The organism is Streptomyces sp. NBC_00076 (assembly GCF_045041235.1).
GTDB lineage: Bacteria > Actinomycetota > Actinomycetes > Streptomycetales > Streptomycetaceae > Streptomyces.
Map to the genome: position 1 here is coordinate 5,086,566 of NZ_CP108242.1, position 54,760 is coordinate 5,141,325.

Here is a 54,760-nt window from a genome sequence, read left to right on the forward strand (position 1 = left end):
GTTCCTGGACGAGCCGACGACCGGGCTGGACGCCGAAGGGCGCCTGGAAACCTGGGAGTTGGTGCGCGAGCTGCGCGACGCCGGTACGACCGTGCTGCTGACCACGCACTACCTGGAGGAGGCCGAGGGTCTCGCCGACCGGCTGGCGATCCTTCACTCGGGTCGCATCGCTGCCGCCGGGACGCCGGCCGAGGTGACCGCCGCGCAGCCGTCCCGGATCTCCTTCGACCTGCCCGACGGGTACCTCCTGGGGGACCTGCCGCCGCTCGGCGAGCTGGGGGTGTGCGGGCACGAGATGGTGGGGAGCACCGTACGGCTGCGGACCCTGGAGCTTCAGCGGGCGGCCACCGGGCTGCTGGTGTGGGCCGCCGGGGCGGGTGTGGAGCTGCGGCGGCTCGATGTGCGGTCGGCCTCGCTGGAGGAGGCGTTCCTGGGGATCGCGCGGGAGGCGGCCGCTTCGGCCGAGGCTGGTTCGGATGATTCTGCGAACGTTTCCGAGAGTGTCGAGGAGTACGCGGTATGAGCAGTGCGACCGTCACCACTGCGACGGGGCGTGTGGCGGCCCTCGCACGGGCCGAGCTGACTCTGTTCGGACGCAGCAAGGGCATGATCTACGCGGCCCTGTTCGTGCCGGTGATGCTGCCGTTCACCGTCCGGTTGGTGGTCAAGGACATGGACCTCGCGGACACAGGCCTCAGCATCGGGCTGATCCTGCTGCCGGGAGCCGTCGGCTTCTCGTTGCTGTTCGCGGTGTACTCGGCGCTCATCGGCGTCTTCGTCGGGCGGCGCGAGGAACTCGTCCTCAAGCGGCTGCGCACCGGTGAGCTGCGGGACCGGGAGATCCTCGCCGGGGCCGCGCTGCCGTCCGTCAGCACCGGGTTGGTCCAGTCCCTGATCCTGGTGGCGGGCTGTGCCGCGCTGCTCGATCTAGGGGCTCCCGAGGCACCTCATCTCGTCGTCGTCGGCGTGCTGTTGGGCCTGGTGATGTGCGCGTCGTTGGCCGCCGTGACGGCGAGCTTCACCCGCACGGTGGAGAACGCGCAGGTCACCTCACTGCCGTTGATGATGATCTCGATGGCCGGTTCCGGGATCACCGTTCCGCTGGAGCTGATGCCCGACCGGGTGGCGACGGTGCTCGAACTGCTGCCGCTGACACCGGTGATCACACTCGTGCGCGGCGGGTGGAGCGGTGAGCTGTCGCTCTACGAGGCGCTGGGACCGGTGCTGATCGCCCTGGCCTGGACCGCGTTCGGCGTGTTTGCTGTACGACGGTGGTTCCGGTGGGAGCCGAGGCGCTGAGCCGGCGGTACGAGAACGCGTACGCGGAGAGGGACGGGGACAGGCGGATGCGGGGGCCGAGCGGCTGGTGGCGGCGCAAGAACACACCGGCGAAGGTGGAGACGTACACGCGGTGGTCGTTTCACTTCTTCGCGGTGATGGAGGGCGCCACGGCCGGGCTCACGGTCCTGAGCCAGGTGAACGGGTGGCTGGCGGCGACGCTGCTGGTGTTGGCAGGTGTGCATACCGTACTCGGCGGGATGACCGCCTCCCGGGCGCTGGACTGGACGCGAGGGCGTCGCGCGCAGCCCGTGCGGCTGCTGTGGCTGTTGTCCGCTGTCACCGCGGTGTTCGCGGTGACAGCGATCGGGATAGCGGGACGCGGGCCGGAGGGTGAGCACGTCGACAGCGCGGCCGGCGCGCTCCACAGCGTGATCCTGGCCTTCGGCGCCGGCTTCATCTCGCTCGGTGTCCGCAACCGGCGGCGCGTCTTCGCGATCGTCGGGGGCTTCTCGGCGGGCTCCGCCTTCATCGCGTTCCCCATGGGCCTGCCCGGTCCCGCCGCGTTCTTCATGGCGCTCATGGTGCTGTTGGGCGCTGGGGGACTGGCCTTCACCGCTGTCTTCTCCGTCTGGCTCCTCAACGCCGTCTACGAACTCGACGCGGCCCGCGAGACCCGGGCCCGGCTCGCCGTCGCCGAGGAGCGGCTGCGGTTCGGGCGGGATCTGCACGACGTGGTGGGACGCAACCTCGCCGTGATCGCGCTGAAGGGCGAGCTGGCCGTCCAGTTGGCGCGGCGCGGACGGGCCGAGGCGGTGGAGCAGATGATCGAGGTGCAGCGCATCGCGCGGGAGTCGCAGCGCGAGGTGCGGGATGTCGTACGGGGGTACCGCGAGGCCGACCTCGGGGTCGAACTCGCCGGTGCGCAGTGGGTGTTGACGGCAGCGGGGATCCGGTGCGAGGTGACCGGCGGGGAGGCATCCGCATTCCCGGCCGAGGTGCAGTCGGCGCTCGGGTGGGTGGTGCGGGAGGCCACGACCAACGTGCTGCGGCATGGGGATGCGGAGCGGTGCGTGGTGGTGGTGCGGGTGGTGGAGGAGTTGTCGGAGGGGTGCGTGGAGGAGTTGGTGGTGGAGGGGGGACCGGCTGAGGAGCGGGTGGGCGAGGAGCGGTCCGCTGACGGGCGAAGGGGCCGGCGGGCGGTGCTGACCGTGGAGAACGACAGGGCGCGGGCCTCCGAAGGAAGCGGTGGATCGGGGCTGGCGGGGTTGCGGGAGCGGCTGGCGGCGGTCGACGGGGCGTTGGAGGCCGGGTTCACCGAGACCGGGGGATTCCGGGTGGTGGCGGAGGTGCCGTTGACGAGGACGGTGGACATGGGCGACGCGGTGGCTGTGAGTGACTCGGCAGGTGTGAGTGACGCTGTGGCTGCGAGTGACAGGGCAGCCATGGGTGAGGTCACGAGATGACTGCTCCCGTACGGCTCCTGCTCGCCGACGACGAGCATCTGATCCGGGGCGCGCTCGCCGCGCTGCTGTCCCTGGAGGACGATCTGCTGGTCGTGGCCGAGGCGGCCTCCGGGCCGGAAGCGCTGGCGATGGCGTTGGCACACAAGGTCGACGTCGCCGTACTCGATCTGCAGATGCCGGGGGCGGACGGTGTGAAGGTCGCCACATCCCTGCGGAACGAGCTGCCCGACTGCCGGGTCCTGATCGTGACCAGTCACGGGCGGCCCGGGCATCTGAAGCGGGCCCTGGAGGCGGGGGTGCGCGGGTTCGTCCCGAAGACCGTCAGCGCGCAGCGCCTCGCGGAGATCATCCGCACGGTGCACGCGGGAAACCGCTACGTCGACCCCGAGTTGGCCGCCGACGCGATCTCCGCCGGGGACTCGCCGCTGACCGCCCGGGAGGCGGAGGTGCTGGAGCTCGCCGCCGACGGGGCGCCGGTCGCGGAGATCGCCGAGCGGGCCGCTCTGTCGCAGGGGACCGTGCGGAACTATCTGTCGTCGGCCGTCTCGAAGCTCGGAGCGGAGAACCGTCACACGGCTGTGCGGCTCGCACGCGAGCGAGGTTGGGTATAGTTGCTCTCGCGCCACGGCGCACTGCGGACGTAGCTCAGTTGGTAGAGCGCAACCTTGCCAAGGTTGAGGTCGCCAGTTCGAACCTGGTCGTCCGCTCGCTTTTCGAAGGCCCCGGTCACCGACCGGGGCCTTCGTCGTGTGCCGCGTGACGCCCGGGTGCAGAAAGGCCCCGGGTCTCGCCGGGGCCTTTCGTGTGCGGGCACGGTCAGCTCCAGGTCGTGCCCGTCAGACGCTCGTACGCCTCCACGTACTTGGCCCGTGTCGCCTCCACGATCTCCTCGGGCAGCGGCGGCGGGGGCAGCTCGCTCTTCCGGTCCCAGCCGGACTCCGGCGAGGTCAGCCAGTCACGGACGTACTGCTTGTCGTACGACGGCTGCGCGCGGCCCGGCTGCCACTGGTCGGCCGGCCAGAAGCGGGAGGAGTCCGGGGTGAGGATCTCGTCCGCGAGGACCAGGGTCTCTCCCTCAAAGCCGAACTCGAACTTGGTGTCCGCGAGGATGATCCCGCGGTCCTGGGCGATGTCCCGGCCCCGCGCGTAGACGGCGAGGGTGGCCTGGCGCAGCTGGGCGGCGGTCTCGGCGCCGACCTGGCGGGCGACCTCCTCGTAGGAGACGTTCTCGTCGTGCTCGCCGACCGCGGCCTTGGTGGCCGGGGTGAAGATCGGGGCGGGGAGTTCGCTGCCGTCGGACAGGCCCTCGGGGAGGGCGAGGCCGCAGACCGTGCGGGACTCGTTGTACTCGACCAGGCCCGAGCCGGTGAGGTAGCCGCGGGCCACGCACTCCACCGGGACCATCTGGAGCGACTTGCAGATCAAGGTGCGGCCGGCCCAGTCGGCAGGGGCGCCCGCGGGCAGGTCGGTGCTCAGGACATGGTTGGGGATCAGGTCGGCGATCTGATCGAACCACCACAGGGAGAGCTGGGTGAGGACGCGGCCCTTGTCGGGGATCTCGGTCGGCAGCACCCAGTCGAAGGCGGACAGGCGGTCGCTGGCGACCATCACGAGGTCGCCCGCCTCGTTCTGGTACAGCTCGCGCACCTTGCCGGTGTGCAGGTGTACCAGGCCCGGAACCTGGATCGGCTCGGGCTTTTCTACGAATCCGGACACGGTTCCTCCCCGTGGTTGAAGAAAAAGGTGCGCCCGTAGGACCCGAACCGGGTGGTGGAGGGCGCGGGCGGGCCCGACCGGGTCGATTCTCCCGTATGAGGGATCGGTTCCGGACAGGGGGACCGCTGGGCGGGCGGTCAGTCGTGTTTGCAGATGCGGTCGATGAGGTTCGCGGTGGCGCGCTGGACCCGGGTGTCGACGTGGCCCGGCCGGTCCAGTGAGGGAGCCCAGGCGAACGTCCCGGACGCGAAGACCAGCGCGCCGGAGGGGGCCCGGTAGAGGGAGGTCTCCTGGTGGCGGACCACGCCCTCACGATCCCTGTACGGGGAGTGGGCGAGCAGGATGCGCTCGTCGTGCTCGGGCAGCGGGGCGCGCGGGAAGTAGCGGTCGGCCTCGCCGGCGACCAGGCCCTCGATCTCGTCGCCCTCGTGCGCGCCGGTCGCCTCCCACAGCCAGTGGTCGGCGTTGCGGACGACCAGGGGGCTGGGTTCGGGTACGTGGCCGACGTACTGGATACCGACCAGGTGCTGCTCCGGGCGGTCGATCTCGCGCCACAGCACGGGTTTGCCCGGCCCTCGGCGTTTGCGGCAGGTGAGCAGGCGGTCCGGGACGCCGGACGGTGAGGGGCTCAACTCCACCTGCCAGTAGAGGGAGTTGGCGGAGAGGAAGACGAGGGAGGTGCCGTGGTCGCGGGCCCGCTCGACGGTGCGGCGCATGTTCGCCGACCAGTACTCGTCGTGGCCGGGGAAGACCAGGCCGCGGTAGCGGGTGGGGTCGATGTGCCCGGCGTGCAGGTCGCGGGCGTCGGCGTAGGCGAGGTCGTAGCCGTAGCGCTCGGCCCAGCGGATGAAGTCGTAGGCGTGGCCGACGTGCAGGGGGAGGCCGGCGCCCGCGTACGGGCGGTCGAAGGAGACCGTCGTCGCCGCGTCGGACTCCCCGAGCAGCCGTCCCTCCTCGTCCCAGGCGTGGTAGAGGCTGGCACCGGTGCGGCCGTCCTCCGGGTAGAGGTTGTACGCCTGCCAGGTCACGTCGGGCAGCAGGAGCAGCAGGTCCGCCGGGTGGTCGTGACGGACGGTGAAGGGGATGTGCGAGCGGTAGCCGTCGACGGTGGTGAGGACGGCGACATACGCTCCGACGCTCCAGTACGACGGGATCTGCAGGCGCCAGGACAGCCACCAGTGGTGGCAGGAGACCGTGCGGTCGGCCGTGAGAGGCGGCGGCTGGACGATGCCGGGCAGCCGGGGGCTGGTGGTGATCTTGGTGGCGCCGTCACCGCCGTAGTGGCCGATGCGGTAGATGTCGACGGCGAATTCCTGAGGCGGATCGACGGTGATGTGGAAGTCGACGGCCTCGCCGGGGGCGACCGCGCCGGTGGAGGTGAAGCCCTTGATCTGGCGGTGGACGTCGTCGGCGGAGCGGGGGCCTCCGGCACTTCGGGGGGCGGGGACGCGGCGGAGGCCGGTGCCGGCAGCGCGGGTCGCGGCTGGGGGCGGCTGCTGGGCCGGGTCGACGTACCAAGGGACGACCTGGCCGGAGTCGTCGAAATACGTCACGTTGCCGCGGAGCCAGGGGACGGGGCCCTGCCCGAAGGGATCCGTCACGGCGTGCGCGAGTGCTCCCGACTCCCAGCGGCGGATCTGCTCCGGTCGCGCTCCCGATCCCATCGTCGCTTCCCTCCCTCGTGCCCCCGTTGGTGTGTGCCGTGTCGTGCCTCGTCGTGGCGTGTTGCGTGAGGCGTGCGCGTCATGTGCGTGTCGTATGTCGCATGCCTTTGCCATGTGCGCGATCGGTCCCAGCACATCACATTACGCACGCACGCTGTCACTATTCGTTGCGAATTGACCGAAAGTGGAACAGGGGAATCCGATTACGAGGAGTCGCGGCGGGTGTGCGGTGGGGCACGTGTGCGGTGGGGCGGCGGTCAGGCGAGGCGGCGGTCAGGTCAGGCGTACTGGCTTCTCCGGGCGTATGCCTGACTCGACCAGCCAGGCGCGCAGCGGTGCCGGATCGCCTTCCTCGACGAGGCTGAGGACGCGGGAGGTCAGGTCGGTCGTCCGTTCGCCGTTGACCAGAAGCGACGGACCGTCCAGCCAGTCGAGGCCCGGTGACGCGCCGGCGTTGTCGATCGCGGCGCAGCAGACCATCGCGGTGACGTGGTCGGCGAGCAGCTCACGTCCGGTGCGGGGTGGCTGGAGGGGGAAGAGGGGCAGCATGTCGTCCCAGAGGGCGGTGTCGGGGCTGCCCTGCCCGGCGGCGGCCCAGTCGCCGTCCGCACGCGGAGCGGCAGACGCTTCCTCCCGGGCGACCTCGGCGCTGAGCCGAGCGGCGAGATCGGCACCGCGTTCGCTGCCGCGGGGGAGGTCGCGGGAGAGGGACTGGGAGGGGGCGTGCGGATCGTTCTGTCGGTGTGTGTCGGCGGGGTCGTCGTGCGGGGGCCGGACGGGCTCGACGGCGGGCTCGTGGTCGCTCCGGGGATCGTCGGGGACGGGGGTGCCATCGGGAAGGGGCTCGCCAGAGACGGCCGTGTCATCGGGAAGGCGTCTGCCTGAGACGGCGATGCCTTCGTCAGGTCTGGTGTCGTCGTCAGGTCTGGTGTGGTTCTCGGGGCTGGCGTCGTCCTCAGGGCTGGTGTCGCCCCCAGAGCTGGACTCTTCCCCAGGGCTGGTGTGGTTCTCGGGGCGGGTGTCCCCCTCGCCTTCGGTGTGGCCGTCCAGGGAGGTGGACCCGAGGGAGGCGATCGGGGTGCCGTCGGTGGGAGGGGTCGGCTCGGCCAGGTGGTTGATTATCCGGGCCAGGGTGGGGGCGGCGGGGGCGAGGGAGGCCGGGTCGGGGGAGCGGCGGACGCCGAGGGTGTCCAGGACGCGGTCCAGACGGGCAGCGTCCGTACGCCACTTGCGGTCGACGACCTCCTCCGGATACTCCTGCCAGTCCACCGGGGACCAGTCCGGGCCCGACTCGGGGGGACCTCCGTGGAAGAGGCGAGCGGCGAGGAGCGAGGCCGCCTCATCCACCGTGCCGGGCTCTTCCAGCAGGTCACAGGCAGGGCGCTCGCCCAGCCTGGAGGCGAATCCCTCGGCCAGGCGGTCTCGGCGGGACAGCTCGGTCAGTGCCGCGACGACACCCGCGTCCAGTCGGGAGGGCCAGCGGCCCATCCGCCAGGCGGGCAACGCGACCTTGGTCAGGAGCCGGTCCCAGCCCGCGTACGCGAGACCCACCTGTTCCTGGGCGACGATCCTCAGTCCGTAATCCACAGCCTGTGCACGCTCGGCCGCCGCGGCGGCGACACCACGCTCCATCTCGCCGGCATGACCGCGACAGCTGCGCAGCAGGAGCCGGACGACCCAGCCGACGCCCGCGAGCACCGTACGGGTGACCGGGTCCCGACGGGGTGCCGAGGTCACGGCCACCGCCGCGTCCAGGCCCCGCACGAAGCGGCGGGCCGCCGCTATGTCCGGGTGCGCCGAGGGGCCCGTACCGGCGACGACCGGGGCGAGGACCGCGCGCAGTTCCCCGACGCGCATCCACCACAGGAACGGGGAGCCGATGACCAGCACCGGAGCGGCCGCGGACCGGCGGGGAGATCCATGGGCACCCGCTATCTCGTCCTGGTCCTCCAGCGGAGGCGGGCCGTGGGCCGGGTGGGTCCGGTCCTCCAGCCAGCTGTCGCAGTCCGGGGTGAGCGCTATCGCGGAGGGAGCGGGCACGTCGAGCCGGTCGGCGAGGTCACGCACCATCCGGTACAGGTCGGGCGCCGTCCCCTCGGCGATCGGGACCGTCGGGCTGACGGCGGGGCGAGCGCGGGAGACGACCAGCGCGACGCCGGCGGCGGCGAACAGGACGAGGACGGCAGCCACCGTCATCGCCCAGCGGGCCCCGTCCCAGGCCGGGCCCACGAGATGGTCCGTGACACCGCCGGCCAGCAGCACCACGGCGACGGCCGCGGGCAGCAGCGCGACGGCCAGCGCCCGGCTGCGGATGCGCAGCACGGCGAGTGCCCGATGTCGCGCGGCCTGCGCGCCTAGCTCCACACCCATACCTGTCACGACCGGACCTCACCCCCTCCCAGCTGTCCTGTTTGCGTGGCTCTGCCAGCGTTGCTACTCCCCCACTGTGGCACCAGGCACTGACATCGCAATGCCGGTGGGCCAAGTGCCGGAACGCTTGCGCCGCACCCTAGTTGGGGCCCCGGCCCCCGTCAGCCGGATGGGGCATCGGTCGCTCGATGGAATGGCTTTGGGGAAAGGTAGGTGACAGAAAGCAAGGATCAGGCCCCGAATCCTGAGACGGATGCGGGGCCTGTCGGGTTTATCGGCGGCGGATTTTCGCGCCTGGTTTTTCAGGCGTCGGGGCCCGCACCGGCGGCAGCGTCGGAGGCCGCCTTCGCCGCGATGTCCGTACGGTGCTGGGAACCGTCGAGACGGACCCGCCCGACGGCCCGGTACGCGCGCTCACGGGCCTCGGAGAGGTCCTTGCCGGTCGCCGTCACGGACAGGACGCGACCGCCCGCGCTCAGGACGGCGTCACCGTCCTGGCGGGTTCCCGCGTGCAGGACGTACGCGTGCGGGGCGTCCTCGGCGGCCACCTCGGCCAGGCCGGTGATCGGGTCGCCGGTGCGCGGGGTGCCGGGGTAGTTGTGCGAGGCCACGACCACGGTGACCGCCGCGTCCTCGCTCCAGCGCAGGGGCTCCAGGTCGGCGAGGTTGCTGGTCGCGGCGGCCAGCAGGACACCGGCCAGCGGGGTCTTCAGACGCGCCAGCACGACCTGGGTCTCGGGGTCTCCGAAGCGGGCGTTGAACTCGATCACCCGGACACCACGGGAGGTGATGGCGAGACCGGCGTAGAGCAGGCCGGAGAAAGGGATGCCGCGGCGCCGCATCTCGTCGACGGTGGGCTGGAGGACGGTCTCCATGACCTCGTCGACCAGCTTCGGGTCCGCCCACGGCAGCGGGGAGTACGCGCCCATGCCGCCGGTGTTCGGGCCTTCGTCGCCGTCGAGCGCGCGCTTGAAGTCCTGGGCGGGCTGCAGCGGGAGGACCGTCGCGCCGTCGGTGATGGCGAAGAGGGAGACCTCGGGGCCGTCGAGGAACTCCTCGATGACCACGCGCTCGCACGAGTTCGCGTGCGCCTTGGCCGCCTCGACGTCACTGGTGACGACGACGCCCTTGCCTGCGGCGAGTCCGTCGTCCTTGACGACGTACGGAGCGCCGAAGGCGTCGAGAGCCGCGTCGACCTCTTCTGGACTCGTACAGACGTACGAGCGGGCGGTGGGTACCTCCGCCGCGGCCATGATCTCCTTGGCGAACGCCTTGGAGCCCTCGAGCTGCGCGGCCTCCTTGGAGGGGCCGAAGACCGGAATCCCGGCCGAGCTCACGGCGTCGGCGACCCCGGCGACGAGCGGCGCCTCCGGGCCTACGACCACCAGGTCGGCGCCGAGCTGCGTGGCCAGCGCGGAGACGGCGGCGCCGTCCAGAGCGTCGACCCGGTGCAGCTCGGCGACCTCGGCGATACCGGCGTTGCCGGGGGCGCAGTGCAGCGCGGTGACGTCGGGATCGAGGGACAAGGAGTGGCACAGGGCGTGTTCGCGGGCACCGCTACCGATGACGAGGACCTTCACGGGGGTCAGCCTAACGGGGTTTTTGTGCGGGGTTCCGAAGGGGTGGGGGTCGGAGGATGGTGGGTTCCTCCAAGGTGGGTGTGCCCGGTCACCCGCTGCTCGCTCTCGCTACTCGTTCGAGAACTCCTCCACCACCGTCGCTCCCAGTTCCCTGACGATGAGGTCGTAGCCGGAGAGGGCCGACTCGTCGAGGTCGGGATCGTCGTCCTCGGGGATGTCGTCCTCGATGGAGACCGGGTGTGGTGCTTCGCGGGCGGACTGCTGAGAGGCGGAAGCGCGGGCGGCCGTAGAGCCAGAGGCTCCCGAGGACGCGGACGACGATGAGGATGCGGACGAGGAGGGGGACGGGGAAGACGCGGGGGCGGCGGACGGCGGGGACTGCGAGGACGCCGGGCGCTGCGGGGTCGTACCGCCACCGCCTCCGCCGTAGCCACCGCCGCCCGAGCCGTAACCGGTGGACCCGCTGCTTCCGCCGCCGCTGAAGCCGGAGGGTCCGCCGGGCGCCGGGGGTGCCGAGCCGCCTGAGGGATCGACGATCGCCTCGATCTTCCACTGCACGCTGAACTGCTCGACCAGTGCTTGCCGCAGTACGTCCTCGCTGCCGCTGCCCGCGAAGTTGTCGCGGGCGCCGGCGTTGACGAAACCGAGCTGGAGGGTCGTGCCGTCGAAGCCGGTGACCTGCGCGTTCTGACTGAGCAGGATCCAGGTGAAGCGGCGGCGGTTCTTGACCGCCTCCAGGATGTTCGGCCAGAGCGTGCGGGGGTCGAGGCCGTCGGTCGGGGGCGCGTAACCGGCGGCGGCCGAGGCGGACGGTGCCGCGGCCGGAGTCGGGGAGGCCTGCGCAGGCGGGGGCGCGGATGTGGATGTGGACGCGGGTTGGTTCGGTGCGGCTGAGGGGCGGCCGCCGCCCGCGGGGGCCGCGGTGGGCCAGCCGCCGGGGCGTCGAGCGCCGCCCGCCGGGGCCGCGGTGGGCCAGGCACCCGGTGCGGGGGCCGCCGGGGCTGCGGCGCCGGGTGGCGTCGCGGGCGTGGGCGCCGCGTGGGACGGCTGGGGCTGCGGAGGGTCCACGGGGTGGGGGGACTGCCCGGGTGACTGAGGCTGTCCGGGCTGACCGCCGTCGGGAGGGCCGGATCCCGGGCCGGATGTCTGGCCGGCGGAGGGGCCCGGCACGGGAGAGGTCTCGGCCGGCGACGCGACGGGGGGCGCGACGGGGGGCGCGACGGGGGGCGCGGCGGGGACGTTCGGATCATTGGCCGAACCCGTACCAGGACCCGTGCCAGGTCCCGAACCCGCAGCGCGAACGGCGGCCCGAGCCGCGGCGGCCCCGCCCCCCGGTGGGACCTGCGAACCCGAAGAAGGCGAAGAACCCGACGGAGCCGACGCGCTCATCGGCACCGCAGCCCCCGCCGCTCCCCCGTGCGCCTCGGGCCCCGGCGTGTACCCCATGGCGGGGGCGGCGCCGCCCGCGGAGAAGTTCACGCCCCGTTCGATGCGGTCGAGGCGGGCCATGACCGAGCGCTCGTCGCCGTACGCGGCCGGCAGCAGCACGCGCGCGCAGATGAGCTCCAGCTGGAGGCGGGGCGAGTTGGCGCCGCGCATCTCGGTCAGCCCCTGGTTGACGAGGTCGGCGGCGCGGCTCAGCTCGGCGGCGCCGAAAGTACCGGCCTGGGCCTGCATCCGCTCGATGACGTCGGCGGGGGCGTCGATGAGCCCCTTCTCGGCGGCGTCCGGCACGGCGGCGAGGATCACCAGGTCCCGCAGCCGCTCCAGCAGGTCGGCGACGAACCTCCGGGGGTCGTTGCCGCCCTCGATGATGTGGTCGACGACCTCGAAGGCGGCGGCGCCGTCACCGGTGGCGAAGGCCTCGACGACGGAGTCGAGGAGCGAGCCGTCGGTGTACCCGAGCAGGGAGGTCGCCATGGCGTACGTCACGCCGTCCGCCCCCGCACCGGCCAGCAGCTGGTCCATGACGGACATCGAGTCACGCACGGAACCCCCGCCCGCGCGCACCACAAGCGGCAGCACGCCGTCCGCGACGGGGATGTCCTCGCGCCCGCAGACCTCTCCGAGGTACTCGCGCAGGGTCCCCGGGGGCACCAGCCGGAACGGGTAGTGGTGGGTCCGCGACCGGATGGTCCCGATGACCTTCTCGGGCTCGGTGGTGGCGAAGATGAACTTGAGGTGCTCCGGGGGCTCCTCGACGACCTTGAGCAGCGCGTTGAAACCGGCCGACGTGACCATGTGGGCCTCGTCGATGATGTAGATCTTGTAGCGGCTGCCGGCGGGCCCGAAGAAGGCCTTCTCCCGGAGCTCACGCGCGTCGTCCACACCACCGTGCGAAGCGGCGTCGATCTCGATGACGTCGATGGACCCCGGTCCGTTGCGCGCCAGGTCACGGCACGACTGGCACTCCCCGCAGGGCGTGGGTGTCGGCCCCTGCTCGCAGTTCAGGCAGCGCGCCAGGATCCGCGCGCTGGTCGTCTTTCCGCACCCGCGCGGACCGCTGAACAGGTACGCGTGATTGACCCGGTTGTTTCGCAGCGCCTGCTGCAGCGGGTCGGTTACATGCTCCTGCCCGATGACCTCGGCGAACGACTCCGGGCGATAGCGGCGGTACAGCGCAAGAGACGACACACATACGAGGTTATAGGCGCCCACTGACAACACGGACCGCCCAGATACCGCAAGCCCCGGGACACCACCGCAAGCCCGATCTTCCCGGATCTTCGTCGGGCCCACGGCCGCGCGACGTCCCCACCGCTTCCAAGAAACGGAAGACCCCCCACGCACCCGCCAGAGCCAACCTACCCTTGCTGCCTTCCGGCCCTGGGGGAGTTCAGTCAGATAGCGCCGCGTGAGGGGCTGGACCACAGCTTACCTGATCGCGGGGCAGCCGAACGAGTTCGCTAGCACCTCCCAACGTCATGTAATGTTCCCGGCGGAGGATTCGCCTAGAGGCCTAGGGCGCACGCTTGGAAAGCGTGTTGGGGGCAACCCCTCACGAGTTCGAATCTCGTATCCTCCGCCAGTGCCTCACCGGGCACGATGTCGAAGGGCCCCACCGTTCGCGGTGGGGCCCTTCGTCGTTGTCCGTCTCAGTTTCCGTCTCAGTTCGTCTTCGGAAGCTCCCAGAGCGCATCGCCGACTTGCTGCGCCACCTTGCGCAGCATGGTCCCCGTCACGTGCATGTACCGAGCGCGCATCCGGGCCGCTGTGACGCCTCACCAGGAGGTGCGTCGTCCCGCATGCTGGAGGGTGGCGGCGGTCAGTCAGGCGTTCCCGCGCCGATGACCACGGCGTCGGTCGTCGGGCTCACTGCTCGGCGGCCTCTCGGGCGATCTTCTCGAACTGGGCGCCCATGGCCTCGGACAGCGCGTGGGCGGCCGACAGCGGGCGCACCATCACCGTGAAGTCGTCGATCTTGCCGTCCTCGTCGAAGTGCAGGAAGTCGCAGCCCTGGAGCTTCTTTCCGGCGACGCTCGCGGTGAAGACGAACGCGTGGTCGCGGCCGTCGGGGTTCGCGATCTCCCGGACGTAGGTGAAGTTCTCGAAGACCTGTGTCACAGCGCGCAGGATCGCGGTGGTGATCGCCTTGCCCGGGTACGGCTTGAAGGCGACCGGGCTGGTGAAGACGACGTCGTTGGCCAGAAGGGCGGCCACGGCGTCCAGGTCACCGTTCTCGACGGCCTTGCGAAAGGGGTGCATGATCGACCTCGATACTCAACAAGTTGTATATGTGTAGAGGAGGGTAGAGGCGACTCCGGTGCTTGTCGAGGGTGCGGCGCTCCGGCAGTGCTCACCATTGAATGCTCGCTGGGCCGTACCTTGCTCCCATGGCATTGCGGAACGCGGTGATGGCCGCGCTGCTGGAGGGCGAGGCGTCCGGTTACGACCTCGCGAAAGGCTTCGACGCGACGGTCGCGAACTTCTGGGCGGCGACGCCTCAGCAGCTCTATCGGGAGCTGGATCGTATGGAGGCCGAGGGGCTGGTCACGGCCCGCCTCGTCGAGCAGCGGCGTCGTCCCAACAAACGGCTGTTTTCCCTGACGGAGGCTGGGCGGGAGGCTGTGCGCGCATACACGGCCGAGCCACCGGGTCGGCCCGCGGTCATCAGGGACGAACTGCTGGTCAAGGTGCAGTGCGCGGACGCCGGCGATGTCGAGGCGGTGCGCGCCGCCGTCGTCGAACGCATGGAATGGGCCACGGCCAAGCTGGCCCGCTACGAGAGAATCCGGCAACGACTGCTGGGCGGCCGCTCGGAGGAGGCGTACTTCGCCGAGGCCGAGCGTATCGGCCCGTACCTCACTCTGCTGCGCGGGATGTCGTTCGAGCGGGAGAACCTCCAGTGGGGCGACATGGCGTTGCGCAGGCTCGACCAGCGCGCCAAGATTAACACTCAAAAAAGTGAGTAGAGTGATGGCTCTTCCGGTGATCGCGAGAAGGAGCCAGCCGCTCATGTCAGGCACTGAGACCCGCTACCTGCGCTTCGTGGCCCTGGGCGACAGTCACACCGAAGGGGTGGGCGACGGCGACGATCTGACGGGCCTGCGCGGGTGGGCCGACCGGCTCGCCGAGCACCTGGCTCGGCACAGCCCGCAGCTCCGGTACGCCAATCTCGCAGTACGGGGCCGTCTGGCCGGGCAGGTCCACGCGGAGCAGTTGCCTACGGCGCTTGCGCTGCGGCCGGACTTCGCGACGGTCGTGGCCGGAGTCAACGACATGCTGCGCCCCCGCTTCGATCCGGATGAGGTGGCCGCGCATCTGGAGGCGATGTTCGCCGCGCTCACCGGCCAGGGGGCGCGCGTGGCGACGCTCACCATTCCCGACATCGCGCGCATCACTCCACTGGCCCGTCCGCTCCGGCCGCGTCTTGAGGCGCTGAACCACCGCGTTCGCGCGGCGGCGCACCGGCATGGTGTCGTCGTCGCCGACGTCACCCTGTATCCGGTGGCAACGGATCCACGCCTGTGGAGTCAGGACCGCCTCCACTCGAGCCCACTCGGCCACCAGCGGATCGCGGCGGCGCTCGCTCACTCGCTCAACCTGCCAGACGCTGACGCCTCCTGGACGCACCCGTTGCCCGTCCTGCCTGTTGGTCGGGCACGATTCTTGCGTGCCGCGTCAGCCGAGGTGCGCTGGGTCGCCGGATTCCTAGGTCCGTGGATCGGCAGGCGCGCGCTTGGGCGTTCCTCCGGAGACGGTCGCGTGGCCAAACGCCCGGACCTCATGTCCGTCGGCAGCCCCGGCCAACACTTCGGCCGTGCCTTCCAGCGTGGACAAGAGCCCTCCGTCGACCTGGCAGACGCCTCGGAGTAGCGAGATCCGCTTGTCCGATCATGAGTAGCGGTCGGTGCTTGCCCCGAGTCGGGAACGACGAACGATGCCCACTACGTCCTTCACGAGCACGCGGACGCCCGCGACAACCTGCTGTGCATCCAGGTGGCCAAGAACAAGGACGACCCGAACCGGCTAAACCGGTACAAGAGCGGTGCATGCACCGGTTCAACCGGACTGAGCCGCGCAGCGGCGTCCCCAGGCAGCCATGGGAGGGGCAGCCGATGCGACGCCCGTACGCCAGGACCGGATGGCCGGGCAGAACCGCGTTTACTTCCAAGGTTTGCTTGCCAGATGGCAGCCGCGGGACCGGAGTTGGGCCTGCTCAAGGTACTGCGCGAGACCGATCCCGACTACGTTCTACTCGGCGGTACGCTCGCGGAGAGGCGACGGACGGGCCCGCTACTCCGCCAAGCACCGTCGGCATCGAGTGAACGAGCATCTGGTGACCGATCTGCGTGGCCAGCTGCTGTGGATCTCACCCGCACTGCCCAGCCGCGTGCACGACTTGACCGGGGCCCGCACCCACCAGATCGTCCGGATCTGTGAACGCCAGGGCATCCCGGTGCTCTCCGACCTCGCCTACATGGGAGCCGACCCGTGGGGGACGACGCCCCTCAGACGCCCGCCCGGCATCGGCCTCACGCCCATCCAGCAGACCGTCGCGCTGACCGCCGCACCGACACCCGTCGAGCGCGGCGTCGCACGACTGAAGTCCTGGCGGATCTTCCGCAGGGCGCGCTGCAGCCCGAATCTAGTGTCGTCAATCGCAGCGGCCGTCCTCACCCTTGAGCGGCTCCGCTGAAAGGGCTCACTCTCTGCACCGCTCAGCACGAGGGCGTGAAGCTGGCGGACTGGCCGAGGTGGAACGCCGAACCCGGAGCCGTCGGGGTCCAACCACCACTCAGGGCAAGTCGCACAGCCGCGGCCACACGAGACGGCAGTACAGGCTCAGCCTCACGACCGATCCAGTTGCTCGGATGCGGCTGGTCGGTGGTGACCACGAGCGTCGCCCCCGGAGTGTCCGCATGCTCGACCGCGAACGAGCACGGTGACCAGGCCAGGCCCTGGAAGTAGGTCGGCCTGCCTCGCAGCCGCCAGCGGTAAGCCGTGCCGTCGACAACGATCTGTCGTGACCCCTTGCGGACCAGCGCCATGACGCCCCCTTCAACAGCGGTGATGCTAGCGAGCCCGGCCCTGCCGTCCGTCTCAGTTTCCGTCTCATTCAGCCCCGTTCAGGACCGTGCAGCCGAGACCCCGAGCCGTCACCACGCCGACGGCCAGCCGTCGATGAACGCAGGCGAACGTCCCCGTGCACGGTTCATGAGCCCACCAACACAGTTGGAAAGCGTGTTGGGGGCAACCCCTCACGAGTTCGAATCTCGTACCCTCCGCAGCCGCCTGAACAGGCGAAACGAGGAGCCGAGCCGCAATTGCGGCTCGGCTCCTCGCCGTGCGCTGGTTGCAGTTTTGGTTGCGTTTATATACGCCCATCAAGGACATTTCGGCGAGCGGGTAGCCAGTATCTTCTACTGCCGTCGGCTCGTCTCGTCGGGCTGGGCCCGCGGCGAGGAGGAGCCCCAGACTCTGTCTTCGTACGGCATCCGCGGATCATGGAACTGAGCCATCCTTGACCTTGGCGCCGAAGCAACTTCGGCCCGCCTGTCACGTTCCCTGTCTGTCGAGGTGCACCCTCATGAAGTCCCGATCGACGCTTGCGACTTGGCTGAGCGAACTCGACGGTTCCCGCCTGGCACGTGTACTCGCCATGCGGAAGGACGCAGCTTCCTCTCCGGAACCACGCTCGGTGGGGGAACTGGCGGACCGTCTCCAACGTCCGGGGTCCGTGGCACTCGTCCTGCCGCAACTCACGCTGCCGTGCTTGCAGGCCGCCGAGGCGCTGGCAGCCCTGGGAGCACGAGCGACCCGGGGCAGCCTCGCGGAGTTGCTCGGCTCGACATCCCCTGCGGCGGTACACGCGCTGGACGCGACCCTGGAGGCGCTGTCGGATCGGGCGCTCGTGTGGCACGACGGCAACGAGACACTCCGCATGCCTACGCCCTTGCGGCAGGCGTGGAGCACGCCCCTGGGACTTGACGCCCCGCTGGAAGAGCTGCTGGCCGGCACCAACTCGGAGGAACTGCGCGGCATGCTGGCGGTCCTGGGTATCAAGCCACCCGGCACCAAGCAGCAGCGACTCGCGGCTCTGGTGGAGCATCACACTGACGCGGAACGGGTCGCCGCGTTGGTGGCGGGGGCACCGGCGGCCACACGGAAGTTGCTTGAGCAGAGCGCCAGGTCCACGCCGCGTCAGTCACTGTTCGTCGTGTTCGGGGCTCCTGGCCGCGACCTCGAACCAGGCGCCCGATGGGCCCTCGACCGCGGGCTGCTGCTCCAGGACCGTCACCGGTACGGGCCCGTCCGGATGCCGGTCGAGGTGGCCTTGGCTCTGCGGGGCCCCGATTGGCACGCTCCGTTCGAACCTCTACCGCCCGTCACGCAGTTGGTGCCCCTCACCTCCTCGGAGGTGGAGCGGGAGGCCGCGGTAGCCGCCACCGCGTTCGCGGCCCATGCCGCCTCCGTCCTTTCGGCGTGCGCGACCGCTCCACCGACCCGGCTGAAGTCGGGCGGGATCGGCGCGCGTGAACTGGCCCGGCTCGGCAAGGCCGCCCAAGCGGACGACGCCGTCGTACGCATCGCCCTGGAGACCGCGTACGCCGCCGGACTGCTGGCCCGCGACGGCGATCGCGTACCTCCCACCGAGGCGTACGACGCGTGGTCCGAGCAGGAGCCCGCAGAACAACTCGCCGTACTGCTCCGGGCTTGGCGGGACCTGCCGCTCACCCCCACCCGGGCGCGCGACGAAGACAACAAGGCGCTTCCCGCGCTCGCCGGTGCGCCTGACTGCGGCGGCTGTCTGCAGGCCCGCCACGGGCTGCTGACCGCGGCAACGGGGCTCCCGGCAGGACAGGGTGTGAAGGTCGCTTCGGAGCTGGGGCCGCTCGTGGCCTGGCACCGTCCGCTCGCCGACGACGCCTCGCCCCAGGACACGGCACCGTTCAGCACCGTGATCCGCGAAGGCGAACTGCTGGGTGTGCTGGCACGGGGTGCACTGTCCCCGCTCGGTGCCCACCTGGCGGCCCACGCCGACGAAGAGCTCGACATCACGGCCCGGCGGCTGCTGCCCCCCGCGACCACGACGGCCCGGATCGGCGCCGACCTCACCGCCGTCGTCACCGGCACCCCGTCCGCGCGACTCGCAGCGCTGCTGGATTCGATGGCCGACCGGGAGACCAGTGGCACGGCGTCGGTATGGCGCTTCAGTGCCAGCAGTATCCGCCGGGCCCTGGACGCCGGAGGCACCCCGGACGACATCACAGCCGACCTGGCAGCCAGCTCCGCCACGGCCCTGCCACAGCCGCTGACCTATCTCATCGCCGACACCGCACGAGGTCACGGACGGGTGCGCATCGCCCCCGCGGCCTGTGTCATCCACGGCGACGAACCCGCGCTCCTGGCCGAACTCGCCGCGCACCGCGCACTGTCCAAGCTCGCCCTGCGGCAGCTCGCCCCGACGGTCCTGGTCAGCGGCAGCCCACCCGCGACGACTCTCGCCGCGCTCCGTGCTGCGGGCTACGCCCCGGTCGCCGAGACCGCCGGGGGAACGGTACGCATCGAAAAGCGCCTGCCGCAGCGGGCCACCGCTGCCGTCCCGCCCCCGCGAAGGAACGTCGGGCGGCGCGGCCCCGGGACCACCGCAACCCGCGCCTCGGACATGCCCCCCGACGTCGGGATGGACGTCCTGGCCGACCGGCTGCTCAAGGCCCCGCCGACTGCACCGGAACCCGACCCGTTCGGCAGCGGGGTGCCTTTCGCGACGGACACCGAGGAGATCGTCGCCGGATACGCGAAGAACCTGTCGTACAGCGACGTCCGCCAGGTCGCCCATGCCATCGACACCGGTGCGGCCATCACTGTCGAGTACATCGCCACCTCGGGCAACCGGACCGTACGCACCCTCAGCGACCTGGAACTCGACCCGCCCTACCTCGACGCCTGGTGCCACCTGCGCGAAGCGGAACGTGTCTTCACTCTCTCCCGCATCCATGGCGTGATGCCCGCGTAGGACTCGGCGGCCAAGGCCGGGTGCCGGGTGCGCCACCCCGCAGGCACCTCGCGAGATATACTTGACCCCACATTTGATATCAGGGAGGCACTCATGAGTCGGACGGTTATCGACCTGGACGACGACCTGGTCGCGGACGTGGCGAAAGCCCTCGGGACGAACACCAAGAAGGAGACTGTCAACACCGCCCTTCGCGAGGTGCTGGAGAGTCGGCGTCGCGCCCTGGCTCTCGCCCGGCTGCGGGCCGCGGCGGGCGACGGCGCATTCGATCTGGAGCTGTTCGAGAACAAGGGGAACTACCGCCGGTGAACGCGGCCCAGTTCCTGATCGACACCAGCGCGCTCGCGCGGTTCATGCGCGGGGAAGCGGAGCAGTACGGCTGGGACCAGGCCGCCGCGGCTGGACTCATCGCGACCTGCCCGATTACCGAGCTCGAGTTCTTCTACAGCGCACGGTCAACCGCCGACCGGACGCGTGGCATCGAGGACATGCGGCTGATCTTCGGCTGGGTTCCCGTCGACGACCGCGCCTACGACCGCGCCTGGCAGGTCCAAGAAGCCCTCACCAAACAGGGAAGGCATCGCAGTGCGGGTGCGGTGGATCTCGTCGTCGCCGCGACGGCGGAGCTGCAAGGGCTCACCCTCCTGCACCGCGACCACGACTTCGCCTGCATCGCGGCAGTGACCGGCCAGGCTCTCCAGTGGTACGGCCCGGAGAGCGGCAAATAGGTGGCGCTGGTTGCAGTTCTGGTTGCATTCACCTCCGTACAGCACCGTTCAGAAGCCGAGTTCGAATCTCGTATCCTCCGCCAGTGCCTCACCGGGCACGATGTCGAAGGGCCCCACCGTTCGCGGTGGGGCCCTTCGTCGTTGTCCGTCTCAGTTTCCGTCTGGGGGCGCCGTACGCGGATGCCGGCCCGTCGTGGTGTGCGCGGGGAGCTCCCATCCCGTCTGCCATCGACCCAGGCAGAGCCGAGCAGGCGGGATGGGAGCTGGGGTGAGTGGTGGGTTGATCTACCAAGCACCGGCCGGGCCATGTGAGTTCGATTCTCGTCACCCGCTCCGACACAAACCCCCCAGGTCACGAGCCCGGGGGTTCTTTGTTCTCCGGACGCGCCGCCGAGGCTGTCACGGTCCACGCCTGGCGCTGTCAACGGTTGAACCACTCGCGCGCCGGGGCACCCAGCATCGCACTGCCGGTCAGTGCGGCGACCGCCAACCCGAGGCCCGCGGCATACACGCCCGCGACCAAGACATTGACCAGCGAGAACAGCGCGATCGCGCACTCGACGACGAGAACAGTGACCCGCACCCAGCCGAACCGCTTCCACGCGAAGACGCCGGAGACGAAGAGCACCGCCGACGCGGAGAAGGCCATGAGGACGGAGAACCGGACCAGGCCTGGATCCGCGACATCCTGATGGTGGGTGAGACGGTCGTTCATCAGGGTCCAGCCGAGCCATCCGACAAGGCCGTTGAGCACGGCCTGGCACCACACCACCACCAACGCGCCCTTGACGCCCCGCGGCATACGCTCCGACACCTGAGTGACCATGAGTCCCTCCCCCTCTTTCGCCCGGCCTCCAGCTTCCCGTGGCCGTTCCGGGACCCCTCCCGACGCTGTGCCGGTAGGCAGTACCCGACACACTCGTGAAGGGGGAAGTACATGGTGCGAGCGCGCCCGGAGGCGTTCCCGGCCGTCGTGGCCCTGGTCGCCGTACTGGTGTCGGCGTGCGGCGCGGCGGCGCCGCAGACGTCGCGGGAGGAGTTGCTCCAGGAGTACATCGATTCGACCCACGTGAAGAACGACTGGTTGGGCGGCCAAGGCGGGACGAGTGCGGATCGGATCGCGAACTTCGCCTCGCGCGGCACGCCGGCCGACCTGCTGGGCCAACTGCTGTCCGCCCGGCCATGCGATGCCGACGCCGACTGCCCCCCGAGCGGAGCGTCCCGCCAGGCGGTGCGGGACTTCGCGGGGCCCGCCGGGTCGGTCTTCGAACGCTCCGTTCTGGTCAAGCGTCACAACGGGGCGCTGGAGCTGATCACGCTGTACGTGGCACGCACATCCGGCAAGGTCGCGGCGCTCGTCGACTCCCGCGGCAGGACCTACCCGGCCGGCCTGGACGACTTCCGTCATCACAACGACCTGCTCCTCCCGGACGACGTGATCCTCGTGCCGGCCGACATCACCTCCGTACCGGGTGAGGGAAAGGTCGTCGCGGTCTCCGGGCACACGGCCATGAACTGGCAACCGTGGCTCATCGGCACAACCGTCGCGGTGCTGGTGCTCGGAGCCGCGATCGGCGCGCGGGCGGCCCGCCGCCGTACAGCGGAGGTACGCCCGTGACCGGCTCACCGAACGAAGAGGGCGCGGCGGAATTCCTGCCCGAGGAGGAGATGGAGGCGGACGCCCGCAGGCCCCGCGTGATCACCGTGGCGTTCTGGCTGCTGATCGCGGCCGCCGTGCTCTGGATGCCGGTCGCCGGGGGCGGCGACCCGGCCGCAGGGCAGACGGAAACTCAGATCCTCGCCGTCTACCTCGTGTTCGCCGTGCGCATCCGACGCAGCCGGTGGAAGGCCAGGATCGCCGTCACGGCCGCCGCCGTCTGGCTCCTCGTCGTACTGGGGTCCCGGGCGCAGGGCTTCACGGCGCCGGAGTCTCCGTACGGGCGGGAGTACGCCGTGTTGGACAGCATGGCGGTGGTCCTGGCCGCCACCGGCGTGGCCCTGCTCTACGGCCGCCACGGCACCGCGTATTTCCGCCGGCGGCCACGGTGACGGCGTCAGGCGGCGTCGATCAGTGCCAGGTCCATCGGTACGAGCGTGGTCGACGCCAGCAGGGCCCGGATCAGATGATCGTTGAGCGCGTTGCCCACCGGCTCGCCGAGCTCCTCGCGGGTCAGCCAGGGCACCCCGTCGCGGGACAGCCGGGTTCGCACGCCGTTGACCAGGTGCTCGACGCGCTTGTCCGTCCAGCCCGCGTGCGGCTGCGAGTCGGCGAGTTCGGCGGCGGTCTGCCGCCAGGTCAGCGGCTGTGGCCGGGGCTCGTGCAGTAGGTAGCGCCGACTGAGGACGACGAGGGCGAGCTTCTCCTGTTCGGTGAGCGCCCACACCCGGGGCGGGCGGGTGACGTCCCCGTGCCGTGGCGGCGGCCGGTCGCCCTCGGGGCCGGTGACGAAGACCTCCAGCAGGTGCTCGCGCCCCCGGGAACCGCCGACGAACAGCGGTGTGTAGCCGGTGTCGAGCGGCAGTGACTCCTCGTCCCGGAACAGCAGCCGGGCCCCCGCACAACGGATCGGCAGCCGCCCGGAGTTGCTCACCCACCAGTGGCCGTCCCGGTGCGTGAGCGTGCCCTGGTGGCGACTGACCTGGGAATCGTCCTCCCCGAGGCAGACATGCACCTCGGGGCGGTTGCGACCGAACAGGACCTCGCGGCCTTCCCCCGGCCCCAACGTGAAACCTCCGGTCAGCGCGAGCGCGAAGACGGTGCCGGGCAGCGGTGCGGACGCGCCCCGGGCGAGGCTCCCATGGGTGGCGGGCAGGAGTCGGCCACCCGGAGCGGGTATTCCCCGCTCTCCCGGCCGGCTCCGTTCCGTTCCCGGTTCGGTCATGTCACCGCTCCTGCGGTCGCTTCGCGATGTTCTGTACGACGGCGGCTGCGAACTCCCTGGCCAAGGAGCACAGTTGCTCGGTCGGCTGCGGGGCGTACACGGTCAGCTGGAACAGTTCGGTCGTGCGGTCGCCGACGGAGTCCGTGTAGGTGCGGTGCGGTGTCCGTACGGTGCAGCTGTCGTCCTCGGCCTCGTCCGCGATGGAGTAGCTCTTGGTGCCGGCGACGTTCACCGGTGTTCCGTCGTCGGAGTCCAGCGAGTTGTCCTGGCTGAACTGGATCTCCACCTCGCGTGTGCCGTCGTCGCTCGACCAGTCGCAGGCCCAGGAACCGAAACCGCGGTCCCGGTTGTCCGCCTCGACGCCGGGGAGCCGCTTGAGTTCGGTGGCGTCGAGCAGTGCGCAGGTGTCCAGCCGGGCCAGGGAGTTCGCGGCCGGCGGCGACGAACGCCGGGGCACCGGGCCGTCGGCCAGCACGCCGACCACGTGGTCGGTGGCGGCGTCGGCCATCTGGCACGGGTCGGGCGCCGCTTCGTCGAACTGCTTCCCGATCACGCGGATCTGCTTGCCGTCGGCGGTCAGGACGGCCCGCTCGCAGGCCCTCCCGTCCCGTTTGAGGGTCACGACCGTGAGGCCGTTGGTGAGGCGGGTGGACAGGATGCCGTCGAAGTCGTCCCGGTCCGAGTCGAGGTTGACCTGGACGTCCGCGATGTCGTCACCGCTGTTGTTGCGCACCAGGACATCGCAGCGGTCGAACTCCCCGTAGTCCGGGGCGAGTACGGTGGCTCCGAAGCGGCTCAGCGATGCGACGTCGAGCAGCCCGCAGGGGTCCGCCGTACGCTCGTCGCCGATGGCGCCGGCCGACGCCGTGGCGGAGGGTTTCGCGTCGGTCGCGTCCGTACGGCCGCCCTGGTCTCCCTCGTCCTTCGAGGCCCACGGGCCGAAAAGGACCAGCCCGGCCGTGATCGCACCCGCCGCGGCCAGCGCCACCACCGTGATCGCCAACCGGTGCCGACGTCGGCGTACGGGCCGTGGCGGCTGCAGCATGAAGGGCGTGGAGTCCCGTGCGCGGCGTACGAGTCGCCGCAGCCGGAGGGTGGGGGACGTGAGGTCCCGCATCCGGCTGTCGTGCAACTGCTCCGCTATGTGCGGGGGCGGTGGTGCGGCACGCGTCAGCAGCTCCTGCGCCCTGGCGGCGTCGGGCCGGCGCCGGGGCTCCACCTCCAGCAGGGCGGTGAGCGGCCCCTCCAGCGGGCCGGTCCGGTGCGCGGGCTCGATGTGTCCCTCGACGGCCCGGGCCAGGTAGGCCATGAGGTGTTCGGCCTCCCCGTACGGCGACCGGCCCTCGACCGCCATGAACAGGGAGGCGCCCAGGGAGAACACGTCGGACTTCTCACCCGCGGGCAGCCCCTTGGCCAACTCCGGGGCCAGATACCGGGGTTTGCCGCGCACACTGCCCGTCGTGCTGTGGGTGACGTCGCTCCACAGAGCCCGCGAGATCCCGAAGTCGGTCAGTCTCGCGACGCCTTCGTCGGTGACGAGGATGTTCTCCGGCGTCACATCGCCGTGCACCACGCCCTCGTGGTGGGACTTCGCCAACGCGGCCGCGATCTGGCAGCCTATCGATCCGGCATCCTCGGGCGTGAGCGGACCGCTCTCCGCCAGGATCTGCGCGAGGCTGCGCGAGGGGACGTATTCCATGATGATCCAGCAGGTAGCGCCCTCGTCGACGAAGTCGAAGACGCCCACGATGTTCGGGTGGTGCAGCCGCCCGGCGTTGCGCGCCTCGCCCATGAGCCGTCGCGCGGCCCGATCGTCGTCCAGGCGTGCGCACTTGACCGCGACCTGGCGTTCGAGCCGCTCGTCCCAGGCCAGCCAGACGACGCCCATCCCGCCTCTGCCGATGGGCTCCCGCAAGAGGTACCGGCCGGCGATCTTGTCCCCGGCCTCCGGCGTCCCCAGCACCGCCCCACCCCTCGCCCCACCGCCGATGGTCCTGCCAGACGACGGAGTGTACTCAGCCCACACCTGGCGGTGATCTCTTTCACCGGACTTCGCGCGGACCCGCCCAGAACCCCCACAGCAACGGGAGTGTCTCGCCTCCTGGTACCGCCGGGCCCCGGTACCCCTCCTGGACGACGAGTCGGGCGCCGAGGATCCGGGAATCAACCGCGACTCAGCGGATGACACGGACGATCTGTGATGGGCGAGAGCCTCGGACGTCCTGTGATCGGCTCACGGCCCCGCCCAGCAGCTGGCAGCGGTACCGCAGGGGCGCTGACGCACGGGCTCGACTGCGATGGCCTGGCCGGGACATCAGTGGCTGCGGGGCGCGTACATGATGATCGCCATGCCCGCGAGGCAGATCAGGGCGCCGGAGACGTCCCAGCGGTCGGGGCGGTAGCCGTCGGCGGCCATGCCCCAGGCGATCGAGCCGGCGACGAAGATCCCGCCGTACGCGGCGAGGATGCGTCCGAAGTTGTCGTCGGACTGGAAGGTGGCGACCACCCCGTAAAGGCCCAGGGCGATCACACCGGCGCCGATCCAGATCCAGCCCTTGTGCTCGCGGATCCCCTGCCACACCAGCCAGGCGCCGCCGATCTCGAACAGGGCGGCGACGACGAACAGGGCAACGGAACGCACAACGGTCATGGCCGGTGAGGCTACCTGCGGCCCGGGGTGGTGATCCGAACCGGGTCAGGAGGGGGCGGTGCGACCGAATGCTCCTGTCAGGGTCCGCTGAGCCGGCGTCGGCGGTTCCCGGGCGAGGGGCCGGTCCGGTCGCCGCCCATCGCGTCAAGGCCGACGCCGACTCCTGGCCGAACAGGAGGGCAACACCCAAGGGACTGAAGGGCGACGGGCGACGGGCGACGGGCGACGGGCGACGGGCGACGGGCGACGGGCGCCCCTAACGCCCGCCCCGCCCTCAGCCGTTCAGGCCCAGCTCGCCCGCGCGCACCCCGGCCTGGAAGCGCGAACCCGCGTCGAGGGCGTCGAGCAGTTCGGCGACGCGGCGACGGTAGGTTCGCAGGGACATGCCGAGCTCCCGTGCTGCTGTCTCGTCGGTGGCGCCCGATCCCAGCGCGCGCAGGACCGTCCGGCTTCCGGCATCGAGCTGGGGCTGCTCACCGCGGAGGAAGGTCTTGAGGTCGGTGGCGGTCTCCCAGGCGGCTTCGAACAGCGCGTACACACCGCCGACCAGGGTGGGCGCGGTGGTCAGGGTGTACTCGCGGCCGCCGGGGGCGGGCAGGCCGGCGAGGATCGCGAACCGGCGGTCGATGACGATCGTCTCGTGGGGGAGAGTGGTGGCGGCGATCCGCACCCGGGCGCCCCTGTCGGCGAGTTCGCCCAGATGCTCGCGGCTGCGCTCGTCAGCCAGCGCGGCCGGGCTGTACAGCTTGCGGACCTGGTGGGTGCCGCTGCTCCGCAGCCGGTCGCGGGTGGTCTGCCGGGCTTCGGGGCGTGGCCAGGTGTCGAGGTCGCGGGCGGCACAGACGAACTCCTCCTGGACGGAGGAGAACAACTGCTCGGTACGGGTGAGGAACTCCAGGTCGCCGCGGAGCGTCAGGATCTCTGCCACCTCGCCATTCTGCCCGATGGCAGCAAGCTGCCAAGGGTTCGCAGCCCCAGCACCCCACAGTCCAGGCTGAGTCCATGAGCAACGACTTCCGCCTTGGTGGCGACCTTCTGATCAACCGGATCGGCTTCGGGGCCATGCGCCTGCCCACGAACAGCTTCCATGGTCCGGCCCGCGATCCCGAGACCGGTCGCGCCGTCCTGCGCCGCGCCGTCGAGCTGGGCGTCAACCACATCGACACCGCCGCCTTCTACGCCAGCGGCGACGGCACCGTCCGAGCCAACACCCTGATCCGCGAGGCCCTCCACCCCTACCCGGCCGACCTGGTGATCGCCACAAAGGTCGGCCCGGTCCGCACCCCCGACGGCGGCCTGGCCGCGACCACGAACGCCGCGGACCTGCGGCCGCTGGTCGAGGAGAACCTCGAAGCCCTCGGCGTGGACCGCCTCGATCTGGTCTACCTGCGCATCGGGGGCATGGAGCCGCCGCCGCACGGCGAGTCCGTCGGCGAACGCTTCGAGGCGCTGGCCGCGCTGCGGGAGGAGGGCCTGATCCGCCACCTCGGCCTGAGTCACGTCGACACCGGCCATCTCGCCGAGGCCCGTGCGATCGCACCCGTCGTAGCGGTCCAGAACCACTTCCACGCCGCCAAGCGCGATGACACCAAGCTGTTGGCCGCCTGTGAGGAGGCCGGCATCGCCTTCGTGCCGTACTTCCCGCTGGGCGGCGGCATCAGCGACCTCACGGACGACCGCATGGCGAAGGTCGCGGACCGGCATGACGCCACGGTCCCCCAGGTCGCCCTGGCCTGGCTGCTTGCCTCCTCCCCCGTCACCCTGGCCATCCCGGGCACCGGCTCCCTCGCCCACCTGGAGGAGAACACCGCCGCCGGGTCGGTCCCCCTCAGCCGGGAGGATCTCTCGGACCTCGCCTGACCCGAGGACCACGCCGCCTGCCTCAGCCCCGTGCAGGGCAGGCACCGGATCACGCCTCAGCCCCATGCGGCACATCGGGTCACGACGTCAGCACCTTCTGCTTGGCGTGCTGGAACTCCGCGTCGGTGATGTCGCCCTTGTTCCTGAGCTCGGACAGTTTGGCCAGCTCGTCGGCCTGGCCGCCCGTGCCCGCGCCTTCGGCCGTCTGCCGGATGTACGCGTCGATCGACTCCCGCTGGGCCCTGGCGTGTTCCTGGTCGCGCTTGCCCATGCCACGTCCGCGGGCGACGAGGTACACGAAGACTCCGAGATACGGCAGGACGATCACGAAGAAGGTCCAGCCCGTCTTCGCCCAGCCGCTCAGCGAGTCGTCGCGGAAGATGTCACCGATGACGCGGAACAGCAGGATGATCCACACGATCCACAGGAAGATCCACATCATCGTCCAGAACGCGCCCAACAGCGGATAGTCATAGGCCAGATACAGGGTGTTGGTCATCTTCGTCCTCCTGAGGCCGTGCCTCGCGGCGCGACGGTCGTCTCCGGCCCTCTCGGCGGCTACGCGCTCTGTGCGGGGACCCGTCCGGTGCGTACGGCTTCCGTGAGGGCTTGGTGGTCGCGCTCGTTCTGATCGGCATAGCGTTCGGCGAAGTGGGTGAGCGCGCGGTCGAAGGTGTCGCCGGCTCCGAGGTAGGCGGCGATGGCGACGCGGTCCCCCGAGCGGGCGTGGGCCCGGGCGAGGGTGGCGCCGCAGAGTTCCCCGAACGCGCGCATGTCCTTGGGGACCATGAGCTGGGGTTCGGCGATGCCCTTCCAGTCCCGCAACTGGCGGATGTAGAAGTCGCGTTGGCGTACGTCGATACCGACGACGCGTTCCCAGCCGAGGAAGATGTCGCTGGCGGCCTGCATCAGGCGCTGGCCGGCGACGACGCGTTGGCCCTGGTTGTCGTAGGCACTCGCCCCCACGTGCGGGGCCAGCACCGACAGGTCGGCTTCCTTGGCCTGGAGCAGCAGCGGATCCTCGTCGTCCCTGCCGAGCAGCAGGATGATCCAGCAGCGGGTGCCGACGCTGCCCACTCCGACGACCTTGCGGGCGATGTCGACGAGCCGGTACTGACGCAGCAGATGGCGACGGTCGGACTGCAGGCTCTCGCCGTACCTCTCGATCAGCTCACGCAGTTGGTCTTCCATCGCATCGCGCTGAATGCCGGGCAGGAGGTCATGCAGGGGCACGATCAGGGGCGGGTCGGGGGTGATCCGGCGTCGGCCGTCGACCACCCGTGTGAGCTTCTCGAAGGCCTGGAGGCTGTCGCGACCGCGCGCCTTGGTCATGGCCCGCCGGGTGCGCTCGCGCCCCCGCGCCCCCAGCCTGCGGTCCGCCAACTCTTGCAGGACGTCCATGTCGGCCTGGGTGTACCAGACGGCGAGGTTGCCCAGGCCGGCGAATTCGCGCATGCGCTCCCGGTAGGACCGGACGGTGGCCCGTACCACCAGGGCCCGTTCGGCATCGGTGTAGCCGTTCTCGCGTCCGGCGATCACCAGGCTGGCGGCCAGCCTCTTGACGTCCCACTCCCAGGGGCCGGGCAGGGTCTCGTCGAAGTCGTTGATGTCGAACACCAGATGCCGTTCGGGCGAGGCGAGCAGCCGGAAGTTCAGCAGGTGCGCGTCCCCGCAGAGCTGCGCCGTGATGCCCGAGCGAGGGGTGTCGGCCAGGTCGCCGGCCATGATGGCGGCGGCGCCGCGGTAGAAGCGGAAGGGTGACTCCAGCATCCGGCCGTAGCGGATGGGCACGAGTTCCTGCAGCCGGGCCGACGACTGCGCCTCGAGGGTGTCCACCGGGTCCGGTCGTTTCGCCGAGGGCTGGTAGTCCGCGTGCGCGGAGCGTGGTGCGTCCGCCCGGGCGGCCCGTCCCCGCGCCGCCCGCTCCTTCGGACTCCTCCCACCGAGCTGGTCAGCCATGACGGCACCTCCTGGGTGGAGCGGCCCCGCGGAGCGACTGCCCCGTGCCGGGCCTGCGTCCATACCCTGTCTCCACGGTGGCACAGTCCGCGCAGGCCGGCATCCGGGACCCCGGTGCGGCAGAGCCCCACGCACGTCGCGACGCCCCGACGCCGCGGGTCCATCGGTCGCGAGCCGGGGGCGGGAAGAGGACGCTGGACGCAGGGGGCGAACCCGATGGAGATGTCCCATGGCTCCGACCGGCACAGACCCACAGCAGCACAGGCAGCGCACGTCCTTCTTCTCCCGGCCCGGTGTCCGCCGCGTCATGCCGTTCGTCGTGATCACCGCGATCGCTCTGGTCTTCATCTTCGAGAACCGTGCGGACACGGAGATCCGCCTGCTGATCCCCATAGTGACCATGCCGTTGTGGGGTGCCCTCCTGATCGCCTGGGGCCTCGGCATGCTCGCCTGCGTCGTCACCGTGCGGCGCCGCCGGGATCGTAAGCACCAAAAGCCCAGGTGAGCGCCGCTCCGCCCGCCCCGAGGTGCGCGGTGTGCCCGACAGGTCGAGATTGGAAGTAGCTCCGACCGGGACGGACGTGAAGTCCCGGCTGTACGGGGTCACACCAAGAAGGAGTCGGCCATGGCGAGTCATGTGAGTGGGGCCAGTGGGGCGCACTCGGGTGCGACGACGCGCAGTACCGCGCGCACTGGTGCCAGTAGCGGTTGGATCGTCTTCGCGGGCGTTCTGATGATCTTCGGCGGCCTGATGACGCTCTTCGCGGGCATCGCGGCCATCGCCGACGACGACGTGTTCATCGCCACCCGCAACTACACGTTCGAGTTCGATCTCACCGGTTGGGGCTGGGTCCACCTGGTCATGGGTGTGGTCATCACGCTCGCCGGTCTCGCCCTGTTCCAGGGCGCCACCTGGGCGAGGGTCGTCGGCGTCGCGCTGGCCGGCCTCGCCATGCTCGCGAACTTCCTCTGGATCCCGTACGCCCCGTTCTGGGCGATCGTCCTGATCGCGTTGTACGGCTTCGTGATCTGGGCACTGTGCACGGCTCCGAGCCCGAGGGAGCGCTGAAGCCGCTACGGCTCCGTCGTGCGGGGCTGGGTCGTGGGGATCCGGTGGGTGAAGAACAGCGCGAGAAGAGCGGAGAGCGCGAGGATGGCGAGCGCGGCACGCAGCCCGTCGAGCCTCGCGCTCTCGTTAGCGTCGAGCGCCGCCTGCGTCACCTCAGGGCTCGTATCCGCGTCGTCGAGAGCGGACTCCAGCTGTGCGTCCGACAGGAACGGTACGCCGCTCTGGAGTTCGACGGTCGCCCGACTCTTGACGTCGGCCGGGATCGCCTGGCTCTGGTCGACGCTGGTCAGGAACGAGGTCGTGAGGGCGGCGATCAGGATCGACCCGGCGAGCGCGGTACCGATCGAGGCGCCGAGGTTGGTCACGGCGTTCTGCACACCGCCGACCTCCGCGCTCTGCGATTCCGGCACCGCCGACACGGTGACCGACCCGAGCTGGGACGCCAGCGCGCCCATGCCGAGCCCGATCAGCAGGAGGGGGATGGTGACGATCTCCGCCCCGGCGTCCGCGTCCAGCGCGGCCATCAGGACCACCGCGCCGGCGAGCAACGCGAGGATCCCGAGCCGTACGACCCGGCGCGGGGAGACGTCCGGGAAGAAGCGGGGAATCAGGACCGCGGCCGCCAGCAGGGTCACGGAGAGCGGCAGAATGCGGGCGCCCGTCGTAAGCGCGGACAGGCCCAGGGCGACCGACAGATAGAGCGGTACGACGAAGAAGACGCCCATCTGCACCAGGTACTGGAAGAAGAACATCGTCAGCCCGCCGGTGAGCTGCTTGTTGCGCAGCATGGCCGGGTCGACGAGCGGCTCCCTGTCGCGCTCCACCATGTGGGCCTCCCAGCGGAGGAAGAGCCAGATCAGCAGCAGGCCCGCCAGCATCAGCCACACGACCAGCGAGACCCCGAGCCACGAGGGCGCGTCGGCCTTGGGCCGGAACCAGCCCCATTCGTCGGAGCGGAGCACGCCGTAGACGAAGATCCCGAGACCGAGTGCGGAGAGCACCGCCCCGACGAGATCGATGCGCCGGCGTTCGCCGGTCGGCGCGTCCGCGATGCGGCGGGCGAGCACCAGGATGCCGAGCACCATCACGACCTCGCCGGCGAAGACCCAGCGCCAGGAGAAGTACGTCGTCGCGACACCGCCGATGAGCGGGCCGACCGCGATCGCCACGGCCCCGGCGGCGGCGACGAGTCCGTAGGCGGTGGGGCGGCGCTCCGGGGCGAAGTTGCCTGCCACGAGGGCCACGATCGCGGGCAGGATGAGTGCCGCTCCGATCCCTTCGAGGAAGGCCCAGCCGAGCAGCAGCACGGGCAGGTTCGGTGCGAGCGCCGTCACGAGGGAACCGCAGCCGTAGACGCAGCAGCCGATCATGAACGCCCGTCTGCGGCCGATCAGCGCCCCGATCTTGCCGCCCGGGATCATGAACATGGCCATCACGAGGGTGTAGGCCGTGATGGCGCCCTGGATGCCCGTCACCGTCGTGTCCACGTCCTCGGCGACCGTCGCGATCGAGACGTTCATGACGGAGCTGTCGAGCGCCATCAGGAACTGCCCGGCCGCGAGCGTCGTCAGCACGATGCGCGCCGTTGCCGAGCTCCGCGCGGTGTCTACCCCGTCCGTCATGCCCGAATCGTCCCAGTGGCCGTGAAGGGAGCGGCTGATCGACACCTTCCGATGGGCAGTTTTACGGCTATTGAGGTTGTTAGAGGGTAGTAGATAGCGAAATAGACCGATGTCGGTCTGTGTGGCGTGCCCTCGAACGCCGCGGCGGCACGCGCCCTGGGCAGGTGGGCTCGGCCCGGTGCAGAACGCGGCGAGAGTGAGATGAGAGGCCATGGAGCGGTGTGTCGTCGAGGACCACGCAGGGCGCTCGGTTCGAGACGCCGTCGGTGAGGTGCTCACCGCGCGCGCCACCGTCGACGAACACGGCACCGTGACGGGGTGGAGCGAGGGCGCCGAGCGACTGCTCGGATACACGCCGGCGCAGGTCCTCGGCCGGCCGGCGAGGTCCCTGCTCGCCGAGGAACCCCTGGCCGGCGAGCTTCCGCCCCTCTCGGAGCTGCCGAGGTGGCACGGCGCACTCGCACTGCGGCACCGTTCCGGGCACCGCGTGGAAGCCAGGGTCCTGGCGCATCACAGGATGCCGGAGGGCGGGGCGGCGGAGGCACGGAGCTGGATCCTGGTCTCCGCCGTGGCCGGGACCGAAGCCGGTTCTGAATCCGTGTCCGAGGCCGAGGCCGACGCCGTTGACCAGGCCGACGCCGACGCCGTGGCCGTAGCGGTGGCCGTGGCCGAAGCCGAGGCCGAAGCCGGGCGCCATCACGACGACGCCGCGCTCGTACGGCGCGGTTTCTTCGACTCACCGTGCTGTGCGATCTCGGTGTACGACACGGACCTGCGTTTTCGCCGGTCCAGCCGGTACGGGCAGGTCGCACTGGGCCTGAGCGACGAGGACGTACGAGGGCTGCGGCTGGCGGACGTGGTCGACGATCCCGTCTCGGAGAAGGTCGAGCAGCTGATGCGGCTGGCCCTGGAGACCGGTGAGCCGCAGTACCTCGAGAACCATGCCCGGGCCCCCGGCGAAACCCGTGAGCACGCCTGGTCCATCCACCTCTACCGCTTGCAGGACCCGGACGGCCGCGTCCTGGGCGTGGCTTCCGCCGGGCACGACATGACGGAGCAGTACTGGGCCCGCAAACGCCTCCAGCTGATCGCCGAGGCCACCGCTCGCATCGGCGGCACGCTGGATGTGACGCGGACCGCGCAGGAGCTGACGGACGTGGTGGTTCCGGAACTCGCGGACTTCGTCAGCGTCGATCTCCTGACGTCCCTGGACAACCTGCCCGACTGGCCGGCGGAAGCACTGACGGCGAACGGCAGCCTCACACTGCGGCGCATCGCCCACCGGTCCGTGTACCCGGGAAGCCCCGAGGCGGTCGTGGCACCGGGCGAGGTGGAGGAGTACCCGGAAGGCTCCCCGGCCGTGGAGAGCGTGCGGTCGGGGCGGGCCGTGCTGTACCAGATGAACGAGCCCGCGATCATCGACTGGGTGGCCCAACACCCCGTCCGGTCCTCCCGGATCCGCGACTTCGGCTTCCACTCGGCGATCACCGTGCCGCTGTCGGCGCGTGGAGCCACGCTGGGCATCGTGGTCCTCGCCCGGCACCGGCATCCCGACCCGTTCCAGGCCGACGACCTGGTGCTGGCCGAGGAACTGGCCGCCCGGGCCGCGGTCTGCATCGACAACGCCCGCCGCTACACCCGCGAGCGCCGCACGGCGGTCACCCTCCAGCACAGCCTGCTGCCGCAGCGGCTGCCCGAGCAGAGCGCGGTGGAGGTCGCCTCCCGCTATCTGCCGGCCGGCGCCCGGGCCGGGGTGGGCGGCGACTGGTTCGACGTGATCCCCCTGTCCGGGGCCAGGGTCGCGCTGGTGGTGGGCGATGTGGTGGGCCACGGCATCCACGCCTCGGCGACCATGGGACGGCTGCGGACGGCCGTACGGACCCTGGCCGACATCGATCTGCCCCCCGACGAGCTGCTCACCCACCTCGACGACATGGTGGGCCGCCTGGCCATGGAGGCGGAGGGCGCGGAACGGCCCCCGGGGGAGGGAGAGGGGGAGATCGCGTCAGACGTCGGGGCGACCTGTCTGTACGCCGTGTACGACCCCGTCTCCCGTCGTTGCACGCTGGCCCGGGCCGGGCATCCGCTCCCGGTCGTGGTGAGCCCGGACGGCACCGTCGAACTGCTCGACGTTCCCACGGGACCTCCGCTGGGACTGGGCGGACTGCCCTTCGAGGCGACGGAGACCGAGCTGCCCGAGGGCAGTCTGCTGGCCCTCTACACCGACGGCCTGATCGAGTCGCGTGACCGTGATCTCGACTACGGTCTCTCCCGGCTGGGGCAGGCCCTCGCCCGTCCCGCGGCCTCCCTGGACGTGCTGTGCGACAGGGTGCTCGCCGACGTGCTCCCCCAGCAGCCCGCCGACGACGTGGCCCTGCTCGTCGCCCGCACCCGGGCGCTCAAGTCCGACCGGGTCGCCGTCTGGGACGTGGCCCCCGATCCCGCCGCCGTCGCCAACGCCCGCAAGAACGCCCTGTGCCAGCTGGAGAGTTGGGGCCTGACCGACGCCTCCTTCGTCACCGAGCTGATCGTCAGCGAACTGGTCACCAACGCCGTCCGGCACGCGGAACCGCCCATCCAGCTGCGTCTCATCCACGACCAGAGCCTCATCTGCGAGGTCTCGGACGCCAGCAGCACGGCACCCCACATGCGCCGCGCCCGCACCTACGACGAGGGCGGCCGCGGTCTGCTCCTGGTCGCCCAGCTGAGCCGGCGCTGGGGCACGCGCCAGAACGGCAAGGGCAAGACGATCTGGGCGGAGCAGAGCGTCGATCCCGGCTGACACCCGCTCGCGGCGTTGTACCGTCAGCCCGTCGGCATTCCAGTCGGCGGTCGACGGCTCGGGAAGGATCAGCGACGTGATCATCTTCGGCACCAAGGGGTATCTGTACCAGCTCGCGATACTGACGCTCGTGTGCGGACAGTGCGGGAACCCGTCCGCTCACACGCTCAGGAAGCGGGTGACGAAGTTCAGCCTGTTCTTCGTGCCGCTGTTTCCCATCTCGACCAAGCACGCCACCCAGTGCACCTTCTGCGGGGCGGAGGCGAGGGTGACCAAGGAGCAGGCGGAGCAGCTGCTGGCACAGGGGACGGCCGGGTACGGCGGTCAGGCCCAGCAGGGGCAGCCGCACCAGCAGCAGCCGTACCAGTCATGACGTGCCGGCGCTGACGTATTGGCGGACCTGTGCTGGCGCGTCGCGGCACTAGCCCGTGATCCGCACCTTCTGCTCCTCGCTCACCTGGTCGATGTCCGAGATCCGGATCGTCACCTTCATCATCCAGTCACCGGTGATGGGGAGCTTGAGCGAGTCCGTGCCCCAGTAGCCGCCCTTGTTGGTGAGGTCGGCCTGGATCGGGCCGATGTCCTGGGCGGGGAACGTGAAGGAGAGACGGAGTTCCGGGACGCTGGACAGGCCGCCGTCGGGACCGTAGACCACGGCTTCGACCGAGTAGTCGCCGGCGCTGCTGCCCGGGAGGAGCGTGATCTGCGCCTTGCCGTAGCCGCCGGGAGAGCCGGTGTCGAAGGGGACCACGGCGACGGACGCGGTGGGGATCCCGCTCGCCTGCGTCGACTGCTCGGTCCGCTGGGCCTCGGCTGCCGCGCGGCCGGGCAGAGTGCTGGAGAGCATGGTCGACAGCACCAGCACGACGACACCGACGGCGACCTCGAGCAGCACCGAGCGGCGTATTCGACGGCGGCCGGGGTCCTCGGGGGCGGGCTCGGCGACGGGTTCCGACTCAGGCACCGGGCCTTCCCCGCCCGACCCCGGCGGTCCCCCCACCGGCTCCGGCACCCGCTCCCGGACGACCGCCTCCGACTCGACCTCCGCCGGCACCTCGGCCGTGACCTCCGCCTCCGCCAGCCGGGCCGTCCACTGCCGCGACAGCGCCGCCGCCGTCAACAGCAGCACCACCGCAAGCAGTTTGAGGGTCAGCAGGCGCCCGTACGCCGTCTCGGTGAGCGCGCTCCAGGAGCCGAGGCCGCGCCAGGACTGGTAGACGCCGGTGACGACGAGGACGACCACCGAGGCGAAGGCCAGCCGGGAGTAGCGGGCGATCATGCGGGCCGGGGCCGCGGACGTGCGGTACAGGGTGAGGAGCAGGGCCGCGAGGCCGCCCAGCCACACCGCCATCGCCAGCACGTGCAGAGCGGCCGCCGTCATCGCCACCGGCACCTGGAGCCCGGCGGAGGCGTGTTCGGCGGCGGCCCAGGTCAGCGCGAGGCCCACGGAGAGCGCGGCCCCCGCCCCGGCCCGGAGGCGCGACCACTCGGTGCGCCGCAGCAGCCGTACGAGGAAGAACGCGATCAGGGGCAGCAGGGCCAGGCGGAGCAGCAGCATCGCGCCGAAGCGGGTCGTCACCGTGCGTTCGAGGTCGGCGGCGTCGAAGGCGGACGCCGGGCCCACGCCCGACTCGTAGGGGGCCCGCAGCGCCAGCAGGACGACCGTGGCTCCGAGCAGGGTCCAGAAGCCCGCCCACAGGGGCCTGCGCAGCGGGCCGGAGTCCGGCGGACGGCACACCGCCAAGAAGACGGCCGTGCCGAGGAGCAGGGCGGCGGCGAGGTACGCGAGATACCGGGCGATGTTGTAGAGACTGGCCGTCGCCGGATCCTCGACCGGGCCGGAGTCGATGACCGGCGGGTTCGGGGAGGCCTTGCCGACGGAGAAGGTGAAGGCACCCGAGACCGGGTGGCTGTCGGCGGACACCACCCGCCAGGCCACCACATAGGTGCCCTTGGCCAGCTTCGCGGGCAGGGTCACCCGGACGCTGTCGGAGCCGTCCGGCCCGGGCCGCGGGTCCTTGACGTCCAACTGCTGGTTGTCGGGGCCGAGGACGCGGAACGAGTCCTTGATCAGGCCGACCGACTCGGTGAACGTCAGGGAGATGTCACGGGGGGCCGACTTGAGGACGGTTCCGTCCTTGGGGTCGGTGGCTCGGAGGGCGGCGTGCGCCGACGCGGTTCCCGCACCGCCGAAGACGAGCAGGACCAGCACGCTGCCCAGCAGCACCAGCCCTTGAAATCGGCGGCGTCGTCGTCCCGCCCTGAGGTCACTGTCACGCTCCACGTCACTTCTCCGTCTGTGGACTTGCCGCCTTCCGGATACGTACGGACGAGAGGCCCGCAACGCTCACCGCACCCCGTCCCGCCGCTCACCAGGTCGGACGCGCCGACACCCCGCCGTCCACGACCAGGTCGTGCCCGGTGATCCAGGACGCGAGCGGCGAGGCCAGGAACACACAGGCGTCGCCAATGTCCTCCGGCCGCCCCAGCCGTCCCAGCGGCGCCGCACCCCGCCACCGTCGCACCCCGTCCGGCCAGGCCTCCGCCAGCCCGTCCCGGTCGACCAGCCCGGGGGAGACCGTGTTGACACGGATGCCGTGGGGACCGTATTCCAGGGCCGCCGCCCGGGCGTGCGCGACGACGGCCGCCTTGGACGCCGAGTAGTGGGCGTGTTCCGGCGCCGGGTGGCCCGCCTCGATCGACGCGATGTGGGTGACGCTGCCGCCGCCCTGCTCGCGCATGACCTCCGCCGCCGCCTGCGTGCAGGCGAAGACGCTCGACAGGTTGGTGTCCACGACCGACCGCCACTCGGCCACCGTCATCCCCGGCAGGGGCCGCGTGGGCTGCACGCCCGCATTGTTGACCAGCGCCGTCAGCCGCCCGCCGCCCCACTCGGCGGCCTCCCCCACCAGCCGCCGGCACGCGTCCTCGTCGGTGAGGTCCGCTTCCAGTACGACGGCCCGCCCGCCCGAGTCCCGTACCCGGCCGGCCACCTCTCGCGCCGACGCCACTCCCGTACGGCAGTGCACGGCGACCGCCGCGCCCGCTGCCGCGAACCGCAGCGCGATGCCCCGCCCGATGCCGCCACCGGCGCCGGTGACCAGGGCGGTCCGGCCCTCCAGGAGTCCCGTGCAACCCTCCGACGGGCGCTGGGAACTGTCCGGCGGTCTCATCGAACTCTCCGGCGGTCTCAGGGAACTCTCCCGCGGGTTCATGGACGGCACAGTCCCGCGATCCGGTCCGCCCGCGCCGGATAACGCGCCGACAACTGTGCCGCGTCCCCGTGCTCGTAGCCCTCGTAGGTGAACCCGGGGGCCATGGTGCAGCCGAAGAAGGTCCACGCGCCGCCCGCCGCGACCCGGCCGCCCATCCAGGTGCCGGCCGGGACCGTGAGCTGGAGGTGCTGGCCTGCGAGGACGTCCGGGCCCAGGACGGCGGTGCGCGAGGTGCCGTCCGGGGCGAGGAGCAGCAGGTCCAGCGGGTCGCCGAGGTAGAAGTGCCAGATCTCGTCGCTGGGCAGCCGGTGCAGGGCCGAGAAGTCGCCGGGCGCGGCGGTCAGCAGCGCGACGATCGCGGACCCCTCGGGCCGCCCGTCCGGCCGCTCGGGCCCCGCCCAGGTCCGCCGGAACAGCCCGCCCTCTCGCGGGATGGGCTCCAGGCCGTAGTGGGCGACCAACTCTTCAGGCGTCACCAGGGCAGGCTACCGCCGCTCCAGGAACGCCAGTTGGGCGTGGTTCTCGGGCAGGTGCAGGTCGAGCAGGTACACGTCGGAAGGGCGGCACGCGGGCCGGCTGATCCGCCGCGCTGCCGGCGGGTCAGGGCCGGCCCGGAGCCGTACTGAGGAGCGACCCGAGGCCTCAGGGGGCATGATCGGAGTCATGGACGTCACTCTTCACCTCGCCCAGGACCCCGAGGCCGACGCACTGCTCGGGCGCTCCCCGCTCGCCGCGCTCGTCGGGATGCTGCTGGACCAGCAGGTCCCGATGGAGTGGGCGTTCAAGGGGCCCCGCACCATCGCGGACCGCCTCGGCTCCGACGACCTGGACGCGCACGAGATCGCCGCGCAGGACCCGGAGGCCTTCGCCGCGCTCCTGTCGGAGAAGCCGGCCGTGCACCGTTACCCGGGATCGATGGCCAAACGGATCCAGCAGCTGTGCCAGTACCTCGTCGAGCACTACGACGGCCGGGCCGAACTCGTCTGGAAGGGCGTCGACGACGGGCGGGAGCTGCTGCGGCGCCTCCAGGAGCTGCCCGGTTTCGGCAAGCAGAAGGCACAGATCTTCCTCGCCCTGCTGGGCAAGCAGCTCGGTGTGCGGCCCGAGGGCTGGCGGGAGGCGGCGGGATCCTACGGCGAACCGGAGTCCTTCCGGTCCGTCGCCGACATCACCGGACCCGAGTCCCTGACCAAGGTGCGGGCGCACAAGCAGGAGATGAAAGCAGCGGCGAAAGCGGCGAAGGCCGCCAGGACGACGTAGCGCCTGATTCGCCGGCCTGGGTTCATGCGGGAGCCCCGTCCCGGGTGGCGGGCCGTCACGGGCGGTCCCAGCATGGACCATGTGCGAGGCACCGACCGGCTCCGCCCCGGGCCCGGAGTACGACGACCGCAAGGTCCACAGCAGGCGCTCCGCGAGAGTTCACGAGCCCGAACCGGCACTGGAGGGCCCGCTGCACGCCCTGTCCCGAGCCGCCTGGCAGGTCGTCCCGTTCACCGGCGTCGCGTCCCTGGTCCTCGGGATCCTGGTCCTGGTCCGGCCGGGCGCCTCCCTCTTCGCGGCCGGCATCCTCGGTGTCTACCTCTTGAATCCTCCCCCAGCTGAAGCAGGGGGATTCCTGGCTCACGCAGCCTGCGGGTCAGCGACCCGACAGGTCTTCCACGATCAACACCAGCCGGGTTGAAACCAGCCCGGTTTGGTACGGCGAAGCTTGGAGGTGCATGTGCTGTCTTGGCTCTCGATCAACACGGTGTACGCGCTTGGTTCTCGCAACGCACGGCGTGCAGTTTACCCGGGCAGGTGCACGGTGTTTCGCCCTGCGGGTGAAATCCCGCTGCCTGCCCTGCTCCGCAGGAGTCCGATTCCTCCCCGGCCTGAAGGCCGGGGCATTCTCGGAGGGACCCGGTGAACCCGCGCGGTCCGGGCCAGTGATGTCCACCGAACGGGCGGTTCTGGCCCCCGGCGTGCTGAACACCCGGCGTCGCACGGGGAGATGACCTCCCATGAGCACCGCACGACGCCTTCCACGCAGCCGCGCCTGGCTGCGGGTGCTCGCGCTGCTGCTCGCCGTGCTGGTCCCGGGCGGGCCCGCCGAGGTGTCCGCGCCGCCGGCCGTCTCCATGGAGATCGTCGAGTACGACGTCCTCGACACGGCCCTGCGGCCACCGGCCCACGACGCCCACCGTCCCGCCGTACCCCCGCGCCGCCCCTCCCGCCCCGGCCCGACGCCCGCAACCGGGCGGGGCCGCCCCCGCCCGGCGCCAACGAAGCCGCCGTACGCCCTGCACGCCCTGCGCACCGTGGTCCTGCGCTGCTGACAGAGCTCGCCCCGAGCAAGGCCGGTCAGCACGACGTCCCGGCACGTCCTCCCAGCACGACGCGAGGAACACGAACATGCCCACTGACCCGTACGCGATCCTGCGCGCGCTGCTGCGCGCCGAGGCCGCACGCAGCACACTGAAACCACGGCTGAAGGAGACGAAACCGCAGCTGCCGCAGAAGGAACGGGGCCGCCGCTGAGGTTCCGGCGGAGGCGGTCGGCCGCCTCCGCCGGGCAACGTCGTCCGTCGACATCGGCTTCCCGCAGGCGACTGCGACCGGATCACCCACACCCCTATGACCGGTATGGACCAAAAACCGCACGCACCGGCTCGCGCGAGCCGAGCCGGGAGGCTGCGCCCGGCGAGGCTCGCCCGGTAGGCTTTCCGTGTGATCTTCAAGCGCATCGGAAACGGCCGGCCGTACCCCGACCACGGCCGGGAAAGCACCCGGCAGTGGGCGGACGTCGCGCCGCGCCCGGTCCGCCTCGATCAGCTCGTGACGACCAAGGGCCAGCTCGACCTGGAAACCCTGCTCGCCGAGGACTCCACCTTCTACGGCGACCTCTTCGCCCATGTGGTGAAGTGGCAGGGCGACCTGTATCTGGAGGACGGCCTGCACCGCGCGGTCCGGGCGGCGCTCCAGCAGCGCCAGGTACTCCACGCGCGCGTGCTCGAACTCGACTGACGAACCCGACCGCCGAACTCGACCGACGCCGCGCCCCGGTGACGGGTCGGTCCGGCGACGGGTTGGCCCTTTCGGGTTGGACCGCGCCGCGTCCAATGATCATCTAGTAGGAATCGTCGCCCGAGCGCACTACGCTGCGCCCATGAGCATGCTGACTCCCCCCGGCATGGGCGGCAAGTACCGGATCACGGGAGACAAGTACCCCCGGATGCGCCGATCCCGGCGGCGCGGCAGGCTCGTCCTCGCACTGGTGGCCTCCGCGGCCGCGCTCGGCCTGGTCGGCTGGGGCACCCTGCAGCTCATCGACGTCTTCACGGGCGGGGGCAAGAAGGCCTCGGCGGCCGGTGCCAAGACGGACTGCGGCACCCGGGCCACGCCCTCCGCGTCCGCCGGTTCCGTCGCCGCCGTGCCCAAGCCGGGCCGGATCACCGTCAACGTGTTCAACGCGACGCCCCGCAGCGGCCTGGCCAAGCAGACCGCGGACGAGCTGAAGAAGCGCGGCTTCAAGATCGGCGACGTGGGCAACGCGACCAAGGAGTACGACAAGAAGGTCAAGGGCGCCGGGACGCTGCTCGGCCCCGCGTCCTCCCTGAACACCTCGCTGCCCGTCCTGGCCACCCAGCTGAGCGCGGCCGAGCGCCGCACCGACGCCGCCCGCAAGGGCACGGACCTCGACCTCATCCTCGGCAACGGCTTCAAGGCCCTCACCACGAAGAAGGACGCCGACAAGGCCCTGGCCGAACTGGCCGAGCCCCAGCCGACGTCCACCTCGTCGAAGAAGACCTGCTGAGCGGTCGTACGGAAGCAGTACGGGAAGCAGTACGCGAAGCCGTACGGGAGGTGCGGGCCTACTCGGCCGCTCCGTACAGCCGGTCCCCCGCGTCTCCGAGGCCCGGGACGATGTAGCCGTGCTCGTTGAGGTGGTCGTCGACCGAGGCCGTCACGACCGTCACCGGGGTGCCCGCCAGCTCGCGCTCCATGATCTCGACGCCCTCCGGGGCGGCCAGGAGGACCACGGCCGTCACATCGTCGGCGCCGCGCCCGATCAGCTCCCGGATCGCCGCGACCAGGGTGCCGCCGGTGGCGAGCATCGGGTCCAGGACGTACACCTGGCGGTTCGAGAGGTCCTCCGGCATGCGCGTGGCGTACGTGGAGGCCTGCAGCGTCTCCTCGTTGCGGATCATGCCCAGGAAGCCCACCTCGGCGGTCGGCAGCAGCCGCATCATGCCGTCCAGCATGCCGAGGCCGGCGCGCAGGATCGGCACCACCAGCGGGCGCGGGTGGGACAGCTTGACGCCCGTGGTCCCGGCGACCGGCGTCGTGATGTCGACCTGCTCGGTGCGCACGTCACGCGTGGCCTCGTAGGCGAGCAGGGTGACCAGCTCGTCGGCGAGGCGGCGGAAGGTCGCGGAGTCGGTGCGCTGGTCGCGCAGCGCGGTGAGCTTGTGGGCGACCAGCGGGTGGTCGACGACGTGGAGACGCATGGCGACAACAGTAACCGGGCCCGTTGGGACCGGTGCCCCCGCACGGGACAGGCCCCGGGCTCGGCCGGCTCCCTGGCGTCAAACCGGCCCTCCGGGGGAAGGTGGGAGGGACGGACTGGGGTGGTGAACCTATGCCTGACCGGGAAACCCGCAAGAATCCGTCGCCGCGCACACCGCCGGGGACACACAAGCAGCCGAGCGCCAGGTACGCCTCGAACGCACCGGAGACACCGGGCGCGCCGAGAAGGCCGGAGATACCCGGCGTACTGCGCAGGCCCGACGCGCCGCAGACGGATGCCGAGCGCCGACGGCGCCGCGCCCAGTTCCTGCGCGACCTCGCCGAAGCCCGCGAACTGCGCGACCGCGTCCAGCCCCGCCGGGCGAAGACCGCCCGGCTGAGGCACGCGATGCGCATGCGGACGTTTCGTTGGTGAGGACCGCAGGGGCGAAGGTGAGGACCGCAGGGCGAGGACACGCCGAAAGGGCGGTGTCAGGGCAAGATCACGCACCACGCGCATGTCGTGCGGGTTGGCAGTGCGTGAGCGGCTGGAAAGCCGCGTACGATCCGCTGTTGGCGGCAACGGGTGCGCTGGTGAGGCCTCGACGGAACCTCTGCTGCCACGAGATCGGCGGCAGCCGGACACACAGGGAGCCGAAGACGTCCCCTGAGCGCCTTCTTTCTGCCACGATTCCGAGTGGGTGGGGCTTGGAGCACAGCTCTCCCCGCCCTACAACCTCCGCCGGGGGGACCCCCAACCGGCACGCCTATGACCAGTGGGAGAGTCACGGTGTACTTCGCCGCACTGCTCGCGCGCACCGAAGACGGGTGGAAAGCGAGCGACACGGAGCTCGACGATGTGGAGACCCTGTCGGACCTGGCCGACCTGGCCCGTGAAGCCTCGCCCGAGGACGACACGGTGCTGGTCCTGATCGAGCAGGAGGACGCCTGGTTCGGCGTCGTCCGCATCGACGGAGAGGAAGACCCTCGTATCTACGTCTCGGACGCAGCCGCCGCCGCTCGCAGTTCGTACGGCGAGATCCTGCTCACCGACGAACTGCTCGGCCGGAATCCGGGTGACGACGATGTCGCCGACCTGGACTCCCTCGACCTCGACGGTACCGAGGACGGAGAGGACGAGGACGACGACGGCGAGGACGCCGCCGGCTCCGCCGAGGCCGTGCCGCACGGCCCGGTCGGCGACGTCGAGATCCTCGACGACCTCGGCGTCGGCGAGAAGGAACTGAAGGCGCTCGCCACGGACGCGGTCACCGAGATCGCCGAGTCCCTGGGCGCCTCGGAGACCCTGGAGCTGGTCCGCTGACCGATCACCCCCTCCCAGGACCGCCGGACCCGGTACGCGACCGGTGGCGGGCCCCGATGCGGCTCGCCCTGGCCGAAGCCGAGCAGGCCGGCCGCGACGGGGACGTACCCGTCGGTGCCGTCCTGCTGTCCCCGGACGGCACGACGGTGCTGGCGGCGGGGCACAACGAACGCGAGGCCACCGGTGACCCCACGGCCCACGCGGAGGTCCTCGCCGTCCGGCGGGGCGCAGCGGCACTGAACGCGGCGGCGCGCGGCGCCTCCGGCAGGGGTGGCGGTGGGATATCGGCGGGCCAGTGGCGGCTGTCCGGCTGCACGCTGGTCGTGACGCTGGAGCCCTGCACGATGTGCGCGGGCGCCCTCGTGCAGGCCCGCGTCGACCGTGTGGTCTACGGCGCCCGGGACGAGAAGGCCGGTGCGGCCGGCTCCCTGTGGGACGTCGTCCGCGACCGACGGCTCAACCACCGGCCCGAGGTGGTCGAGGGAGTGCTCGCCGAGGAGTGCGCCGGGCTGCTCACCGACTTCTTCCGGTCCCGCTGACCGGCCGTCACAGAGGCCCGGGAAACGGATTTCGAACCACCCCCCGCCTTGCTGTAAGGTCTCCCTCGGTAGCGTGTCCGAGCGGCCGAAGGAGCTCGCCTCGAAAGCGAGTGTGGCGCAAGTCACCGAGGGTTCAAATCCCTCCGCTACCGCTTCAGAAGGGCCCCGTCGTAAGACGGGGCCCTTCGTGCGATCATGTGCGCGCGTTGGGCGTGTCAGAAGCAACTTCAGTGGCAGGGGAGGCCGCGATGGCGGTGAACTCGAAGAAGATCGCCGTCTATGTGGTCGTGGTCTTCGTGCTGTATGTGATCATCACGGACCCGAAGAAGGCCGCGGACTACGTCCAGATAGGCTTCGAGGGCGTATCGGACGCCGCGAAGTCCATCGGCGACTTCATGACCTGGGTCGCCCAGGGAGGGAACTCATGATCCGCCACCTGGTCCTCTTCAAGCTCGCCGAGGGTGTCGAACGCGACGACCCCCGGGTCGTGAAGGGCGAGGAAGCGTTCCGCTCCCTCGAGGGCACGATTCCCGAGATCCGCTTCTGGGAGCTCGGCTGGAACCTCAGCGATCGGCCCATCGCGTACGACTTCGCCATCAACTCCGGCTTCGACGACCCGGCCGCGCTGCGCCGGTACGTGGAGCACCCGGAGCACCAGGCCGGCGTCACCCTGTGGAAAGAGTTCGCCACCTGGGTGATCGCGGACTACGAGTACTAGGCGACGCCACCTTCGGAGCCCTCCACCTGCACGGTGGGGGGCTTTTTTGGGTTCTATGCCCCCATTCATCCCTCAACACGGCGTTATGCGGTGCTTGCACACAGTGCACATGTCTTGTGATGCTATGACCGCTTTTGATGGATGAGTTGACCGATGGTGAAGACCGACGAAGAGGTGGCGTTGTCCGTGTCGGCCAGTACTGCGCCGCCTCAGGAAGAGGCTCCCGTCCAGCCCCCGGTGCCGACCGCACCCCAACGCAGCCGCGGTGCCGACACCCGGGCCCTGACACAGGTGCTCTTCGCCCAGCTCAAGGACCTGCGCCCGGGCACGCCGGAGCACAACAGGGTACGCGGGGCGCTCATCGAGGCCAATCTCCCGCTCGTGCGCTATGCGGCCGCCCGCTTCCGGTCCCGCAACGAGCCGATGGAGGACGTCATCCAGGTCGGCACCATCGGGCTCATCAACGCCATCGACCGCTTCGACCCGGACCGGGGCGTGCAGTTCCCGACGTTCGCGATGCCGACGGTGGTCGGCGAGATCAAGCGGTACTTCCGGGACAACGTCCGCACGGTCCACGTACCGCGTCGGCTGCACGAACTGTGGGTACAGGTCAACAGCGCGACCGAGGACCTGACGACCTCCTTCGGACGCACCCCGACGACCTCCGAGATCGCCGAGCGGCTGCGCATCACCGAGGAGGAGGTGCTGTCCTGCATCGAGGCCGGACGGTCGTACCACGCCACCTCGCTGGAGGCCGCCCAGGAAGGCGACGGCATGCCGGGGCTGCTGGACCGGCTCGGCTACGAGGACCCGGCCCTGGACGGCGTCGAGCACCGGGATCTGGTCCGGCATCTGCTCGTCCAGCTTCCGGAACGGGAACAGCGAATTCTGCTGCTGCGCTACTACAGCAATCTCACCCAGTCGCAGATCAGCGCGGAACTCGGCGTGTCCCAGATGCATGTCTCGCGGCTACTCGCGCGTAGCTTCCAGCGATTGCGCTCCGCGAACCGGATCGAGGCATAACCGCATTCCGGATCGGGGCATAACCGAATACACGATCGACGGATCACCGTTGCGAGCGAATCGCTCACCAGCGCGGATCCCTGGATTTCTGTGATGAAAGCCCGTCAGACCCTCTCCTTCCAGGGCGAATTCGCGTCTCGCATGTCGACATGTCTCTACAGCGTGTTGCCGACATGTGACATTCTGCCGGAAGCGCGTTTGCCGAGGCTTCGGCTCCGGTATTCAGGTGGAGGCTGCGTTCCTCCGTGGGAACGTCCGCCACGACCGTCCTCGCGACCCAAAGGGGGTGGCATGTCCGCAGACCAGGGCAGCTCGAAGGTGCTCACGCTCACAAAGAGCGAGCCTGCGCCCGCACTCGACGACGTAACGGCCGTCGAGGCCGCGCCGGCCCCGGCCCTCCCGACTTCGGGAGCTCTCGACACCCGCACCCTGTCCCGCTCCCTCTTCCTGCGGCTCGCCGCACTCGACGAGAACAGCCCCGAGCGCGCGTACGTCCGGGACACCCTCATCGAACTCAACCTCCCGCTGGTCCGCTACGCGGCCGCGCGCTTCCGCTCGCGCAACGAGCCGATGGAGGACATCGTCCAGGTCGGCACCATCGGCCTGATCAAGGCGATCGACCGTTTCGACTGCGAACGGGGCGTGGAGTTCCCGACGTTCGCGATGCCGACGGTGGTCGGCGAGATCAAGCGGTTCTTCCGGGACACGTCCTGGTCGGTCCGCGTCCCGCGCCGGCTCCAGGAACTGCGGCTCGCCCTCACCAAGGCCAGCGACGAGCTCTCCCAGAAGCTGGACCGGTCACCGACGGTTCCCGAACTCGCCGCGGTGCTCGGGGTGTCGGAGGAGGACGTCGTCGACGGCCTCGCGGTCGGCAACGCGTACACGGCCTCGTCCCTGGACTCCCCGGCCCTGGAGGACGACGGCGGCGAGGGCTCCCTCGCGGACCGCCTCGGCTACGAGGACACCGCTCTGGAGGGCGTGGAGTACCGCGAGTCCCTCAAGCCCCTGCTGGCCAAACTCCCGCCTCGCGAGCGGCAGATCATCATGCTGCGCTTCTTCGCCAACATGACCCAGTCGCAGATCGGCGAGGAGGTCGGCATCTCCCAGATGCACGTCTCCCGGCTGCTGACGCGGACCCTCTCGCAGCTGCGGGAAGGCCTCATCTCGGACTGAGGCCGCCAGGAGACCCCGGGGAAAGAGCAGGCCCGAGCCAGTCCGGAGCAGGCCGAAGGAGCCCGGGGGCTCCTGTTCGACGGAGCGTCGGCCAGCAGGGCGCGATGCTTCGAGCTACGTGGACACATGGCCGTCGGGGCGCCTTGATCGGCGCGTCGGCGGCCGTCGTCCGTTCGCGTACGGCCGCGGGCAGCGCGTTCACCGGGAGCGGCACGTCGGAACGCCCAGGCGCCTCGGGCACCGAACCCTCCGGCGGCGCAACCGACGGCTCGCTCTCTGATCGCAGCCGCGGCACCGCCGGAGCGGACCTGGACGGTGTGCGTCGACGCGATGGGGGTACTCCCGCTCATGGGGGTCCCCCCGCTCGAGCGAAGCCGAGAGTGGGGGAGAAGCCGAGAGGGGGAGCGTGCCGCTGCTCGTGCACATCCCACGCGCGACGCGACCGTCCGGTGGACGTGGTTACTTCAGCGCGAGCCAGGCCACGGCGGCGACGACCGCCACCGCGACGACCACGCCGATGATGAGGCCGAGGCGGGGACCGCTGGACGCGGCGGCCTGCTGCTGGCGGCCCTGAGGGGCCTCGTCCACGAACGCGCGGAACATCTGGGTGCTGCCGGCCGGGTCGTTGTTGCCCTGGGGGCCCTGGGTGTTAGCCATGCCCCGAGACCCTAGCGAATCCGGGGGTGAGGCCCAAGTGGAGACCGTGAGCCCTCACAACACCCCCTTACCTGCACGTTTACGTTCGCAATACATGTCTTTGCCAAGTTTTTGGATGCTACCCCCGACATTCTATTTGCCTGTAGCAACCAACAGCTTCTATGGTTGCCCTAAGCAACAAACACAGGAGGTGTGATGGCAGGGCAGGCGCAGTACGAGGAGCTGATCCGTCAGTTCAGTGCCTTCGGCGCCGTACGCAGGGAGTTGGGACGCATTCTGCCGTCCGACTGCCCCAGCGGCTCCGCCGCCGTGCTGACCCTCCTCGACCGCCACGGGGACATGCGCATAAGCAAGCTCGCCGAGTTTCTCGCCGTGGACATGTCGGTGACCAGTCGGCATGTGGCCCACGCGGCCGACCGGGGCTGGATCGAGCGCTCCCCCGATCCGGCCGACAAGCGCTCACGCATCCTGCGCCTCACACCGGCGGGCCGGGACCGGATGGACGAGCTGTCGCGACGGACCTCTCAGATGCTCGCCGAGCGGCTGAGCGACTGGAGTGACGACGAGGTCGGACAGCTCACCCACCTCATGGCGCGGCTCAGGTCGAGCTTCGACGACTGCCGTGTCACGACACCGGAGCCCCGGCCGCCCACCACGCACGAGCCCGAACGGTCCACGGACCGGTCCACCCGTACACCCGCGATCACCAAGTAAGAGAAGGAAGCTCATGGCAACGACCACACCAGCCGGTGTGCGGGCCCACACCAAGCACGGAGGAGGGGCCTCCGACAGCGATCCGATGACGCACCGGCAGATCATGGAGGCGCTCTCCGGGCTGCTGCTCGGGATGTTCGTGGCGATCCTGTCGTCCACGATCGTCACCAACGCGCTTCCCGAGATCATCGGCGACCTCGGCGGCGGTCAGTCCGCCTACACCTGGGTCGTCACCGCCTCCCTGCTCGCCATGACGGCGACCACGCCCCTGTGGGGCAAGCTCTCCGACCTGTACAGCAAGAAGGCTCTCGTCCAGATAGCCCTCGTCGTCTACGTGCTGGGATCGGCCGCCGCGGGTCTGTCGCAGAACCCCGGAATGCTGATCGCCTGCCGAGTGGTGCAGGGCATCGGGGTCGGCGGTCTCTCCGCCCTCGCGCAGATCGTGATGGCCGCGATGATCTCCCCGCGTGAGCGCGGGCGCTACTCCGGCTACCTCGGCGCCACCTTCGCCATCGCCACCGTCGGCGGCCCGCTGCTCGGCGGTGTCATCACCGACACCTCGTGGCTCGGCTGGCGCTGGTGCTTCTACGTCGGTGTGCCGTTCGCGGTCATCGCGCTGATCGTGCTGCAGAAGACCCTGCACCTGCCCGTCGTCAAGCGGGAGGTCAAGGTCGACTGGGGCGGCGCGTTCTTCATCTCCGCCGCGGTCTCCCTGCTGCTGGTGTGGGTCACCTTCGCCGGTGACAAGTACGACTGGGTGTCATGGCAGACCTACGCGATGGTCGGCGGCTCGATCGTGCTCGGCCTGCTGTTCGTGCTGGTCGAGTCCAAGGCCAGCGAGCCGATCATCCCGCTCCGGCTGTTCCGCAACCGCACCATCACGCTGTCCTCGCTCGCCTCGCTCTTCGTGGGCGTCGCGATGTTCACCGGCACCGTCTTCTTCAGCCAGTTCTTCCAGCTGGCCCGGGACAAGTCCCCGACCATGTCGGGTGTCATGACGATCCCGATGATCGGCGGTCTGTTCATCTCCTCGACCGTCTCCGGGCAGTTCATCACCCGGACCGGCAAGTGGAAGGTCTGGCTGGTCACCGGCGGCGTGCTGGTGACGGCGGGCCTGGGCCTGCTGGGCACCGTCCGGTACGACACGGACTACTGGAAGATGGCGATCTTCATGGCCCTGCTGGGCCTGGGCATCGGCATGATGATGCAGAACCTGGTGCTCTCCACGCAGAACCAGGTGGCCCCGGCCGACCTCGGCTCGGCCAGCTCCACGGTCACGTTCTTCCGTTCCCTCGGCGGTGCGGTCGGCGTCTCCGCGCTGGGCGCCGTGATGGCCCACCGCATCACCGACTACGCCCAGGACGGCATCGCCGACCTCGGCCCCAAGTACGCCTCCATGGCCTCGGGTGCCGGCTCCGGCTCCATCCCGGACATGGACAAGCTGCCCGCGCCGCTGCGCACGGTCATGGAGAGCGCGTACGGCCACGGCATCGCGGACGTCTTCCTGATCGCGTCGGGCCTGGCCCTGCTCGCCTTCCTCATCACGCTGTTCATCAAGGAGGTCCCGTTGCGGACGAAGGGCGCACTCGCGCAGACGGCCTCGGAGGAGACCCCGGACCAGGCGGCCCCGGCCGCGGCGGCCCAGACCTCCGCCGAGGTGCAGGCTCCGGCCGAGGCGCAGGCTTCCGCCCAGGCGCACGTCCCGAGCTGGGCCGTCGCCGAGTCGGCCACCGAGGCCGCTCCCGAGGGCACGCAGCGGCTCTCGGCGGTGGCCACGATCCCCCGTCCCGAGGGTTCGGCCGGTGTGCCGGTCGGTGGTTTCGTACGGGGCGCGGAGGGTGTCCCGGTCGCGGGTGCGGCGGTGACGCTGATCTCGCTGGCGGGCCGGCAGCTGGGCCGCGCGGTCGCGCAGGCGGACGGCTCCTACGGGCTGGACGCTCCGGGCACGGGTTCGTATGTCCTGATCGCCTCGGCGGACGGCTTCCAGCCGCAGGCGTCCACCGTCGTGGTGGGCGGCGAGCCGGTGGCGTACGACATTCTCCTGAGCGGTACCAGTGGCCTGAGCGGGCTGGTGCGGGCCGCCCACACCGGCAGCCCGGTGAAGGACGCGATGGTCATCGTCACCGACGTACGCGGGGACCTGCTGGCCACCGCCGTCAGCGGTGAGCAGGGCGAGTTCTCGTTCGCGGAGCTGGTGCCCGGTGCGGTGACGGTCGCCGTGAACGCCGCCGGATACCGGCCGCGTGCCCTGCCGGTGGAGGTCGGCGGCAGCGGGGTGACCCGGGTCGAGGTGGACCTGGATTCGGGGGCTCAGCTGCAGGGGGTCGTGCGGGCGCCGCACGGTCCGCTGGCGGACGCCCGGGTGACGCTGGTCGACGCGGCCGGCAACGTCGTCGCCACCGCCACCACCGGCACCGACGGGGCGTACGCGTTCACCGACTTGGACGGGGGCGACTACACGGTCATCGCGACCGGATACGCCCCGGTCGCGACCGCGCTGACCGTCCAGGGCCAGGGCGTCGACGGCCACGACATCGAACTCTCCCACCCCGGCGAGTAGTTCGGATCCGGCCCGGGTCGGGCACGCCTCCGCTCGGAGGGTGCCCGGCGCGGGCCGTTCTCTTTATGACCAGTTTGTAATGCTTTCGCAGGGAGAAAAGGGATGGGACTGACCGCGAAGATCCGTACGCGGGACGGATGGGCCGTGTCGCACGCGGTAGTCACGGTGACCGACATGACCGGCTCGCAGGTGCTGCGCGCCGAGGCCGACTCCGAGGGTGCCGTACGGGACACGACCGCGCTGGCGCCGGGCGCGTACACCGTCATCGTCACGGCCGTCGGGTACGCGCCCGCCGCCGCGAGCGCACTCGTCACGGCGAGCGGCCGGGCCGAGGTCGGCACGGTGACGCTGGCCCGGCAGGGCGGGACCGAGCTGCCGCCGCCGGGGCCGTGGACCGTCGACCCGGCGCACTCCAGTGTGTCCGCCGCCGCCCAGCACCTGGGTATCTCCACCGTGCACGGACGGTTCACGGAGTTCACGGCCTCGATCGAGGTCGCCCCGGACGACGTGGCCAAGTCCCGCGTGGAGGCGGTCATCCGGGCGGCGTCCATCGACACCGGCAACGGCATGCGCGACACCCACCTGAGGTCCGCGGACTTCCTGGACGTCGAGCGGTTCCCGGAGATCACGTACCACTCGACCGGACTGACGCCGGCCGGTTCGGACCGCTGGACCGTGCACGGGGAGCTGACCCTGCACGGCGTCGCCCGACCGGTCGACCTGAACCTCGCCTACCTCGGCACCGGCTCCGATCCCTGGGGCGGCACCCGGGCGGCCTACCGGGCGACGACGGAACTGCATCGCGAGGACTTCGCCATGAACTACAACCAGGTCGTCCAGGCGGGCATCGCCGCCATCGGCACGAAGCTGAAGGTGGAGCTGGACGTCCAGGCGGTGCAGGGCGACTCGCTGCCGCAGGCCTGAGGCCGGAGCGGAGGCCCGCGCCACGGGCCGCGGCGGCCCGGCGGCCACACCCGGCACCGCCTACATCAGCCCGACGACGCGGGGCGGGGCGAACAGATGGCGGGCGCGGTGTTCCTCGGCCACCATGACCGCGCCCGGCAGCAGTTCGGGGGAATCAGCCGCCCCGGCGAGGGCGTCGCGGTGGCCGGCGCAGGTCGTGCAGGAGGGGTCCCAGTCAGGCAGTGACGCGCGGTGCGCCTCGGCCAGATGTCGGCTCAGGCTGATCTGCGTGCCGACGACGCTGTCGGTGACGTCCCAGTCGACACCGGGGTCCTCCGCGGTGAGCCCGGCGATGACGGCCTGCACGTGCTTCATCGCCTCGTAGCGGCGGACGCACTCGGCGCAGTCCCACATCCAGGCGGGTGGCAGTGGCCACTGGTCCTCGGGGCTGAGGTCTTCCGCGCTCATGCGGGCCACGGTAGGGGCTGTGGCCCCGGCCCCGCAGGCGTCCGTTCGAACTGGACGCTACTCGGCCGCGATCCGGGCCCTCTCCACATCCCGCTCCAGGAACGTCAGTTCCGTCCGGCCGAGCGGCCGGACACGCGCCCGTCGCCGCCGCTCACCCGTGCCACCAGGTCGGTGCACAGGTCCCGGAGTTTGACGTTGTGGTTCTGCGAGACCCGGCGCAGGCGTTCCAGGGCGATCCGGGCGTCGATCCGCTCCTGCGCCATGAGGATGCCGACGGCCTGGTCGATGACGCTGCGGGAGACCAGCGCGGTGCGCACGTCGGCGACGGACTCCTGGCGACGCTCGACGCGCAGGGCGACGTTGATCGCGTCACCCACCCGGTCGGCGAAGGCCCGGGCCGCGTCCCTGCCCGGGCCCAGCGAGCCCCTTTTGACACCGTAGAGGTTGAGGGCGGCGTCCCTCTCACCCTCCACCTCGATCGGAATCGCCAGCACACAGCGCACGCCCACGGAGAGCGCGTACGACGTGTACATGGGCCAGCGGGTCTCCGCCTCCAGGTCGGGGGCGTACTTCTCGCTGGTCGTCTCGGCGGCGTCCACACAGGGCCCCGAGCCGTTCTCGTACTGGCGCTGGTCGAGGCCACTGGGCAGGCCGCGGCTGCCTGCCAGGGTCAGCAGCCGGTCGGCGCGGCGCACCGTGATGCTGCACGCGGCCGCGCCGGGCACCGCCTCCACCGCGCGGTCGGTCAGATCGCGCAGCAGCGTGTCGAGACCGTTGCTGCGCACGATGGCCATTTCCAGCGTGTCGGACGTCTCGGGGCTCATGCACCTACGGATATCCCGTCGACGCCGGTTAACTCCCCCGGGCCGCCCGGCCCGTCATGTGGCGTTGTTCGCATCCACGATGCGCCGGGCCAGGTCGCGCAGCTTGATGTTCTCCCGCTGCGAGGCCTTGACCAGGGAGTCGAACGCCTCCGCCGCGTCCATGTCCATCCGTTCCATGAGGATTCCGGTGGCCTGGCCGATCAGGTCCCTGGTGCGCATCGCCTCCGTCAACTGCTCCCGTACGGTGGCCGAGTCGAGGGCGAGACTGACGTGCGCGGTGAACAGCCGGCCGACCCGGGTGGCGACCTCGTCGAAGGCACGCGGCTTGCGGGAGTAGGCCGTGAGGACGGTCAGCCGGCGGCGGTCGGCGCGCAGCCGCAGCGACAGCGCCGAGCGCAGGCCCAGCTCGGACAGGGCGGCCCCGCCGTCGTCGGCATCGCTGTCCTCCAACCGGACGACGGGCGCGCTCCACAGGTTCTCCCAGTACGGCGCCTGCTCGCGTCCGGTGTGCCCGGACTCGGCGAAGCGCACCACCTCGTCGGTCCAGGCGACCGTACGGCGGTGCTGGGTGCGCTCTATCACGGAGATGCCGGCGTGGTCGGCGCCGGGCAGCAGGTGCACGGCCAGCCGGACCGCGGTGCGCATGGTGTTGTGCGGGGTCACCGTGTCGTGCAGTTGCTGAGCCGCCACCGTCAGGGCCTCTGCCAGCTCGAAACCGGCAGCAAAAAGGGGCAAATCAGGAAACTCGGACGCAGCCACCACGAACCTCTTCGGCATGCACGCCCAAAGGACGTGCGCAGGAGAGCTCCGCAGCACATTCCTGACTGCGAGCACAGGATGGACAGAACTTTAGCTGCTTGGTTGCGTCGAAGTGACGTCCGCCTGACGGAGGTCGCGACCACTTCCGGGCGCGATGGTCGGCGTGGTGGAATGGGGGGACGTCAGGTCAGGAAGTGGCCTCCCCCGGAATCCGGACGATCGTCTGCCAGGTGAGTGCCGTGACCTTCCTCCCGAATCCGTGCGAGCTGCGTGATCTACGCGATCTGCCCGGCTCCACGACTCTGCTGGTCC

Annotated in this window: 56 protein-coding genes, 3 tRNA genes, 1 other RNA gene and 2 pseudogenes (2 of these 62 only partly in view); 37 read left to right on the forward strand and 25 right to left on the reverse strand. The window is 70.7% G+C overall.

Annotated features, from left to right (window positions below; genetic code table 11):
* From OHA64_RS23040 to OHA64_RS23060, 5 genes are all read left to right on the forward strand, one after another.
* On the forward strand, positions 1-523 hold the 3' portion of the coding sequence (locus OHA64_RS23040) for an ABC transporter ATP-binding protein (protein WP_405616002.1). 473 nt of this gene lie to the left of the window's left edge; only the last 523 of its 996 coding nucleotides appear in the window; its start codon lies beyond the left edge, outside the window; its stop codon occupies positions 521-523.
* Entirely contained in the window at positions 520-1,299 is a 780-nt protein-coding gene (locus OHA64_RS23045) for an ABC transporter permease (RefSeq protein WP_405616005.1), read from the forward strand. The genes OHA64_RS23040 and OHA64_RS23045 overlap by 4 nt, the downstream gene beginning before the upstream one ends.
* Positions 1,300-1,346: 47 nt before the next feature.
* Entirely contained in the window at positions 1,347-2,744 is a 1,398-nt protein-coding gene (locus tag OHA64_RS23050) for a sensor histidine kinase (RefSeq protein ID WP_405624059.1), read from the forward strand.
* The gene (locus tag OHA64_RS23055; protein WP_405616007.1) at positions 2,741-3,355 is read left to right on the forward strand and encodes a response regulator; all 615 of its coding nucleotides are present in this window, start codon (positions 2,741-2,743) and stop codon (positions 3,353-3,355) included. The genes OHA64_RS23050 and OHA64_RS23055 overlap by 4 nt, the downstream gene beginning before the upstream one ends.
* Positions 3,356-3,378: 23 nt before the next feature.
* A tRNA-Gly gene (locus OHA64_RS23060) sits at positions 3,379-3,451 on the forward strand.
* Positions 3,452-3,560: 109 nt separating this feature from the next.
* On the opposite strand, the gene OHA64_RS23065 is transcribed toward OHA64_RS23060, so the two are convergent.
* From OHA64_RS23065 to ffs, 6 genes are all read right to left on the reverse strand, one after another.
* Complete coding sequence (locus OHA64_RS23065; RefSeq protein WP_405616009.1) at positions 3,561-4,460, reverse strand: phosphoribosylaminoimidazolesuccinocarboxamide synthase; 900 nt, start codon at positions 4,458-4,460, stop codon at positions 3,561-3,563.
* A gap of 137 nt (positions 4,461-4,597) precedes the next feature.
* Positions 4,598-6,124, reverse strand: coding sequence for a N,N-dimethylformamidase beta subunit family domain-containing protein (locus tag OHA64_RS23070; RefSeq protein WP_405616011.1), 1,527 nt, complete (start codon positions 6,122-6,124; stop codon positions 4,598-4,600).
* A gap of 273 nt (positions 6,125-6,397) precedes the next feature.
* Entirely contained in the window at positions 6,398-8,503 is a 2,106-nt protein-coding gene (locus OHA64_RS23075) for a hypothetical protein (RefSeq protein ID WP_405616013.1), read from the reverse strand.
* Between the two features lie 293 nt (positions 8,504-8,796).
* Positions 8,797-10,074: a phosphoribosylamine--glycine ligase gene (gene purD / locus OHA64_RS23080; RefSeq protein ID WP_405616016.1), complete on the reverse strand. Its 1,278-nt coding sequence runs from the start codon at positions 10,072-10,074 to the stop codon at positions 8,797-8,799.
* A 108-nt stretch (positions 10,075-10,182) separates the two neighbouring features.
* A complete protein-coding gene (locus OHA64_RS23085) occupies positions 10,183-12,708 on the reverse strand; it encodes a DNA polymerase III subunit gamma and tau (protein ID WP_405616018.1) in 2,526 nt (841 codons plus the stop codon).
* A gap of 136 nt (positions 12,709-12,844) precedes the next feature.
* Positions 12,845-12,941: signal recognition particle sRNA small type (ffs, locus tag OHA64_RS23090), an RNA gene on the reverse strand.
* A 73-nt stretch (positions 12,942-13,014) separates the two neighbouring features.
* Between ffs and OHA64_RS23095 the strand changes: the two genes are divergently transcribed.
* Positions 13,015-13,102: transfer RNA gene (locus OHA64_RS23095), tRNA-Ser, on the forward strand.
* Between the two features lie 284 nt (positions 13,103-13,386).
* Here OHA64_RS23095 and OHA64_RS23100 read toward each other — a convergent pair.
* On the reverse strand, positions 13,387-13,779 hold the full coding sequence (locus tag OHA64_RS23100; RefSeq protein WP_405616020.1) for a nuclear transport factor 2 family protein: 393 nt from the start codon (positions 13,777-13,779) through the stop codon (positions 13,387-13,389).
* A gap of 128 nt (positions 13,780-13,907) precedes the next feature.
* On the opposite strand from OHA64_RS23100, the gene OHA64_RS23105 reads away from it, so the two are divergent.
* From OHA64_RS23105 to OHA64_RS23115, 3 genes and pseudogenes are all read left to right on the forward strand, one after another.
* Positions 13,908-14,486 carry a PadR family transcriptional regulator gene (locus OHA64_RS23105; protein WP_405616022.1) on the forward strand — a complete coding sequence of 193 codons (579 nt, stop codon included), beginning with the start codon at positions 13,908-13,910 and terminating at the stop codon, positions 14,484-14,486.
* Between the two features lie 43 nt (positions 14,487-14,529).
* The gene (locus tag OHA64_RS23110; RefSeq protein WP_405616024.1) at positions 14,530-15,390 is read left to right on the forward strand and encodes an SGNH/GDSL hydrolase family protein; all 861 of its coding nucleotides are present in this window, start codon (positions 14,530-14,532) and stop codon (positions 15,388-15,390) included.
* Between the two features lie 336 nt (positions 15,391-15,726).
* Positions 15,727-16,213: pseudogene (locus OHA64_RS23115) on the forward strand (transposase family protein); the annotation flags it as partial.
* Positions 16,214-16,235: 22 nt separating this feature from the next.
* Here the strand turns inward: OHA64_RS23115 and OHA64_RS23120 are convergent.
* Positions 16,236-16,565 (reverse strand): hypothetical protein, encoded by a 330-nt coding sequence (locus tag OHA64_RS23120; protein ID WP_405616026.1) that lies wholly within the window; start codon positions 16,563-16,565, stop codon positions 16,236-16,238.
* 539 nt (positions 16,566-17,104) lie between these two features.
* Between OHA64_RS23120 and OHA64_RS23125 the strand changes: the two genes are divergently transcribed.
* From OHA64_RS23125 to OHA64_RS23135, 3 genes are all read left to right on the forward strand, one after another.
* Entirely contained in the window at positions 17,105-19,534 is a 2,430-nt protein-coding gene (locus tag OHA64_RS23125) for a helicase-associated domain-containing protein (RefSeq protein WP_405616028.1), read from the forward strand.
* Positions 19,535-19,627: 93 nt separating this feature from the next.
* The gene (locus OHA64_RS23130) at positions 19,628-19,843 is read left to right on the forward strand and encodes a type II toxin-antitoxin system VapB family antitoxin (RefSeq protein WP_063730346.1); all 216 of its coding nucleotides are present in this window, start codon (positions 19,628-19,630) and stop codon (positions 19,841-19,843) included.
* Positions 19,840-20,262 (forward strand): PIN domain nuclease, encoded by a 423-nt coding sequence (locus OHA64_RS23135; protein WP_405616030.1) that lies wholly within the window; start codon positions 19,840-19,842, stop codon positions 20,260-20,262. The genes OHA64_RS23130 and OHA64_RS23135 overlap by 4 nt, the downstream gene beginning before the upstream one ends.
* A 421-nt stretch (positions 20,263-20,683) precedes the next feature.
* On the opposite strand, the gene OHA64_RS23140 is transcribed toward OHA64_RS23135, so the two are convergent.
* Positions 20,684-21,076 (reverse strand): hypothetical protein, encoded by a 393-nt coding sequence (locus OHA64_RS23140; protein ID WP_405616032.1) that lies wholly within the window; start codon positions 21,074-21,076, stop codon positions 20,684-20,686.
* Positions 21,077-21,199: 123 nt separating this feature from the next.
* Between OHA64_RS23140 and OHA64_RS23145 the strand changes: the two genes are divergently transcribed.
* On the forward strand, positions 21,200-21,880 hold the full coding sequence (locus OHA64_RS23145) for a hypothetical protein (protein ID WP_405616034.1): 681 nt from the start codon (positions 21,200-21,202) through the stop codon (positions 21,878-21,880).
* Complete coding sequence (locus OHA64_RS23150) at positions 21,877-22,311, forward strand: hypothetical protein (RefSeq protein WP_405616038.1); 435 nt, start codon at positions 21,877-21,879, stop codon at positions 22,309-22,311. The genes OHA64_RS23145 and OHA64_RS23150 overlap by 4 nt, the downstream gene beginning before the upstream one ends.
* A gap of 5 nt (positions 22,312-22,316) precedes the next feature.
* Here OHA64_RS23150 and OHA64_RS23155 read toward each other — a convergent pair whose 3' ends face one another.
* From OHA64_RS23155 to OHA64_RS23170, 4 genes are all read right to left on the reverse strand, one after another.
* Positions 22,317-23,144 carry an FHA domain-containing protein gene (locus OHA64_RS23155; RefSeq protein WP_405616040.1) on the reverse strand — a complete coding sequence of 276 codons (828 nt, stop codon included), beginning with the start codon at positions 23,142-23,144 and terminating at the stop codon, positions 22,317-22,319.
* Position 23,145: 1 nt separating this feature from the next.
* Positions 23,146-25,107, reverse strand: a complete 1,962-nt coding sequence (locus OHA64_RS23160) for a protein kinase domain-containing protein (RefSeq protein WP_405616042.1) — start codon at positions 25,105-25,107, stop codon at positions 23,146-23,148.
* A 351-nt stretch (positions 25,108-25,458) separates the two neighbouring features.
* Positions 25,459-25,794 (reverse strand): YnfA family protein, encoded by a 336-nt coding sequence (locus tag OHA64_RS23165; protein ID WP_405616044.1) that lies wholly within the window; start codon positions 25,792-25,794, stop codon positions 25,459-25,461.
* 274 nt (positions 25,795-26,068) lie between these two features.
* Positions 26,069-26,722 carry a DNA-binding response regulator gene (locus OHA64_RS23170; protein WP_405616046.1) on the reverse strand — a complete coding sequence of 218 codons (654 nt, stop codon included), beginning with the start codon at positions 26,720-26,722 and terminating at the stop codon, positions 26,069-26,071.
* 74 nt (positions 26,723-26,796) lie between these two features.
* On the opposite strand from OHA64_RS23170, the gene OHA64_RS23175 reads away from it, so the two are divergent.
* Positions 26,797-27,654: an oxidoreductase gene (locus OHA64_RS23175; RefSeq protein ID WP_405616048.1), complete on the forward strand. Its 858-nt coding sequence runs from the start codon at positions 26,797-26,799 to the stop codon at positions 27,652-27,654.
* Positions 27,655-27,733: 79 nt separating this feature from the next.
* On the opposite strand, the gene OHA64_RS23180 is transcribed toward OHA64_RS23175, so the two are convergent.
* On the reverse strand, positions 27,734-28,153 hold the full coding sequence (locus OHA64_RS23180) for an SHOCT domain-containing protein (protein ID WP_405616050.1): 420 nt from the start codon (positions 28,151-28,153) through the stop codon (positions 27,734-27,736).
* 59 nt (positions 28,154-28,212) lie between these two features.
* The gene (locus OHA64_RS23185; protein WP_405616052.1) at positions 28,213-29,613 is read right to left on the reverse strand and encodes a DUF2252 domain-containing protein; all 1,401 of its coding nucleotides are present in this window, start codon (positions 29,611-29,613) and stop codon (positions 28,213-28,215) included.
* Positions 29,614-29,842: 229 nt separating this feature from the next.
* Between OHA64_RS23185 and OHA64_RS23190 the strand changes: the two genes are divergently transcribed.
* Complete coding sequence (locus OHA64_RS23190) at positions 29,843-30,118, forward strand: hypothetical protein (RefSeq protein WP_405616054.1); 276 nt, start codon at positions 29,843-29,845, stop codon at positions 30,116-30,118.
* A 120-nt stretch (positions 30,119-30,238) separates the two neighbouring features.
* Entirely contained in the window at positions 30,239-30,682 is a 444-nt protein-coding gene (locus OHA64_RS23195) for a hypothetical protein (protein WP_405616056.1), read from the forward strand.
* Between the two features lie 5 nt (positions 30,683-30,687).
* Here the strand turns inward: OHA64_RS23195 and OHA64_RS23200 are convergent, their stop codons facing one another.
* Positions 30,688-32,304: an MFS transporter gene (locus OHA64_RS23200; RefSeq protein ID WP_405616058.1), complete on the reverse strand. Its 1,617-nt coding sequence runs from the start codon at positions 32,302-32,304 to the stop codon at positions 30,688-30,690.
* Between the two features lie 211 nt (positions 32,305-32,515).
* Here OHA64_RS23200 and OHA64_RS23205 point away from each other — a divergent pair, with 211 nt between their 5' ends.
* Together OHA64_RS23205 and OHA64_RS23210 are read left to right on the forward strand one after the other, a co-directional pair.
* Positions 32,516-35,086, forward strand: a complete 2,571-nt coding sequence (locus OHA64_RS23205; protein ID WP_405616060.1) for a SpoIIE family protein phosphatase — start codon at positions 32,516-32,518, stop codon at positions 35,084-35,086.
* Positions 35,087-35,162: 76 nt separating this feature from the next.
* Positions 35,163-35,459, forward strand: a complete 297-nt coding sequence (locus OHA64_RS23210) for a zinc-ribbon domain-containing protein (protein ID WP_405616062.1) — start codon at positions 35,163-35,165, stop codon at positions 35,457-35,459.
* A 48-nt stretch (positions 35,460-35,507) separates the two neighbouring features.
* On the opposite strand, the gene OHA64_RS23215 is transcribed toward OHA64_RS23210, so the two are convergent.
* The 4 genes from OHA64_RS23215 to OHA64_RS23230 form a co-directional block, all read right to left on the reverse strand.
* On the reverse strand, positions 35,508-37,313 hold the full coding sequence (locus OHA64_RS23215; protein WP_405624061.1) for a copper resistance protein CopC: 1,806 nt from the start codon (positions 37,311-37,313) through the stop codon (positions 35,508-35,510).
* Positions 37,314-37,455: 142 nt separating this feature from the next.
* The gene (locus OHA64_RS23220; protein WP_405616064.1) at positions 37,456-38,259 is read right to left on the reverse strand and encodes an SDR family NAD(P)-dependent oxidoreductase; all 804 of its coding nucleotides are present in this window, start codon (positions 38,257-38,259) and stop codon (positions 37,456-37,458) included.
* A 38-nt stretch (positions 38,260-38,297) separates the two neighbouring features.
* Positions 38,298-38,777, reverse strand: a complete 480-nt coding sequence (locus OHA64_RS23225) for a cupin domain-containing protein (RefSeq protein ID WP_405616066.1) — start codon at positions 38,775-38,777, stop codon at positions 38,298-38,300.
* A 9-nt stretch (positions 38,778-38,786) separates the two neighbouring features.
* Positions 38,787-38,966, reverse strand: a complete 180-nt coding sequence (locus OHA64_RS23230) for a hypothetical protein (RefSeq protein ID WP_405616068.1) — start codon at positions 38,964-38,966, stop codon at positions 38,787-38,789.
* Between OHA64_RS23230 and OHA64_RS23235 the strand changes: the two genes are divergently transcribed.
* From OHA64_RS23235 to OHA64_RS23260, 6 genes and pseudogenes are all read left to right on the forward strand, one after another.
* Positions 38,965-39,561 (forward strand): HhH-GPD-type base excision DNA repair protein, encoded by a 597-nt coding sequence (locus tag OHA64_RS23235; protein ID WP_405616070.1) that lies wholly within the window; start codon positions 38,965-38,967, stop codon positions 39,559-39,561. The two genes, OHA64_RS23230 and OHA64_RS23235, sit on opposite strands and share 2 nt — an antisense overlap.
* Before the next feature lie 79 nt (positions 39,562-39,640).
* Positions 39,641-39,886: pseudogene (locus OHA64_RS23240) on the forward strand (HdeD family acid-resistance protein); the annotation flags it as partial.
* Between the two features lie 415 nt (positions 39,887-40,301).
* On the forward strand, positions 40,302-40,616 hold the full coding sequence (locus OHA64_RS23245) for a hypothetical protein (RefSeq protein ID WP_405616072.1): 315 nt from the start codon (positions 40,302-40,304) through the stop codon (positions 40,614-40,616).
* A gap of 76 nt (positions 40,617-40,692) precedes the next feature.
* Positions 40,693-40,818 carry a hypothetical protein gene (locus tag OHA64_RS23250; protein ID WP_405616075.1) on the forward strand — a complete coding sequence of 42 codons (126 nt, stop codon included), beginning with the start codon at positions 40,693-40,695 and terminating at the stop codon, positions 40,816-40,818.
* A gap of 189 nt (positions 40,819-41,007) precedes the next feature.
* Positions 41,008-41,304: a type II toxin-antitoxin system VapB family antitoxin gene (locus OHA64_RS23255; protein ID WP_003999914.1), complete on the forward strand. Its 297-nt coding sequence runs from the start codon at positions 41,008-41,010 to the stop codon at positions 41,302-41,304.
* A 142-nt stretch (positions 41,305-41,446) separates the two neighbouring features.
* Positions 41,447-42,094: a LytR C-terminal domain-containing protein gene (locus OHA64_RS23260; protein ID WP_405616077.1), complete on the forward strand. Its 648-nt coding sequence runs from the start codon at positions 41,447-41,449 to the stop codon at positions 42,092-42,094.
* 58 nt (positions 42,095-42,152) lie between these two features.
* Here OHA64_RS23260 and upp read toward each other — a convergent pair whose 3' ends face one another.
* Positions 42,153-42,788, reverse strand: a complete 636-nt coding sequence (upp, locus tag OHA64_RS23265) for a uracil phosphoribosyltransferase (RefSeq protein ID WP_405616079.1) — start codon at positions 42,786-42,788, stop codon at positions 42,153-42,155.
* A gap of 131 nt (positions 42,789-42,919) precedes the next feature.
* Here upp and OHA64_RS23270 point away from each other — a divergent pair, with 131 nt between their 5' ends.
* The 8 genes from OHA64_RS23270 to OHA64_RS23305 all read left to right on the forward strand — a co-directional run bounded on the left by OHA64_RS23270 (position 42,920) and on the right by OHA64_RS23305 (position 47,563).
* A complete protein-coding gene (locus OHA64_RS23270) occupies positions 42,920-43,222 on the forward strand; it encodes a hypothetical protein (protein WP_405616081.1) in 303 nt (100 codons plus the stop codon).
* A 354-nt stretch (positions 43,223-43,576) separates the two neighbouring features.
* Positions 43,577-44,110 carry a hypothetical protein gene (locus tag OHA64_RS23275; protein ID WP_405624063.1) on the forward strand — a complete coding sequence of 178 codons (534 nt, stop codon included), beginning with the start codon at positions 43,577-43,579 and terminating at the stop codon, positions 44,108-44,110.
* Positions 44,111-44,166: 56 nt separating this feature from the next.
* Positions 44,167-44,649 carry a tRNA adenosine(34) deaminase TadA gene (gene tadA, locus OHA64_RS23280; protein ID WP_405616083.1) on the forward strand — a complete coding sequence of 161 codons (483 nt, stop codon included), beginning with the start codon at positions 44,167-44,169 and terminating at the stop codon, positions 44,647-44,649.
* A gap of 67 nt (positions 44,650-44,716) precedes the next feature.
* Positions 44,717-44,801: transfer RNA gene (locus OHA64_RS23285), tRNA-Ser, on the forward strand.
* Positions 44,802-44,897: 96 nt separating this feature from the next.
* Positions 44,898-45,077 (forward strand): hypothetical protein, encoded by a 180-nt coding sequence (locus OHA64_RS23290; RefSeq protein ID WP_405616085.1) that lies wholly within the window; start codon positions 44,898-44,900, stop codon positions 45,075-45,077.
* The gene (locus OHA64_RS23295; protein WP_405616087.1) at positions 45,074-45,367 is read left to right on the forward strand and encodes a Dabb family protein; all 294 of its coding nucleotides are present in this window, start codon (positions 45,074-45,076) and stop codon (positions 45,365-45,367) included. Before OHA64_RS23290 ends, OHA64_RS23295 begins: the two co-directional genes overlap by 4 nt.
* A 153-nt stretch (positions 45,368-45,520) precedes the next feature.
* On the forward strand, positions 45,521-46,390 hold the full coding sequence (locus tag OHA64_RS23300; RefSeq protein WP_405616089.1) for an RNA polymerase sigma factor SigF: 870 nt from the start codon (positions 45,521-45,523) through the stop codon (positions 46,388-46,390).
* A gap of 291 nt (positions 46,391-46,681) precedes the next feature.
* Positions 46,682-47,563 carry an RNA polymerase sigma factor SigF gene (locus tag OHA64_RS23305; protein ID WP_405616091.1) on the forward strand — a complete coding sequence of 294 codons (882 nt, stop codon included), beginning with the start codon at positions 46,682-46,684 and terminating at the stop codon, positions 47,561-47,563.
* A 459-nt stretch (positions 47,564-48,022) separates the two neighbouring features.
* On the opposite strand, the gene OHA64_RS23310 is transcribed toward OHA64_RS23305, so the two are convergent.
* Positions 48,023-48,220 (reverse strand): hypothetical protein, encoded by a 198-nt coding sequence (locus OHA64_RS23310; RefSeq protein WP_405616093.1) that lies wholly within the window; start codon positions 48,218-48,220, stop codon positions 48,023-48,025.
* 195 nt (positions 48,221-48,415) lie between these two features.
* Between OHA64_RS23310 and OHA64_RS23315 the strand changes: the two genes are divergently transcribed.
* The 3 genes from OHA64_RS23315 to OHA64_RS23325 all read left to right on the forward strand — a co-directional run bounded on the left by OHA64_RS23315 (position 48,416) and on the right by OHA64_RS23325 (position 52,418).
* Complete coding sequence (locus OHA64_RS23315; RefSeq protein ID WP_405616096.1) at positions 48,416-48,934, forward strand: MarR family winged helix-turn-helix transcriptional regulator; 519 nt, start codon at positions 48,416-48,418, stop codon at positions 48,932-48,934.
* Between the two features lie 13 nt (positions 48,935-48,947).
* The gene (locus OHA64_RS23320; RefSeq protein ID WP_405616098.1) at positions 48,948-51,494 is read left to right on the forward strand and encodes an MFS transporter; all 2,547 of its coding nucleotides are present in this window, start codon (positions 48,948-48,950) and stop codon (positions 51,492-51,494) included.
* Between the two features lie 102 nt (positions 51,495-51,596).
* Positions 51,597-52,418, forward strand: coding sequence for a YceI family protein (locus OHA64_RS23325; RefSeq protein ID WP_405616100.1), 822 nt, complete (start codon positions 51,597-51,599; stop codon positions 52,416-52,418).
* A gap of 60 nt (positions 52,419-52,478) precedes the next feature.
* Here the strand turns inward: OHA64_RS23325 and OHA64_RS23330 are convergent, their stop codons facing one another.
* The 3 genes from OHA64_RS23330 to OHA64_RS23340 form a co-directional block, all read right to left on the reverse strand.
* Positions 52,479-52,865, reverse strand: a complete 387-nt coding sequence (locus tag OHA64_RS23330; protein WP_405616102.1) for a hypothetical protein — start codon at positions 52,863-52,865, stop codon at positions 52,479-52,481.
* Between the two features lie 104 nt (positions 52,866-52,969).
* Entirely contained in the window at positions 52,970-53,689 is a 720-nt protein-coding gene (locus OHA64_RS23335; RefSeq protein ID WP_405616104.1) for a GAF and ANTAR domain-containing protein, read from the reverse strand.
* Between the two features lie 54 nt (positions 53,690-53,743).
* The gene (locus tag OHA64_RS23340; RefSeq protein ID WP_405616106.1) at positions 53,744-54,466 is read right to left on the reverse strand and encodes an ANTAR domain-containing protein; all 723 of its coding nucleotides are present in this window, start codon (positions 54,464-54,466) and stop codon (positions 53,744-53,746) included.
* A 212-nt stretch (positions 54,467-54,678) separates the two neighbouring features.
* Between OHA64_RS23340 and OHA64_RS23345 the strand changes: the two genes are divergently transcribed.
* Positions 54,679-54,760, forward strand: partial view of an STAS domain-containing protein gene (locus OHA64_RS23345; RefSeq protein WP_405616108.1) — the beginning only. 293 nt of this gene lie beyond the right edge of the window; the window shows 82 of its 375 coding nt (coding positions 1-82); its start codon is at positions 54,679-54,681; its stop codon lies off the right edge, out of view.

What these genes read in the sequence shown, in the direction of transcription:
- OHA64_RS23045 (WP_405616005.1), top strand. Translation starts at nt 520, where the DNA reads ATGAGCAGTGCGACCGTCACCACTGCGACGGGGCGTGTGGCGGCCCTC.
- OHA64_RS23050 (WP_405624059.1), top strand. Translation starts at nt 1,347, where the DNA reads ATGCGGGGGCCGAGCGGCTGGTGGCGGCGCAAGAACACACCGGCGAAG.
- OHA64_RS23055 (WP_405616007.1), top strand. Translation starts at nt 2,741, where the DNA reads ATGACTGCTCCCGTACGGCTCCTGCTCGCCGACGACGAGCATCTGATC.
- OHA64_RS23070 (WP_405616011.1), bottom strand. Translation starts at nt 6,124, where the DNA reads ATGGGATCGGGAGCGCGACCGGAGCAGATCCGCCGCTGGGAGTCGGGA.
- OHA64_RS23100 (WP_405616020.1), bottom strand. Translation starts at nt 13,779, where the DNA reads ATGCACCCCTTTCGCAAGGCCGTCGAGAACGGTGACCTGGACGCCGTG.
- OHA64_RS23105 (WP_405616022.1), top strand. Translation starts at nt 13,908, where the DNA reads ATGGCATTGCGGAACGCGGTGATGGCCGCGCTGCTGGAGGGCGAGGCG.
- OHA64_RS23110 (WP_405616024.1), top strand. Translation starts at nt 14,530, where the DNA reads ATGTCAGGCACTGAGACCCGCTACCTGCGCTTCGTGGCCCTGGGCGAC.
- OHA64_RS23120 (WP_405616026.1), bottom strand. Translation starts at nt 16,565, where the DNA reads ATGGCGCTGGTCCGCAAGGGGTCACGACAGATCGTTGTCGACGGCACG.
- OHA64_RS23125 (WP_405616028.1), top strand. Translation starts at nt 17,105, where the DNA reads ATGAAGTCCCGATCGACGCTTGCGACTTGGCTGAGCGAACTCGACGGT.
- OHA64_RS23130 (WP_063730346.1), top strand. Translation starts at nt 19,628, where the DNA reads ATGAGTCGGACGGTTATCGACCTGGACGACGACCTGGTCGCGGACGTG.
- OHA64_RS23145 (WP_405616034.1), top strand. Translation starts at nt 21,200, where the DNA reads ATGGTGCGAGCGCGCCCGGAGGCGTTCCCGGCCGTCGTGGCCCTGGTC.
- OHA64_RS23155 (WP_405616040.1), bottom strand. Translation starts at nt 23,144, where the DNA reads ATGACCGAACCGGGAACGGAACGGAGCCGGCCGGGAGAGCGGGGAATA.
- OHA64_RS23165 (WP_405616044.1), bottom strand. Translation starts at nt 25,794, where the DNA reads ATGACCGTTGTGCGTTCCGTTGCCCTGTTCGTCGTCGCCGCCCTGTTC.
- OHA64_RS23175 (WP_405616048.1), top strand. Translation starts at nt 26,797, where the DNA reads ATGAGCAACGACTTCCGCCTTGGTGGCGACCTTCTGATCAACCGGATC.
- OHA64_RS23180 (WP_405616050.1), bottom strand. Translation starts at nt 28,153, where the DNA reads ATGACCAACACCCTGTATCTGGCCTATGACTATCCGCTGTTGGGCGCG.
- OHA64_RS23185 (WP_405616052.1), bottom strand. Translation starts at nt 29,613, where the DNA reads ATGGCTGACCAGCTCGGTGGGAGGAGTCCGAAGGAGCGGGCGGCGCGG.
- OHA64_RS23190 (WP_405616054.1), top strand. Translation starts at nt 29,843, where the DNA reads ATGGCTCCGACCGGCACAGACCCACAGCAGCACAGGCAGCGCACGTCC.
- OHA64_RS23195 (WP_405616056.1), top strand. Translation starts at nt 30,239, where the DNA reads ATGGCGAGTCATGTGAGTGGGGCCAGTGGGGCGCACTCGGGTGCGACG.
- OHA64_RS23200 (WP_405616058.1), bottom strand. Translation starts at nt 32,304, where the DNA reads ATGACGGACGGGGTAGACACCGCGCGGAGCTCGGCAACGGCGCGCATC.
- OHA64_RS23205 (WP_405616060.1), top strand. Translation starts at nt 32,516, where the DNA reads ATGGAGCGGTGTGTCGTCGAGGACCACGCAGGGCGCTCGGTTCGAGAC.
- OHA64_RS23220 (WP_405616064.1), bottom strand. Translation starts at nt 38,259, where the DNA reads ATGAGACCGCCGGACAGTTCCCAGCGCCCGTCGGAGGGTTGCACGGGA.
- OHA64_RS23235 (WP_405616070.1), top strand. Translation starts at nt 38,965, where the DNA reads ATGGACGTCACTCTTCACCTCGCCCAGGACCCCGAGGCCGACGCACTG.
- OHA64_RS23230 (WP_405616068.1), bottom strand. Translation starts at nt 38,966, where the DNA reads ATGACTCCGATCATGCCCCCTGAGGCCTCGGGTCGCTCCTCAGTACGG.
- OHA64_RS23245 (WP_405616072.1), top strand. Translation starts at nt 40,302, where the DNA reads ATGAGCACCGCACGACGCCTTCCACGCAGCCGCGCCTGGCTGCGGGTG.
- OHA64_RS23250 (WP_405616075.1), top strand. Translation starts at nt 40,693, where the DNA reads ATGCCCACTGACCCGTACGCGATCCTGCGCGCGCTGCTGCGCGCCGAG.
- OHA64_RS23260 (WP_405616077.1), top strand. Translation starts at nt 41,447, where the DNA reads ATGAGCATGCTGACTCCCCCCGGCATGGGCGGCAAGTACCGGATCACG.
- upp (WP_405616079.1), bottom strand. Translation starts at nt 42,788, where the DNA reads ATGCGTCTCCACGTCGTCGACCACCCGCTGGTCGCCCACAAGCTCACC.
- OHA64_RS23270 (WP_405616081.1), top strand. Translation starts at nt 42,920, where the DNA reads ATGCCTGACCGGGAAACCCGCAAGAATCCGTCGCCGCGCACACCGCCG.
- tadA (WP_405616083.1), top strand. Translation starts at nt 44,167, where the DNA reads ATGCGGCTCGCCCTGGCCGAAGCCGAGCAGGCCGGCCGCGACGGGGAC.
- OHA64_RS23290 (WP_405616085.1), top strand. Translation starts at nt 44,898, where the DNA reads ATGGCGGTGAACTCGAAGAAGATCGCCGTCTATGTGGTCGTGGTCTTC.
- OHA64_RS23295 (WP_405616087.1), top strand. Translation starts at nt 45,074, where the DNA reads ATGATCCGCCACCTGGTCCTCTTCAAGCTCGCCGAGGGTGTCGAACGC.
- OHA64_RS23300 (WP_405616089.1), top strand. Translation starts at nt 45,521, where the DNA reads ATGGTGAAGACCGACGAAGAGGTGGCGTTGTCCGTGTCGGCCAGTACT.
- OHA64_RS23305 (WP_405616091.1), top strand. Translation starts at nt 46,682, where the DNA reads ATGTCCGCAGACCAGGGCAGCTCGAAGGTGCTCACGCTCACAAAGAGC.
- OHA64_RS23310 (WP_405616093.1), bottom strand. Translation starts at nt 48,220, where the DNA reads ATGGCTAACACCCAGGGCCCCCAGGGCAACAACGACCCGGCCGGCAGC.
- OHA64_RS23315 (WP_405616096.1), top strand. Translation starts at nt 48,416, where the DNA reads ATGGCAGGGCAGGCGCAGTACGAGGAGCTGATCCGTCAGTTCAGTGCC.
- OHA64_RS23320 (WP_405616098.1), top strand. Translation starts at nt 48,948, where the DNA reads ATGGCAACGACCACACCAGCCGGTGTGCGGGCCCACACCAAGCACGGA.
- OHA64_RS23325 (WP_405616100.1), top strand. Translation starts at nt 51,597, where the DNA reads ATGGGACTGACCGCGAAGATCCGTACGCGGGACGGATGGGCCGTGTCG.
- OHA64_RS23330 (WP_405616102.1), bottom strand. Translation starts at nt 52,865, where the DNA reads ATGAGCGCGGAAGACCTCAGCCCCGAGGACCAGTGGCCACTGCCACCC.
- OHA64_RS23335 (WP_405616104.1), bottom strand. Translation starts at nt 53,689, where the DNA reads ATGAGCCCCGAGACGTCCGACACGCTGGAAATGGCCATCGTGCGCAGC.
- OHA64_RS23340 (WP_405616106.1), bottom strand. Translation starts at nt 54,466, where the DNA reads ATGCCGAAGAGGTTCGTGGTGGCTGCGTCCGAGTTTCCTGATTTGCCC.